Source organism: Massilia timonae CCUG 45783, assembly GCF_000315425.1.
GTDB classification, from domain to species: Bacteria; Pseudomonadota; Gammaproteobacteria; order Burkholderiales; family Burkholderiaceae_D; genus Telluria; species Telluria timonae.
This window is the reverse complement of record NZ_JH992923.1, coordinates 645,675-703,229: the sequence shown is the minus strand read 5'-3', so window position 1 is coordinate 703,229 and position 57,555 is coordinate 645,675. Positions and strand designations below refer to the sequence as shown.

At 65.5% G+C, this 57,555-nt stretch carries 45 protein-coding genes and 3 pseudogenes; 21 read left to right on the top strand and 27 right to left on the bottom strand.

Translation table 11 applies throughout. The annotated features are described in order from the left end of the window. Window positions 1-153: 153 nt before the first annotated feature. Window positions 154-1,410 carry an urea ABC transporter substrate-binding protein gene (gene urtA / locus HMPREF9710_RS13175; RefSeq protein WP_005667075.1) on the bottom strand — a complete coding sequence of 419 codons (1,257 nt, stop codon included), beginning with the start codon at window positions 1,408-1,410 and terminating at the stop codon, window positions 154-156. Between the two features lie 224 nt (window positions 1,411-1,634). Between urtA and atzF the strand changes: the two genes are divergently transcribed. The 3 genes from atzF (at window position 1,635) to HMPREF9710_RS13160 (ending at window position 7,794) form a co-directional block, all read left to right on the top strand. After that, a complete protein-coding gene (gene atzF, locus HMPREF9710_RS13170; protein ID WP_005667073.1) occupies window positions 1,635-3,473 on the top strand; it encodes an allophanate hydrolase in 1,839 nt (612 codons plus the stop codon). Window positions 3,474-3,488: 15 nt separating this feature from the next. Next, window positions 3,489-7,097, top strand: coding sequence for an urea carboxylase (gene uca, locus HMPREF9710_RS13165; RefSeq protein ID WP_005667071.1), 3,609 nt, complete (start codon window positions 3,489-3,491; stop codon window positions 7,095-7,097). A 199-nt stretch (window positions 7,098-7,296) separates the two neighbouring features. Then, complete coding sequence (locus HMPREF9710_RS13160) at window positions 7,297-7,794, top strand: hypothetical protein (RefSeq protein ID WP_005667070.1); 498 nt, start codon at window positions 7,297-7,299, stop codon at window positions 7,792-7,794. 162 nt (window positions 7,795-7,956) lie between these two features. On the opposite strand, the gene HMPREF9710_RS13155 is transcribed toward HMPREF9710_RS13160, so the two are convergent. The 5 genes from HMPREF9710_RS13155 to HMPREF9710_RS13135 all read right to left on the bottom strand — a co-directional run bounded on the left by HMPREF9710_RS13155 (window position 7,957) and on the right by HMPREF9710_RS13135 (window position 14,613). Continuing rightward, window positions 7,957-8,709 carry an SDR family NAD(P)-dependent oxidoreductase gene (locus HMPREF9710_RS13155; RefSeq protein ID WP_005667068.1) on the bottom strand — a complete coding sequence of 251 codons (753 nt, stop codon included), beginning with the start codon at window positions 8,707-8,709 and terminating at the stop codon, window positions 7,957-7,959. A 64-nt stretch (window positions 8,710-8,773) separates the two neighbouring features. Beyond that, window positions 8,774-11,275, bottom strand: a complete 2,502-nt coding sequence (locus HMPREF9710_RS13150) for a pyrroloquinoline quinone-dependent dehydrogenase (RefSeq protein ID WP_005667066.1) — start codon at window positions 11,273-11,275, stop codon at window positions 8,774-8,776. Window positions 11,276-11,327: 52 nt separating this feature from the next. Further along, a complete protein-coding gene (locus HMPREF9710_RS13145) occupies window positions 11,328-12,626 on the bottom strand; it encodes an MFS transporter (protein WP_005667064.1) in 1,299 nt (432 codons plus the stop codon). A 101-nt stretch (window positions 12,627-12,727) separates the two neighbouring features. After that, window positions 12,728-13,747: a transketolase family protein gene (locus HMPREF9710_RS13140; RefSeq protein ID WP_005667062.1), complete on the bottom strand. Its 1,020-nt coding sequence runs from the start codon at window positions 13,745-13,747 to the stop codon at window positions 12,728-12,730. Then, window positions 13,744-14,613, bottom strand: coding sequence for a transketolase (locus HMPREF9710_RS13135; protein WP_005667061.1), 870 nt, complete (start codon window positions 14,611-14,613; stop codon window positions 13,744-13,746). Before HMPREF9710_RS13135 ends, HMPREF9710_RS13140 begins: the two co-directional genes overlap by 4 nt. 117 nt (window positions 14,614-14,730) lie before the next feature. Here HMPREF9710_RS13135 and HMPREF9710_RS13130 point away from each other — a divergent pair, with 117 nt between their 5' ends. Beyond that, window positions 14,731-15,708, top strand: coding sequence for a LysR substrate-binding domain-containing protein (locus HMPREF9710_RS13130; protein ID WP_005667059.1), 978 nt, complete (start codon window positions 14,731-14,733; stop codon window positions 15,706-15,708). On the opposite strand, the gene HMPREF9710_RS13125 is transcribed toward HMPREF9710_RS13130, so the two are convergent. Continuing rightward, the gene (locus tag HMPREF9710_RS13125) at window positions 15,700-16,734 is read right to left on the bottom strand and encodes a porin (protein ID WP_307160571.1); all 1,035 of its coding nucleotides are present in this window, start codon (window positions 16,732-16,734) and stop codon (window positions 15,700-15,702) included. The genes HMPREF9710_RS13130 and HMPREF9710_RS13125 overlap by 9 nt on opposite strands. Window positions 16,735-16,917: 183 nt before the next feature. Beyond that, complete coding sequence (locus HMPREF9710_RS13120; RefSeq protein ID WP_081589906.1) at window positions 16,918-19,014, bottom strand: hybrid sensor histidine kinase/response regulator; 2,097 nt, start codon at window positions 19,012-19,014, stop codon at window positions 16,918-16,920. 592 nt (window positions 19,015-19,606) lie between these two features. Between HMPREF9710_RS13120 and HMPREF9710_RS13115 the strand changes: the two genes are divergently transcribed. Beyond that, window positions 19,607-19,888, top strand: coding sequence for a hypothetical protein (locus tag HMPREF9710_RS13115; RefSeq protein ID WP_005667053.1), 282 nt, complete (start codon window positions 19,607-19,609; stop codon window positions 19,886-19,888). A 414-nt stretch (window positions 19,889-20,302) separates the two neighbouring features. Here the strand turns inward: HMPREF9710_RS13115 and HMPREF9710_RS27915 are convergent, their stop codons facing one another. Together HMPREF9710_RS27915 and HMPREF9710_RS13110 are read right to left on the bottom strand one after the other, a co-directional pair. Then, the gene (locus tag HMPREF9710_RS27915) at window positions 20,303-20,461 is read right to left on the bottom strand and encodes a hypothetical protein (RefSeq protein WP_157225564.1); all 159 of its coding nucleotides are present in this window, start codon (window positions 20,459-20,461) and stop codon (window positions 20,303-20,305) included. A gap of 245 nt (window positions 20,462-20,706) precedes the next feature. Continuing rightward, a pseudogene (locus tag HMPREF9710_RS13110) lies at window positions 20,707-21,660 on the bottom strand (MFS transporter); the annotation flags it as partial. A 130-nt stretch (window positions 21,661-21,790) separates the two neighbouring features. On the opposite strand from HMPREF9710_RS13110, the gene HMPREF9710_RS13105 reads away from it, so the two are divergent. Then, a complete protein-coding gene (locus HMPREF9710_RS13105; RefSeq protein ID WP_040775003.1) occupies window positions 21,791-23,125 on the top strand; it encodes an IS4 family transposase in 1,335 nt (444 codons plus the stop codon). Between the two features lie 20 nt (window positions 23,126-23,145). Here HMPREF9710_RS13105 and HMPREF9710_RS13100 read toward each other — a convergent pair. The 5 genes and pseudogenes from HMPREF9710_RS13100 to HMPREF9710_RS13080 form a co-directional block, all read right to left on the bottom strand. Further along, a pseudogene (locus HMPREF9710_RS13100) lies at window positions 23,146-23,502 on the bottom strand (MFS transporter); the annotation flags it as partial. Between the two features lie 42 nt (window positions 23,503-23,544). After that, window positions 23,545-25,014, bottom strand: a complete 1,470-nt coding sequence (gene pyk / locus HMPREF9710_RS13095) for a pyruvate kinase (RefSeq protein WP_005667047.1) — start codon at window positions 25,012-25,014, stop codon at window positions 23,545-23,547. 51 nt (window positions 25,015-25,065) lie between these two features. After that, entirely contained in the window at window positions 25,066-26,157 is a 1,092-nt protein-coding gene (locus HMPREF9710_RS13090; RefSeq protein WP_005667045.1) for a porin, read from the bottom strand. 105 nt (window positions 26,158-26,262) lie between these two features. Then, the gene (locus HMPREF9710_RS13085) at window positions 26,263-27,543 is read right to left on the bottom strand and encodes a glycerate kinase type-2 family protein (protein ID WP_005667043.1); all 1,281 of its coding nucleotides are present in this window, start codon (window positions 27,541-27,543) and stop codon (window positions 26,263-26,265) included. A 77-nt stretch (window positions 27,544-27,620) separates the two neighbouring features. Then, on the bottom strand, window positions 27,621-28,718 hold the full coding sequence (locus HMPREF9710_RS13080; RefSeq protein WP_005667042.1) for a tartrate dehydrogenase: 1,098 nt from the start codon (window positions 28,716-28,718) through the stop codon (window positions 27,621-27,623). Window positions 28,719-28,845: 127 nt separating this feature from the next. Between HMPREF9710_RS13080 and HMPREF9710_RS13075 the strand changes: the two genes are divergently transcribed. The 3 genes from HMPREF9710_RS13075 (at window position 28,846) to HMPREF9710_RS13065 (ending at window position 33,807) form a co-directional block, all read left to right on the top strand. After that, entirely contained in the window at window positions 28,846-29,778 is a 933-nt protein-coding gene (locus HMPREF9710_RS13075) for a LysR family transcriptional regulator (protein WP_005667040.1), read from the top strand. Between the two features lie 256 nt (window positions 29,779-30,034). Next, window positions 30,035-32,467 carry a membrane-bound PQQ-dependent dehydrogenase, glucose/quinate/shikimate family gene (locus HMPREF9710_RS13070; RefSeq protein WP_005667038.1) on the top strand — a complete coding sequence of 811 codons (2,433 nt, stop codon included), beginning with the start codon at window positions 30,035-30,037 and terminating at the stop codon, window positions 32,465-32,467. A 26-nt stretch (window positions 32,468-32,493) separates the two neighbouring features. Next, on the top strand, window positions 32,494-33,807 hold the full coding sequence (locus HMPREF9710_RS13065) for a carbohydrate porin (RefSeq protein ID WP_157225563.1): 1,314 nt from the start codon (window positions 32,494-32,496) through the stop codon (window positions 33,805-33,807). A gap of 155 nt (window positions 33,808-33,962) precedes the next feature. Here the strand turns inward: HMPREF9710_RS13065 and HMPREF9710_RS13060 are convergent, their stop codons facing one another. The 5 genes and pseudogenes from HMPREF9710_RS13060 to trhA form a co-directional block, all read right to left on the bottom strand. Further along, window positions 33,963-34,580, bottom strand: a complete 618-nt coding sequence (locus HMPREF9710_RS13060) for a TetR/AcrR family transcriptional regulator (protein WP_005667034.1) — start codon at window positions 34,578-34,580, stop codon at window positions 33,963-33,965. 189 nt (window positions 34,581-34,769) lie between these two features. After that, window positions 34,770-34,913, bottom strand: a pseudogene (locus tag HMPREF9710_RS28540) (IS3 family transposase); the annotation flags it as partial. Between the two features lie 568 nt (window positions 34,914-35,481). Next, on the bottom strand, window positions 35,482-36,516 hold the full coding sequence (locus tag HMPREF9710_RS13055; RefSeq protein WP_040776214.1) for a GGDEF domain-containing protein: 1,035 nt from the start codon (window positions 36,514-36,516) through the stop codon (window positions 35,482-35,484). Window positions 36,517-36,569: 53 nt separating this feature from the next. Continuing rightward, window positions 36,570-36,806 carry a hypothetical protein gene (locus tag HMPREF9710_RS13050; protein ID WP_005667029.1) on the bottom strand — a complete coding sequence of 79 codons (237 nt, stop codon included), beginning with the start codon at window positions 36,804-36,806 and terminating at the stop codon, window positions 36,570-36,572. A gap of 219 nt (window positions 36,807-37,025) precedes the next feature. Further along, on the bottom strand, window positions 37,026-37,643 hold the full coding sequence (gene trhA / locus HMPREF9710_RS13045) for a PAQR family membrane homeostasis protein TrhA (RefSeq protein WP_005667027.1): 618 nt from the start codon (window positions 37,641-37,643) through the stop codon (window positions 37,026-37,028). Between the two features lie 378 nt (window positions 37,644-38,021). Between trhA and HMPREF9710_RS13040 the strand changes: the two genes are divergently transcribed. Together HMPREF9710_RS13040 and HMPREF9710_RS13035 are read left to right on the top strand one after the other, a co-directional pair. After that, the gene (locus HMPREF9710_RS13040) at window positions 38,022-38,264 is read left to right on the top strand and encodes a DUF6566 family protein (RefSeq protein ID WP_005667024.1); all 243 of its coding nucleotides are present in this window, start codon (window positions 38,022-38,024) and stop codon (window positions 38,262-38,264) included. 164 nt (window positions 38,265-38,428) lie between these two features. Continuing rightward, window positions 38,429-38,704 carry a hypothetical protein gene (locus HMPREF9710_RS13035; protein WP_005667021.1) on the top strand — a complete coding sequence of 92 codons (276 nt, stop codon included), beginning with the start codon at window positions 38,429-38,431 and terminating at the stop codon, window positions 38,702-38,704. Between the two features lie 20 nt (window positions 38,705-38,724). Here HMPREF9710_RS13035 and HMPREF9710_RS13030 read toward each other — a convergent pair whose 3' ends face one another. The 3 genes from HMPREF9710_RS13030 to HMPREF9710_RS13020 all read right to left on the bottom strand — a co-directional run bounded on the left by HMPREF9710_RS13030 (window position 38,725) and on the right by HMPREF9710_RS13020 (window position 41,033). Continuing rightward, a complete protein-coding gene (locus HMPREF9710_RS13030; RefSeq protein ID WP_005667020.1) occupies window positions 38,725-39,000 on the bottom strand; it encodes a hypothetical protein in 276 nt (91 codons plus the stop codon). 352 nt (window positions 39,001-39,352) lie between these two features. Next, window positions 39,353-40,315, bottom strand: coding sequence for an extracellular catalytic domain type 1 short-chain-length polyhydroxyalkanoate depolymerase (locus tag HMPREF9710_RS13025; RefSeq protein WP_229409790.1), 963 nt, complete (start codon window positions 40,313-40,315; stop codon window positions 39,353-39,355). 100 nt (window positions 40,316-40,415) lie between these two features. Then, the gene (locus HMPREF9710_RS13020) at window positions 40,416-41,033 is read right to left on the bottom strand and encodes a phasin family protein (RefSeq protein ID WP_005667016.1); all 618 of its coding nucleotides are present in this window, start codon (window positions 41,031-41,033) and stop codon (window positions 40,416-40,418) included. Window positions 41,034-41,457: 424 nt separating this feature from the next. Here HMPREF9710_RS13020 and HMPREF9710_RS13015 point away from each other — a divergent pair, with 424 nt between their 5' ends. From HMPREF9710_RS13015 to HMPREF9710_RS13000, 3 genes are all read left to right on the top strand, one after another. Then, complete coding sequence (locus HMPREF9710_RS13015) at window positions 41,458-43,284, top strand: putative bifunctional diguanylate cyclase/phosphodiesterase (protein ID WP_005667014.1); 1,827 nt, start codon at window positions 41,458-41,460, stop codon at window positions 43,282-43,284. 41 nt (window positions 43,285-43,325) lie between these two features. After that, window positions 43,326-44,575, top strand: a protein-coding gene (locus HMPREF9710_RS13005; protein WP_229409725.1) for an IS3 family transposase whose coding sequence is annotated in 2 segments (ribosomal slippage) — window positions 43,326-43,611 and window positions 43,611-44,575 — 1,251 coding nt in all. Because the reading frame shifts where the segments join, the coding sequence is not laid out codon by codon here. Window positions 44,576-44,593: 18 nt separating this feature from the next. Further along, complete coding sequence (locus tag HMPREF9710_RS13000; protein WP_005667011.1) at window positions 44,594-44,905, top strand: EAL domain-containing protein; 312 nt, start codon at window positions 44,594-44,596, stop codon at window positions 44,903-44,905. Between the two features lie 427 nt (window positions 44,906-45,332). Here HMPREF9710_RS13000 and HMPREF9710_RS27910 read toward each other — a convergent pair whose 3' ends face one another. Beyond that, window positions 45,333-45,599, bottom strand: coding sequence for a transcriptional regulator (locus tag HMPREF9710_RS27910; protein WP_157225561.1), 267 nt, complete (start codon window positions 45,597-45,599; stop codon window positions 45,333-45,335). 330 nt (window positions 45,600-45,929) lie between these two features. Between HMPREF9710_RS27910 and HMPREF9710_RS12995 the strand changes: the two genes are divergently transcribed. After that, window positions 45,930-46,949, top strand: a complete 1,020-nt coding sequence (locus tag HMPREF9710_RS12995; protein ID WP_005667008.1) for a chemotaxis protein CheB — start codon at window positions 45,930-45,932, stop codon at window positions 46,947-46,949. A gap of 214 nt (window positions 46,950-47,163) precedes the next feature. On the opposite strand, the gene HMPREF9710_RS12990 is transcribed toward HMPREF9710_RS12995, so the two are convergent. Then, window positions 47,164-47,535 (bottom strand): DNA-binding transcriptional response regulator, encoded by a 372-nt coding sequence (locus HMPREF9710_RS12990; RefSeq protein WP_005667006.1) that lies wholly within the window; start codon window positions 47,533-47,535, stop codon window positions 47,164-47,166. A 296-nt stretch (window positions 47,536-47,831) separates the two neighbouring features. Here HMPREF9710_RS12990 and HMPREF9710_RS12985 point away from each other — a divergent pair, with 296 nt between their 5' ends. Together HMPREF9710_RS12985 and HMPREF9710_RS12980 are read left to right on the top strand one after the other, a co-directional pair. Beyond that, the gene (locus HMPREF9710_RS12985; RefSeq protein ID WP_040776208.1) at window positions 47,832-48,140 is read left to right on the top strand and encodes a hypothetical protein; all 309 of its coding nucleotides are present in this window, start codon (window positions 47,832-47,834) and stop codon (window positions 48,138-48,140) included. 115 nt (window positions 48,141-48,255) lie between these two features. Next, window positions 48,256-49,224 carry an IS1595 family transposase gene (locus tag HMPREF9710_RS12980; protein ID WP_005667005.1) on the top strand — a complete coding sequence of 323 codons (969 nt, stop codon included), beginning with the start codon at window positions 48,256-48,258 and terminating at the stop codon, window positions 49,222-49,224. A 243-nt stretch (window positions 49,225-49,467) separates the two neighbouring features. Here the strand turns inward: HMPREF9710_RS12980 and HMPREF9710_RS12975 are convergent, their stop codons facing one another. Both HMPREF9710_RS12975 and HMPREF9710_RS12970 read right to left on the bottom strand, forming a co-directional pair. Beyond that, window positions 49,468-49,893: a hypothetical protein gene (locus tag HMPREF9710_RS12975; RefSeq protein WP_157225560.1), complete on the bottom strand. Its 426-nt coding sequence runs from the start codon at window positions 49,891-49,893 to the stop codon at window positions 49,468-49,470. Window positions 49,894-49,991: 98 nt separating this feature from the next. Further along, window positions 49,992-50,561: a TetR/AcrR family transcriptional regulator gene (locus tag HMPREF9710_RS12970; protein ID WP_169331324.1), complete on the bottom strand. Its 570-nt coding sequence runs from the start codon at window positions 50,559-50,561 to the stop codon at window positions 49,992-49,994. A 387-nt stretch (window positions 50,562-50,948) separates the two neighbouring features. Here HMPREF9710_RS12970 and HMPREF9710_RS12965 point away from each other — a divergent pair, with 387 nt between their 5' ends. The 4 genes from HMPREF9710_RS12965 (at window position 50,949) to HMPREF9710_RS12950 (ending at window position 57,208) form a co-directional block, all read left to right on the top strand. Next, window positions 50,949-52,574: an MFS transporter gene (locus HMPREF9710_RS12965; RefSeq protein WP_005667001.1), complete on the top strand. Its 1,626-nt coding sequence runs from the start codon at window positions 50,949-50,951 to the stop codon at window positions 52,572-52,574. Then, window positions 52,571-53,740 carry an HlyD family secretion protein gene (locus HMPREF9710_RS12960; protein WP_005667000.1) on the top strand — a complete coding sequence of 390 codons (1,170 nt, stop codon included), beginning with the start codon at window positions 52,571-52,573 and terminating at the stop codon, window positions 53,738-53,740. The genes HMPREF9710_RS12965 and HMPREF9710_RS12960 overlap by 4 nt, the downstream gene beginning before the upstream one ends. After that, on the top strand, window positions 53,737-55,143 hold the full coding sequence (locus tag HMPREF9710_RS12955) for an efflux transporter outer membrane subunit (protein WP_005666998.1): 1,407 nt from the start codon (window positions 53,737-53,739) through the stop codon (window positions 55,141-55,143). The genes HMPREF9710_RS12960 and HMPREF9710_RS12955 overlap by 4 nt, the downstream gene beginning before the upstream one ends. Before the next feature lie 64 nt (window positions 55,144-55,207). After that, window positions 55,208-57,208 (top strand): alpha/beta fold hydrolase, encoded by a 2,001-nt coding sequence (locus tag HMPREF9710_RS12950; protein ID WP_005666996.1) that lies wholly within the window; start codon window positions 55,208-55,210, stop codon window positions 57,206-57,208. The last annotated feature ends 347 nt before the right edge of the window (window positions 57,209-57,555 follow it).

The following is a 57,555-nucleotide window of genomic DNA, read 5'->3' as shown; positions in this document are numbered from 1 at the left end:
GGCTGCAGCAGCGCCGGCGCCACGCCGGCCGGCGCGGCCAGGGCGGCGCCGGCCGCCAGCCAGAGCCAGAATGCGGCTGCGCCCAGCAGTGCGCGTAGCAGGTAAACCATCATGCAGCTTCTCCCCCGTCTCGGCGTTAAAAGTCGGCGCCTGTCACAGCTTCTGTTTGCTCTCGTTGCCCTTGATATAGGGGCTCCAGGGCTGGGCGCGGATCGGCGCCTTGCTCTTCCAGACCACATTGAACTGGCCGTCGGCCCTGATCTCGCCGATCATCACCGGCTTGTGCAGGTGATGGTTGCTCGCATCCATGGTCAGCGTGAAGCCGGACGGCGCCTTGAACGACTGGCCCGCCATGGCCGCGATCACCTTGTCGGTGTCGACCGACTTCGCCTTCTCGACCGCCTGCGCCCACATGTGGATGCCGACATAGGTCGCTTCCATCGGGTCGTTGGTGACCGCCTTGTCCGCGTTCGGCAGCTTCCTAGCGGCCGCGTAGGCGCGCCACTTTCTGGTGAAGTCGACGTTGACCGGGTTCTTCACCGACCCGAAGTAGTTCCAGGCCGCCAGGTGGCCGACCAGCGGCCGGGTATCGACGCCGCGCAGCTCTTCCTCGCCGACCGAGAACGCCACCACCGGCACCTCGGTCGCCTTCAGGCCGGCGTTGCCCAGCTCCTTGTAGAACGGGACGTTGGAGTCGCCGTTGATGGTCGAGATCACGGCGGTCTTGCCGCCGGCCGAGAACTTCTTGATGTTGGCGACGATCGTCTGGTAGTCGGCATGGCCGAACGGCGTATAGGCTTCCTGGATGTCGCTGTCCTTCACCCCTTTGCTTTTCAGGAAAGCGCGCAGGATCTTGTTGGTGGTGCGCGGATACACATAATCGGTGCCGAGCAGGACGAAGCGGCGCGCCCCACCGCCGTCCTTGCTCATCAGGTATTCGACCGCGGGAATCGCCTGCTGGTTGGGCGCGGCGCCGGTGTAGAACACGTTCTTCTCGAGCTCTTCGCCTTCGTACTGCACGGGGTAGAACAGCAGGCCATTGAGTTCCTTGAACACCGGCAGCACCGACTTGCGCGACACCGAGGTCCAGCAGCCGAACACCGCGGCCACCTTGTCCTTGGCGATCAGCTGGCGCGCCTTCTCGGCGAACAGCGGCCAGTTCGAGGCCGGATCGACCACCACCGGCTCGAGCTTGCGGCCCAGCACCCCGCCCCTGGCGTTGATTTCCTCGATGGCCATCAGGGCCACGTCCTTGAGCGTGGTTTCCGAGATCGCCATGGTGCCGGACAGCGAATGCAGGATGCCGACCTTGATGGTGTCGGCGGCCACGGCCGGCAGGCTGCCGCCCAGCACGGCGGTGGCGGCGGCGATGCGGGTCAGGCTGGCGATGAAACGGCGGCGCTGTTGCATGGGGAGTGCTCCTGGTGGATGAGGAATGCGAAAAGCTTAGCGAGGCGCACCAGCCCCGCCCATACGTCAACTGACGTAGTGGCGCGACCGGCGCCGATCTACGTCACTTATCTACGTCACTTATCTACGTCACTTAGCGTATTGAGCCCGCGTGGCCGGCCCGGGATACTGACGAGGCAGCGCACAGCGTTCTCGCAACTGACCGCCAACCCCACAGGCATATCATGGACAAACACCCAAGCGCTCCTCCCCTTTCCACCGCGTTCTGGACGCTGGCCGATTGGGCCGCCGCCTACCGCAACGGCGCCGAGCCGGCCGCGCTGCTGGCGCCGCTGGTCGCCGCCCTGGACGACGCCGACCCGGCCTGGATCACACGCCTCGATCACGCCGCGCTCGCCGCGCGCCTGGAACGGCTGGCGCAGCAGCGTGAAGCGGCAGGGGACGACAGTCTTGCGCTGTACGGCGTGCCGTTCGCGGTAAAAGACAATATCGACGTGGCCGGCCTGCCGACCACCTGCGCCTGCCCCGATTTCGCCTACCTGCCCGAGGCCAGCGCCGCCGTCATCGAGCGCCTGGAAGCGGCCGGCGCGGTGGTGATCGGCAAGACCAACCTCGACCAGTTCGCCACCGGCCTGGTGGGCACCCGCTCGCCCCATGGCGCGGTGCCCAACGCCTTCGATCCGGCCTACATCAGCGGCGGCTCGAGTTCGGGCTCGGCCTCGGTCGTGGCGCGCGGCCTGGTGCCGTTCGCGCTCGGCACCGACACCGCCGGCTCGGGCCGGGTCCCAGCCGGCCACAACAACCTGGTGGGCTTGAAACCGACGCGCGGACTGGTGTCCACCCGCGGCCTGGTCCCGGCCTGCCGCACGCTCGACTGCATCACCGTGCTGGCCCTCGGCGTGGACGACGCCGCTGCGGCGCTGCGCGTCATGGCCGGCTACGACGCCGACGATCCCTATTCGCGCCGCGCGCCGCCGCGCCCGGCGGCGTGGCCGGCGCGGCCGGTGCTGGGCGTGCCGCTCGATCCCGACTGGTTCGGCGACAGCCACGCGCGCCAGGCGCACGAGGACGCGCTGCGGCGCCTGGAGGCCGATGGCGTGGAACTCAAGCCAGTCGACTTCGGGCCGCTGTTCGAGACGGCCGCGCTGCTCTACGAAGGGCCGTGGGTGGGCGAGCGCTACGCCGCGATCGAAAGCCTGATGCAAGACCATCCCGAGTCGGTGCACCCGACCGTGCGCGCCATCGTCGCCAGGGCCACCGGTTTCAGCGCGGTCGACGCCTACCAGGCCGAATACCGGCGCATGGCGCTGGCGCGCCAGGCCGAAGCCCTGATGGCGGGCCTCGACGGCCTGGTGGTGCCGACCGCGCCCACCATCCCCACGATCGCGGACGTGTTGACCGACCCGGTGGCCCTGAATTCGCGCATGGGTGTGTACACCAATTTCGTCAACCTGCTGGACTGGAGCGCGATCGCGGTGCCGGCCGGGATGCGCGCCGACGGCCTGCCGGCCGGCCTCACCCTGATCGCCCCCGGCTGGCACGAGGCGCGCCTGCTGGAATTCGGCCGGCGCTGGCAGGCGGCCTCGCCCTGGCTGCGCGGGGCGTCGCAGCGGCCGTTGCCCTTGCCGGCGGCCCCGGCGCCATCCCTCGAAGGACAGGTCGTGGTCGCGGTGGTCGGCGCTCACCTGTCGGGCATGCCGCTCAACTGGCAGCTGGCCGAACGCGGCGCGGTATTGCTGGAGACCGCCCACACCTCGCCGGCCTACCGCCTGTACGCGCTGCCCGGCACGATCCCGCCCAAGCCGGGCCTGGTGCGCACCGGCGACGGCGCGCCGATCGCGCTCGAACTGTGGGCCATGCCGGTCGAACGCTTCGGCTCTTTCGTGGCCTCGATCCCGGCGCCGCTGGGCATCGGCACGCTGGAACTGGCCAATGGCCGCAGCGTGCAGGGCTTCGTGTGCGAAGCCTGGGCCACCGCCGGCGCCGAGGACATCACGGCGCTGGGCGGCTGGCGCGCCTATATCGCCCGCCGCTCACCCGCCGACCATCCGCCGCCACCCTGACCGGAGTACGCCACCATGTTCCATACCGTCCTGATCGCCAACCGCGGCGAAATCGCCGTGCGCATCGCCCGCACGCTCAAGAAAATGGGTATCCGCTCGGTCGCCGTCCATTCGGACGCCGACCGCGACAGCCTGCACGTGGCCGCCGCCGACGTGGCCGTCCCCCTGGGCGGCGACAGCGCCGCCGAGAGCTACCTGCGCGGCGAGCGCATCCTCGAGATCGCACGCGCCAGCGGCGCCCAGGCCATCATCCCGGGCTACGGCTTCCTGTCCGAGAACACCGCGTTCGCCGAACAGTGCGCGGCGGCCGGCATCGTGTTCGTCGGCCCCACGCCGGACCAGGTGCGGCGCTTCGGCCTGAAGCACACCGCACGCGAGATCGCGGCGGCGGCCGGGGTGCCGCTCACGCCCGGCACCGGCCTGCTGCAGGACATCGAGCAAGCGCGCGCCGCCGCCCTGGAGATCGGCTATCCGGTCATGCTCAAGAGCACCGCGGGCGGCGGCGGCATCGGCCTGTCGCGCTGCGACGACGAGGCGCAGCTGGAAGCGGCCTTCGCCTCGGTGCGGCGCCTCGGCCAGAACTTCTTCAAGGACAGCGGCGTGTTCATCGAGCGCTTCGTCGCCGACGCCCGCCACGTCGAAGTGCAGATCTTCGGCGATGGCCGCGGCAGGGTGGTGGCGCTGGGCGAGCGCGATTGCTCGGTGCAGCGCCGCAACCAGAAAGTGATCGAGGAGACCCCGGCCCCGCACCTGCCGGCGGCCACCCGCGCCGCCATGCTGGACGCCGCCGTGCGCCTGGGCCAGGCGGTCGACTACGTCTCGGCCGGCACCGTCGAATTCATCTACGACGGCGCGCGCGACGCCTTCTACTTCCTGGAGGTGAACACCCGCCTGCAGGTGGAGCACCCGATCACGGAAGCGGTCACCGGCCTCGACCTGGTCGAATGGATGGTCCGCATCGCCGCCGGCGAACCGCCTTCGTTCGACGACCTGGCGCCGCCGCGGGGCGCCGCGATCGAAGTGCGGGTGTATGCCGAAAACCCGGCGCGCGACTTCCAGCCGGCGCCGGGCGTGCTGACCGAGGTGGCCTTCCCGGAACACGTGCGGGTCGACACCTGGGTACGCACCGGCACCGAGGTATCGGCGCACTACGACCCCATGATCGCCAAGATCGTCGCCCACGGCGCCGACCGCGAGGATGCGCGCAAGAAGCTCCTGGCGGCGCTGGAAGCGACCCGCCTGCACGGCAGCGCCACCAATCTCGACTACCTGCGCGGCATCCTGGAAAGCAGTGCCTTCACCGACGGCCGGGTGTCGACCGCCTTCCTCGACCGCTACACCCATGTCTCGCCCCTGGTCGAGGTGCTGAGCGGCGGCACCTACACCACCGTGCAGGACTACCCGGGCCGCGCCGGCTACTGGGACATCGGCGTGCCGCCCTCGGGGCCGATGGACGACCTGGCCTTCCGCCTGGCCAACCGCATCGTCGGCAACCCCGAGGATGCCGCCGGCCTCGAATGCACGCTGCAGGGCCCGACGCTGCGCTTCCATGGCGACGCGCTGATCGCGCTGACCGGCGCGCCGGCCGAGGCCACCCTCGACGACGGCGCCCCGCTGGCCTGGTGGCAGCCGATCGCGGTGCGCGCCGGCCAGGTGCTGCGCATGGGGCGCGCGGCAAGCGGCTGCCGCAGCTACATCGCCTTGCGCCACGGCCTCGACATCCCCGATTACCTGGGCAGCAAGTCGACCTTCGTCCTCGGGAAATTCGGCGGCCACGCGGGGCGCACGCTGGGCGTGGGCGACGTGCTGCCGATCTGCCGGCCCGGGGCTGCGCCCCTGGACGCGCCGCGCGCGCTGGCGCCGGCGCTGGCGCCGGCCTACGGCAGCCACTGGGACATCGGGGTGCTGTACGGCCCGCACGGCGCGCCGGATTTTTTCACCGAGGACAGCATCGCGACCTTCTTCGCCACCGACTACGAGGTGCACTACAACTCGAACCGGCTGGGCGTGCGCCTGCTCGGCCCGAAGCCGGAATGGACGCGCAGCGACGGCGGCGAGGCCGGCCTGCACCCGTCGAACGTGCACGACTGCGTGTACGCGATCGGCAGCGTCAACTTTACGGGCGACACGCCGGTGATCCTCACCTGCGACGGACCGAGCCTGGGCGGCTTCGTGTGCCCGGTCACGATCGCCCGCGCCGAGCTGTGGAAGGTGGGCCAGGTCAAGCCGGGCGACACCATCCGCTTCCGGCGCATCGGCTTCGACGACGCGCTCGCGCTGGAACTGGCCATGGACGGCGCGATCCGAGACCTTCGCCCCCTGCCCGGCCTGCCCATGCAAGCGCCGGCCGCCATGTCGAGCTGCATACTGGCCACGCTACCGGCCAGCGGCACGCGCCCGGCGGTGGCCTACCGCCAGGCCGGCGACAAGTACATCCTGCTCGAATACGGCCCGAACGTGCTGGACCTGCGCGCGCGGCTGCGCGTGCACCTGCTGATGGAGGCGCTGACCGCCCTGCGCCTGCCGGGCGTGCGGGAGCTGTCGCCCGGCGTGCGCTCGGTGCAGATCCACTACGACAGCCGGGTGCTGGCGCAGGCCGCGCTGCTGGGTCACCTGATGGCGCTGGAGACGCAACTGCCCGACGTCGCCGGCCTGCGGGTGCCGAGCCGCATCGTGCACCTGCCGCTGGCGTTCGAGGATTCGGCGACGCTCGGCGCCGTCGCGCGCTACCGCGAAACGGTCAAGGCCGAGGCGCCCTGGCTGCCGAACAACGTCGATTTCATCCAGCGCATCAATGGGCTGGACAGCCGCGACATGGTGCGCGACGCGATATTCGACGCCAGCTACATGGTGATGGGCCTGGGCGACGTCTACCTGGGCGCCCCATGCGCGGTGCCGCTCGACCCGCGCCACCGCCTGCTGACCTCCAAGTACAACCCGGCGCGCACCCATACCGCCGAAGGCACGGTGGGAATCGGCGGCATCTATATGTGCATCTACGGGATGGATTCGCCCGGCGGCTACCAGCTGGTCGGACGCACGGTGCCGATCTGGAATAAATTTTTGCACAACCGCCAGTTCGGCAACGAGCCGTGGCTGCTGCGCTTCTTTGACCGGGTGCGCTTCTATCCGGTGAGCGAGGCCGAGCTCGAGCGATTCCGCGACGACTTCCGTGCAGGGCGCGCCCAGGTGCGGATCGAAGACGCGCTGTTCGACCTGGATGAACACGAGCGCCGGCTGGCGGCGGATGCCGGCGCCATCGAGGCCTTCAGGGCGCGGCAGCAGGCCGCCTTCGCGGCCGAGGTGGCGCTGTGGCATGGCGACGTGGGCGCCGGCGCGGCGCATGAGGACGAGAGCCAGCCTGCATCGACCGATGGTGCGGGAACCATGGTCGCGGCGGAGATGTCGGGGAATGTGTGGAAGCTGATGGTGGAACCTGGCCAGGCGGTGCGGGCCGGAGAACTGGTGGCCATCCTCGAGGCGATGAAGATGGAGTTTTCGGTGCAGGCGCCGCATGCGGGGACGGTCACCGCCGTGTATTGCCGGGCCGGCAGGATGGTGCATGCGGGGCAGGCGCTGTTCGCGCTCGATCCGGTCGATGCCTGTGCGGAGGTGGCGGCTTGACCCGACGCGAGGCGGCTCCGGCAAGACGGAGCGCTGAAAGCCAATCCGCCGGCGCAGGCCCCGGGGATAAGGTCTTCTACGGCGTAAGCGTGGAAAACTCGCAACAATGTTAAAAAACGAATCGTGCGCGTAAAAAAAATTCTTCGCTTGTCTTACTATGTTCCATTAACAATTTTTTAACAACCAAGGAACTAGTTTAATGAAGACCGTCTCGCTCCGCCTCCTGTCCAGCCTGGTCCTGATGGCCGCTTCGTTCTCGGCCTCGGCCGGTCCTAACGTGGTCAAGGCGCTTGAAATCAAGGGCGTGTTCAATGAAAAAGTTGGTCCTGCGCCGCAATGTGCGTCGTCGCTCGGCGGCAAGCTTGCCGGCCACGGTGAGACGGCCGAAGGAACGCCGGTCGCGTTCGTCGGCGGAGATTGCTTCGCCCAGTCTGGCACCACATTCACCTTCAGCAATGGCAAGTTCGTCCTGCTGTATCCAAACGGCGACCAGATTTTCGCCAACTACGGTGGCCAGTTCGTCCCCACCGGCGCAGGCACTGCCTACGTCATGAACGGCGGCACCTTCACCATCACCGGCGGCACCGGCACCTATGCTCGCGCAACCGGCGGCGGCTACCTGACCGGCACCGAAGACTTGTCCAACGGCGCCGGCACGATCGGGTTATCGGGTCGTGTTTACTACAAGCAGAAGTGATCGCTGAAACAGCGCCAAGCCGCGCTGATACTGCGTCGTGACGGACAAGGTAAAAAGAGCGGGATGTATCGCGCTCTTTTTACATCCAGCTCGTTTTTTGAATAGCCACTCATTGGCTTGCAAGATAGCTGGGACGATTGCATGGCGCAGACCGCGCTGTCGTCAGAACTGCACCCCGCGCGTGAGCCCGCCGTCGACCAGCAGATTGGCGCCGGTCGTGAATCCCGCCGCCGGGCTGGCAAGAAATACCGTGGCGCGCGCCACCTCGTCGGGCGTCGCCATGCGGCCGAGCGGATTCGCGGCCAGGCAGGCGGCGAAGGTTTCCGGCTGATTGCGCTCGATGTCACCCCATACCCCATCGGCGAAATACACATTTCCAGGCGAAACCGTATTGACACGGATGCCATCGGCGGCGTGCCGCGTCGACAGCGTCTTTCCGTAATGGGTCAGCGCTGCCTTCAGCACCCCGTATGGTTCGGCAAACATGTCGATCTCACGTCCCGACACGCTCGAGATCAGCACGATCGAGGCCGCGTCCGACTCCTGCAGATGCGGCAGCGCCGCCTTGACCATCGCCGCGGTGCCGAGCAGGTCTGTCTCGAAGGCGCGCCGCCAGGTAGCCAGGTCGTCGCCGCCGGCCAGCGCGCTGACGTTCGGCACCACGATGTCCAGCCCGCCCATGCGGCGCGCCGCCTCCCCGACCCAGGCCGTCACCTGGGCCGCATCGGTGACGTCGACCGCCGCGCCGCAAGCGCGCGCGCCGAAGGCGTCCTGCGCCGCCGCCACACCGCCGGCATTGCGCGCGCAGAACGCCACCTGCGCGCCCTCGGCCAGAAAGCATTCGACGATCGCGCGGCCGATGCCGCGCGAGCCGCCGCTGACCAGTACCTTGCGTCCTTGCAGTCCGAGATCCATGAGAGTGTCCTTTCTGAAGTGAAAAAGGCCAGTCGGATGACTGGCCTGATGGCGCCCTGCAGGCTTACTTGCGCAGCTTGTAGGCGATGATGGCGTCGCTGTTGCCGGTTTCCATGAAGGCGTGACCGGTGGCGGCGATCAGGATGTATTGCTCGCCGTCGATCTCATAGGCGATCGGGTTGGCCTGGCCGCCGGCCGGCAGCTCGTCGGTCCAGACGGTCTTGCCGGTGCGGATGTCGATCGCGCGGAACAGGTTGTCGGTGGCGGCGCCGATGAACACCAGGCCGCCGGCCGTCACCACCGAACCGCCGTTGTTGGGCAGGCCGATGTCGAACGGGATGTACGACGGGATACCCCATGGGCCGTTGCGGCGCGCCGTGCCGAGCGGGCCGTCCCACAAGGTCTCGCCCGTGTCCAGGCTGACGGCGCGGATGCCGCCGTACGGCGGCGCCGTGCATGGCACGCCGGTGCCGATATTGCGCCAGCCCGCATTCACGCTGATGGCGTACGGCGCATTGATCTGCGGGTAGACCGAGGAACCGCCCTCGCCCTTGCCGGCCGCCTTGGCGTTGGCGTCCTTGCTGGCGTAGATCGGCTGCACGCCCATCCTGTTGGCCTGTTCGCGCGGGATCAGCTGGCTGCGGTTCGGCACGTCGTTGTAGTTGGCGATCAGGATGCGGCGCACCGGGTCGATCGCGACCGAACCCCAGTCCGAGCCGCCGTTGTAGCCGGGGTACTGGATCCACGGCTTGTCGCTCGACGGCGGGGTCAGGTAGCCGGCGTAGTTCGACTGGCGGAACTGGATCCGGCACATCAGCTGGTCGACCGGCGAGAAGCCCCACATGTCGGCTTCGGTCTTCGGGTCCTTGCGCAGGCTGTGCCAGAGCGACGTCGGCTGGGTGTCGGCCACGAAGTCCGGCTCCACCGAACCGAGCTTGGGCGCCTTGACGCTGCCGATCGGGATCAAGGGCTTGCCGGTGGCGCGGTCGAAGATGTACATATCGCCCTGCTTGGTCGGCAGCAGGATGGCGGCGACCGGCTTGCCGTCGGGGCCGGGATAATCCAGCAGGCTCGGCTGGCTGCCGAGGTCGTAGTCCCACAGGTCGCGCTGCAGCGCCTGGAAGTGCCAGACGTCGCGGCCGGTGGTCACGTCCACCGCCACCAGCGAATCGGAGTATGTGTTCTCGGCGGCGCTGCGGTTGCCGCCGAAGTAGTCGATCGACGAATTACTGATCGGCAGGTAGACCAGGCCGAGCGCCTCGTCGCCGACCGCCGTGGTCCACATATTCGGGGTGCCGCGGGTGTACGTCTGGCCCGCCGCAGGACCCTTGACATTGTCCGGATTGCCCAGGTCCCAGGCCCAGGCCAGCTGGCCGGTGACGGCGTCGTAGCCGCGGATCACGCCCGACGGCGCGTCTTCGTCCTGGCCGTCGCGCACCTGGGCGCCGGTGACGATCACGCCGCGCACCACGGTCGGCGCCGCCGTCGGCGAATACCAGCCCGGCACCTTCTTGCCGAGATCCTGCCACAGGTCGACCTGGCCCGGCTTGCCGCCGGCGCCGCCGAAGTCGGCGCACGGTTTGCCGTCGCGCAGGTCGACTGCGACGATGCGGGCATCCAGCGTGGTGCTGATCACGCGCGTCTTGCAGGCGGCATCGTCAGCCAGCTGGGGCGCGGTGTACACCGCCACGCCGCGGCAGACGGCGGCGTGGGCGATGCCTTCGCCCGGCACCTGCGGATCGTAGCGCCAGCGCTGTTCTCCGGTGGCGGCGTTGACGGCGAACAGGATGTTCTTGGCCGAGCACACCAGGAGGTCGTTGCCGATCTTGAGCGGCGTGTTGGCCGGCGAATAGCGCTCACCCTTGGCCGGCAGGTCGCCGGTATGGAACACGAAGGCGCGCTCCAGGCGGCCGACGTTATCCGGCGTGATCTGCGACAGCGCGCTGTAGCGCTGGGCGCTGGCGTCGCCGCCATAGGTCGGCCAATCGGCCGTGGTCCCGCCGACCGCGCCGGCCAGGACGGCCGGGAACTGCGCGGATTCGACGCTGCGCACGCCTTCGCGCGCGACCAGCACGCCGAGGATTGCCAGCACGGCGATCGCGGCCAGCGCCGAAGCGGTCTGCAGTGGGTCGAGCGCCCGCCGGCGCGCGCCGACGGCTGGTGACCGCGAAGGCATCTGCGACAACATCGGCGACAACATCGGCGACAGCGCGAGCGCCAGCATGAACAGCACCGTCATGCCGACCACGCGCGGCACCAGGCCCCAGCCATTGAAGCCGACTTCCCACACGGCCCAGGCCAGCGTGGCCAGCCAGGCGATGCCGATCACGGCCTGGCCACCGCGCTTCCTGCGCGCCAGCAGCACGGCCCCGGCCAGCAGGGCGGCGCCGGCCAGCGCATAGTAGGGGCTGCCGCCGACGGCGATCAGCCAGATTCCGCCACCCAGCATGGCCAGGCCGAACAGGCCGATGAACAGGGGAATGACGACGAGGGCGATGCGCCAGCCCGTGCCGGCCGCTGGCGCGGACGGCTGGGCGGGGTTGCCCCTCTTGTTGGTAGTACTCATGGTGCTCCAGTTTTCACGACGATAAAGATGAACAGGTCTTGCGACAGCGCTTTCAGCCCACCGGGCGGCGCGCTCCGAAGACCGAGAGGGCCGCGCCGACGATCAGCAGGATGCCGACCACGGCGAAGGCGGCGGCAAACCCGCCGGTGCCCGCCACCACGTAGCCGGTGACGATCGGCGCCAGCAGGCCGAACAGGTTGCCGACGGCGGTGACGAAGCCGGCGGCGGTGCCCACGTCCTGGTTCGAGCGCAGCAGGTCGTTGACCAGGGACAGGTTGAGCGAGATGGCCGAGGCGCAGGTGGCCAGCGACAGCGTGATGACCAAGAGGATGGCCCAGGTCTCGGCCAGCATCGGCACCAGCAGGATCACGGACGATCCGAGCAGCACGGCGCCGACCACCAGCCGGCGGCCGCCGCGTTGCGCCGCGGCCGGGCTCACCACCAGGTCGCTGACGCGGCCGACCACGATCGCCAGCACCGCGGCGCCGAGGTAGGGAATCGCCGTGTACATCGAACTCGTCATCACCGACAGGCCCTTTTCCGCCTGCAGGTAAGAAGGCAGCCAGGTCAGGAAGAAATAGGTCGCATACACGGCGCAGCCGTGCGACAGGCCGATGGCCCACATGGTGCGCGAGCGGGCCAGGCCACGGATGCCGAGCGGCGCGACCGCGGTGGCGCCAACGGTGGCGTTTGCGGCGTCGCCATCGGTGATCTCGCGCAGCTCTGCCGCACTCAGCCACGGCGCCTTGCTCGGGTGGCGGTACCATTTGAGCCAGGCCGCCAGCCAGATGAAGCCGGTCGCACCGGCTACCACGAAGGCGATGCGCCAGCCGACCGTGGTGATCAGCCAGCCGAAGCCGATCGCGCCGACCGCAGGCCCGACCAGGCTGCCGCTGTGGAATACCGCGGTGGCCATGCCGCGCTCCTTGAGCGGCATCCAGTCGCGCACCACGCGCGCCCCGGCCGGGTAGGTGGTCGCTTCGCCGGCGCCCATCACCAGGCGCGCCGCCAGCAGCGAATAGAAGCCGGTGGCGAAGGCGGTGCACACGGTGGCGACCGACCACACGCCGATGCCATAGGTGTTGACCTGCCTGGGGCCGTAGCGCCCGACCAGGTAGCCCATCGGGATCAGGGCGATGAAGTACAGCCACACGAAGGACGACAGCAGGTAGCCCATGGCCACCGGCGAGATGCCGAATTCTTCCTTGAGGGCGGTGGAGGCGACCGACAGCGAGATCCGGTCGATGTAGTTGATCAGTGTTAGCGTGAAGAGGAAAACGTAAATCCAGATACGTTTCCGGGGTCCTGCCGCGGGCGTGGATGGCGTGGCCACCGCTTGGTCGATGTGCATCTCCGAATTCCTTGTCGTTTTTATCGTGGGGCGCCCGGCAAGAAAGGCGCCGCGTCTCGACGGCGCCTGCCTGCCAGCCGGGCCTGGCATTCGCGCTGGCGTCAGCCCAGCCAGGCGCGGACGTCGGCCGCCATCGCCTCGAGCGAAATGCGGTAGCGGTCGTGCAGCGTCGGCAGCGCGCCGGCGTCGAGAAACGCGTCCGGCAGCGCCACGTGGCGCAACTCGGGCTGGACCCGCGCGTGCAGCAGGGCCAGCGCGATCGCTTCGCCCAGGCCGCCGACCACGCTGTGGTTCTCGGCCACCACGACCAGCCGCCCTGCGCGCCGGCATTGCGCCACGATGGTGTCGACGTCGAGCGGCTTGATGGTGGCCACATGCAGCACCGCCACCTCGATGCGATCCTGCGCCAGCTTGTCCGCCACTTCCAGCGCGCGCATCGTCATCAGGCCGCTGGAGATCACCAGCACGTCCTTGCCATCGCGCAGCAGCCTGGCCTTGCCGATCTCGAACTGGCCATCGTAGTCGTCCAGGACCAGCGGCACCCGGCCGCGCGACAGGCGCATGTAGACCGGCCCTTCATGGCGCGCGATCGCGGCCACGCACTGGCTGGTCTCGAGCGCGTCGCAGGGGTCGATCACCGTCATGTTCGGGATCGCACGCATCAGGGCCAGGTCTTCGGTGGCCTGGTGGCTGGGACCGTAGCCGGTGGTCAGGCCCGGCAGCGCGGCGCAGATCTTGACATTCAGGTTTTCTTCCGCGATTACCTGGTGGATGAAGTCATAGGCGCGGCGGGTGGCGAACACGGCGTAGGTGGTGGCGAACGGGATGAACCCCTCCTTCGCCATGCCGCCGGCAGCCGCCATCAGCAACTGCTCGGCCATGCCCATCTGCACGAAGCGCTCCGGATATTCACGGGCGAAGATGTGCAGGTCGGTGTACTTGGCCAGGTCGGCGGTCAGGCCGACGATGCGCGGATCGCGCTTGCCCGCCTCGATCAGCGCATGGCCGAACGGGGCCGGCTGGGTGCGCTGTCCTTCGGAGGCGATCGAGGCGATCATCGCCGAGGTGGTCAGGCGCGGCTTGGCCGGCGTGCCGTGTTCTGCGGTCGGGACGGGATTCATGCGCGGCTCCATTCGGCGTAGCTGGCATCGAGGTCGGCCAGGGCCCGCTGCCACTCGTCGGCCTCGACCCGGATGAAGTGGTTCTTTTCGCGCTGCTCCAGGAACGGCACGCCCTTGCCCATCAGCGTGTCGCACAGGATCACGCGTGGCTGCTCGCCCTCGAAGGCGAGCGCGGTGTCGAAGGCGGCGATCACCGCCGCCAGGTCGTTGCCGTCGACCCGCTGCACGTGCCAGCCGAAGGCTTGCCACTTGTCCACCAGCGGCTCGAACTGCAGGATGTCGTGCGACGGACCGTCGGCCTGCTGGCGGTTGATGTCGACCAGGTTGATCAGGTTGGACAGCTTGTGGTGCGCGGCCGACATGGCCGCTTCCCACACGGCGCCCTCGTCCAGTTCGCCATCGGACATCGAATTGAACACGCGTGCGCTGCTGCCCTTCATGCGCAGCGCCAGCGCCTGGCCGACGCCGATCGCCAGGCCCTGGCCGAGCGAACCACCCGAGATTTCCATCCCCGGCGTATAGGTGGCCATGCCCGACATCGGCAGGCGGCTATCGTCCGAGCCATAGGTTTCGAGTTCGTCCTCGTGCAGCACGCCCGCCTCGAACAGCGCGGCGTACAGGGCGATGGCGTAGTGGCCGTGCGACAGCAGGAAGCGGTCGCGCCCTTCCCACTCTGGTTCGGCCGGGCGCAGGTTCATGGCGTGGCAATATGCCACGGCCAGCACGTCGGCCCAGCCGAGGGCCTGGCCGACGTAGCCCTGGCCCTGCACTTCGCCCATGCGCAGGGCGAAGCGGCGCATGCGCCAGGCATGGGCGCGGATTGTCTGGAATGCGGTAGATGCGACCTGGTCGCCGGAATCGGGCATGGTCTCCCCTGATCAAAAAGTGGATAAGAAGGCGCTGGACTCGGCGATTTCATGCAAAATGTTCACCGATGCGCGCCTTTCTTGTTGAAGGCTGATCTTTATTTTCACGCAAAACAGATGACTGCCACAAAGGAAATATTTACGCCGGATGGTGAATCCAATTCACTAATCAAGCAGTTTCGCCGGGTGCCGTTGACGGCCTTGCGGGTGTTCGAGTCGGCTGGCCGCACGGGTTCGTTCGCCGCCGCCGCACGCGAAGTCGACCTGTCGCCGAGCGCCGTCAGCCACGCGATCCGCAAGCTCGAGGACAGCGCGGGCATGACGCTGTTCGTGCGCACCACGCGCTCCCTGGAACTGACGCGCGAAGGCCGGCTGCTGCTCGAGCACGTGCAGCGCGGATTCGAGGAAATGCGGCGCGGCTTCCAGCGCGCCCAGCCCGAGCAGCGGGTGGCGCCGCTGCGCCTGCACACCGCGCCGACCTTCGCGGTGCAGTGGCTGATGCCGCGCCTGACCGGTTTCATGGCTGCCCATCCCGGCATCGCCCTGCAGGTGTCGGCCGACACCGACTACGCGACCTTCGAGGACGACCGCCACGACATCGACATCGTGTACGGCGTCCCGCAGCCGTCGCGTCACGCGCAGATTCCGCTGGTGGTCGAAGAACTCACGCCGTTGTGCAGCCCGGCGCTGGCGGCGACGATCGGGTCAGTGCGCGACCTGTACCAGGCGCCGCTGATCCAGAGCGACGGCCAGTCGGTGCAATGGGGCGGCTGGTTCAGCGCCAACGGGCTGGCCACGCCGGGCGACTTCGCGCTCGCGTTCGACCGCAGCTCGATGTCGATCGCGGCGGCGGTCGACGGCCTCGGGGTGGCGCTGGAATCGACCCTGCTGGCCGAGCGCGAACTGGCCACCGGCCGGCTGGTGGCGCCGCTGATCGGGCGCAGCACCACGGTACGCTACGTGGCGCACTACCTGGTGCATCCGCACAGCCTCGAACAGGATACCGCCACCGCCCTGTTCAAGCGCTGGCTGCTCGGCGAGCTGGCGCGCAGCGCGCCACATATGGCCGCGGCGGGCGCCGGCGCCTCAGAATGAATGGCGCACGCCAAGCGAGCTGGCGCGGTCGCCGCTGCCCGACTCGCTGGCGTTGCCGACGGTGTAGCCGGCGCCGTTGCGGTTGACGATGCGCGAGTGCGCCGCGTACAGCTCGGTGCGCCTGGACAGCGCGTAACGCAGGCCGATCGCGTACTGGCGCGCATCCTGGTCGGCCTCGCCGCGGTCGTCCTTGTCGATCAGCGACGCCATCAACGCGTATGGGCCGAAAGGCAGCAGCAGGCCGATCAGCCGGTCGACGCTGTCCCGGGAGGCCGCGGGCGCCCGCGCGCGCCCGAACGGGTTGGACGTGTTGCGCAGCACGGCGCTGTTCAGGCCGCGATTGCGCCCGTAGGCGGCGTACAGTGTCACGATCCCGGCGTCGTAGTTCGCGCCCAGCAGCGTGTTGCGCCCGTTGGCGCCGGCGCTGCCGTTGTCGCGGTCGTGGTGGCCGAGGCGCAGGCGCAGCGCGCCGGCGCGCCAATCGAGCGCCGCACCCAGCTGGCGCCCGCCAGCGGCGCCGGCTTCACCCGGCGCCGCCGCCAGTTCGACCGTGACGCCCTGGGCCTTGAACGGCGACAGGTACTTGACGGTATTGTCCATGCGGCTGAAGGCATTCCCGCTCGTGGCCACCAGGTTCTTGCTGTCGGCAACATAGCCGGAACCGAAAGGATCGGCCATCACCGCGGTCGCGTATTGCGGCGTGTACTGGCGCCCAACCAGCACGCTGCCGAACGGCCCCTGTAGTCCGACCCAGGCCTGGCGGCCGAACAATGTGCCTCCCTGCCCGACCTCTCCGGTGTCGGCCTGGAAGCCGTTCTCGAGCAGGAACAAGGCCTTGACGCCGCGGCCCAGCTCCTCGCTGCCACCAAAGCCGAGGCGCGAGCCCATGGGCACGCCGCTGGTGAGCCTGGTCAGGGCGCCGTCCTTGCCGCCCGCCTCGCGCACCAGCGCCATGTCGATCACGCCATAAATAGACATTGCCTCATCGGCGAATGCCGGAAATGCCAGTGCACAAAGAAGCGGCACTGCGATCGTTGTTTTTTTCACGAACAGCCTGTTGTTGTCGATGCCAGGCGTTCCCCCGCGCGCGTCTCCACCCGCGCAGGAATTTCATCGATGGCGCGCCGGCAGGTGATGAAGAATACGGCATTCTCCATATCGCGCTCACCGGTGACAAACGATATGTTTACATGAGCTGGTGAATCCAGGTCATGAATGACGACGCCGATCCCGGCTTCGCTCAATGGCCGAGGCCAGAACGGCATCCAGCGCCTCCGGCATGGCCGGCTTGAGCAGATGGGCGTCGAAGCCGGCGGCGCGTGTCCGCGCCCGATCCTCTTGCGCACCCCAGCCGGTCAAGGCCACCAGCCTGGCTTCAGCAAGCGCGGGCAGCGCGCGCAGGGCGCGCGCCGTTTCGTAGCCGTCGATGTGAGGCATGCCGGGATCGAGAAAGACAAGGTCCGGCACGATGGAGGTTCCCATTCGCACGGCGTCCTCTCCGCCATACGCCACATGCACCTCATGCCCTTTTTCGCGCAGCACCAATGACAGGGTGTCCGCGGCATCCGCATTGTCGTCGGCCACGAGTATGCGCAGCTGGACGGCATTCGCCGCGACGCCCGGTGGCTCTGCGACTGAAACTGGCGTGCCTGCCGGGGCGGCTGACATGCACGGCAGGCGAATGGTGAACGTGCTGCCATGGCCAGCGCCCGCACTGGATGCGCTGACGCTCCCGCCGTGAAGAGACACCAGGCGGCGCACCAGGGACAGGCCGATGCCGAGCCCACCTTTCGATATCCCGATGCTGTGGGGCGCCTGGGAGAACATGTCGAACACCCGCTCCAGATCATGGGTCGCGATCCCGATGCCGGTATCCGACACGTCGATGACCACGGCGTCGCCACTGATACGCGCCGAAATGCCGATCCGGCCATGCTGGGGCGTGTACTTGCTCGCGTTCGACAAGAGGTTGCTGAGCACCTGGCTCAGGCGCACCGTATCGACATCGACCCAGATCGCAGCATCCGGCAGGTCGAGCGCGAGTTCGTGTCCCCCTGCCTCGATCAGGGGAAGGCTGGTTTCGACTGCGCTCGCGATGACCGACTGCATGTCGACGCGCTCGATCTGCAGGACCATCTTGCCGCTGGAAATGCGTGCGATATCCAGCAAATCATTGATGAGATGGACCATCTGGTCGACCTGGCGCTCCATCGTGCCGCGCACTCTTTCCAGCATCGCCGGCTTGTCCCCGCTCAGGCGCAGCAATTCGAGCGCATTGCGGATCGGGGCGAGCGGATTGCGCAACTCGTGCGCCAGGGTGGCCAGGAATTCGGATTTGCGTCGGTCGGCTTCGCGCAACGCCTCCATCGAGCGCACCCGTTCGATGTGGGCCCAGCAGCGGTCGACCACGGTCTCCACCAGCGCCACATCGTCCGCGCTCCAGGTACGCGGCCGCTCCTGGTGCACCGCCATCATGGCCACGAGCCGGCCCTGCTTGACCAGGGGGCAGCAGATAATCGCCTTGATGCCGATCTGGTTGAACATGTTCGCCCCGTCGTCCGCCGTCAACTCACGATCGACATCATCGATCATGAGCGTGCGGCCGATGCGCAGATTGGACGTGGCGCGCGAACCGAACAGGTCGAGCGAATAAACGCCCACCGTGCTGATCGCTCCTTCGACCCGCCAGTCGTGGCGGATGGTGAAGCGATCGTTGTCCGGCTCCAGGTCGGCATAGGCGACCCGGGTCACCTTCAGGTACTCGCCGAGCAGCCGCGTGCTGTGTTCCATGATGGCCTGCGGCTCGTCGGCGAGGCGGGTCGCTTCGCCGATCACGTCGAGTAATCGCAGGCGTTCCTGTTGCGAGCGGATCTTCCCGGTGGTCTCGCTGCACACGCAGAACACCCCTGCGATGTCACCAGCCTCGGCACGGATCGGGCTGGTCGAAAAGCTCGCGAAGACCTGCTCCACGAAGCCATTGCGCGTGAGCGCGAATTCCTGGTCTTCGAACCACAAGGTTTCACCTTCCATCGTCGCCGCCAGCATGGACCCGACCAGGTCCCATACTTCGCGCCAGACCTGCTCGAACGGCTTGCCCAACACCTGCCGCGGGTCCGACGCCTTCGCGCCAAGAATGTCACGATAGCCATCGTTATAGAGCAGAAGCAGATCGGGGCCCCAGGCGATATACATGGGGTGACGCGCGTTGAGCAGGATGCTGACTGCGGTTCGAAGCGATTGTGGCCACGCTTCCAGGGCGCCAAGCGGCGTGGACGCCCAATCGAAGCCCCGGAATACCCCTCCCATCGTTCCGCCCCCCGCCAGGAAGCGGGCGCTTGGAGCAGGTGGTTGAATTCGCGTGATATCTTGCATCAAAGGAAGTGGATGATGTGGGCAGCCAGTAAAGCAAGACAATAGCATCTTGTTAGCTCGATCGGACGACAAGGCCGGTCTTTCGTTCGACATTTCAAACCGGCTGGTTCAGGTTCCCGGCGCTGCCCTGGAGCGTGTCGAATATCAGGCAGCCGATTCCGACCGTACACAATGCATGGCATCGGCGCACCGATCGAACTCGGCCGGTCGCTGCGTGAGGACATCGATGCTACCTCCCATGTGATGACCGATCGGCCGCCAGGGCCGTGATAGGGCCTTGTCCACTTGTGCCAGTCGTCCGTCAGGAAGGACCATTGGTGGAATGTTACTCATCAGCTAGCAATTCAAAACGTTGATGTTTCCATCAAGTACTTATGTCCCTTGCGGGCGCTTGCACCGAGAGCTAACCTAGGATCTGAAATCTCACCAATTCTCACGGCCACCGACCATGCAAGCAGCATCATCCAATCAGCTGGCAAGAATGTCATCAACGTTTCGACATATGCGTGGACGGCAGGTTGCGCACATGCTCAATGGCGTCACTGCCGAAGGCATCAGGATCGACCATTGCGATATGACTATGATCAATGCGTATGCAAGAGGCGAGGTATCCGGGCGGGACTTATTGGCCCATGTGTGTCAGTTCACGACCCTGACATCATATCAAGAGTGGTTAAAAACGGGCTTCGACAGGCATGGCAGCAGTCGGAAGACCTCTGTCTCGGTCGAACAGATCGTGGCCGAGGTCGCGGCCTATATCAGGCGCAAATACCTGAAAAATGATCCGACAGCGAAGAGTGGATCGTAATGCCTTGCGAGATTCCGACCGGCTATCCGGACCTGAATCGCACTGAGCGCCCTCGACGGAACCCGGGCGATCGGGTGGCCTAGTAGCACTATTGACGCGTGCACTGGTCGCTTCATCATTGGTTCGAGATGAAGCCTATAAACGAAACGGGCCTCGAATGAGGCCAGTGCGTTTATTATCCGGAGGCCAGGACGCGATTCGAATCCGTATGCGTCTGCGAGTGGCGACGCGTCCGGGCGTGACATATTGGGCCGGGCCAGCGCAATGTGGAAAGGCTGGCCACGCGCTGGGCACTGCATGCGATGCTGCGCCCGTCGGTCGACAAGAAGTGGAATCAACTGCCAGGCTGCCGATATTTCCGGCGATCGGACAATATCGAAGAAAACAGAACTGTGCCAGCGCCGATTTCAGTGCTTACAGCGGAGGAATCATTCCGTTCATGTATTTTTCACCACTGAGTTCGATACCGCGGCGCAGGCTGGCGCAGGCGGCACGAAATACACGACGTAAATTTCCCAGGAGGCTGGATAACAAACCAGAGGAGGAAACAGCTTTGGTAACGATAACTTTCATGATGACTCCAGTGCATTCAACGACCTATGTCGAGAAATACAGGATACGTGCAGTCCAGTTATAAATCCAATTTCTGTTTCAGATTTCCGAGATAACTCCAGCGAATAACATCGCAGAGATTTCACATTTGTTTATCAATCGATAGCATGTGAATCGCCAGTCGGATATATCGAGGCGACATATCGTGGGCTTCCCGATTTGTCGCCCTGACTGCCTGCATGCTCTCCAGACGCATGCCTCGCTTGTCAACTGGCCGCGACGGTGTGGCCGTCAGGCTTCGATTTCTGGGAACGCGCCAGGAGCAGGGTCGTCACTGCCGACACCACGAGCAGGGCGGCGACGAAATAGAGCCCGCCCTCGAAACTGCCGGTTTCGTCCTTGATCCAGCCGATCATGGCAGGCCCCACGAATCCGCCAAGGTTACCCAGCGAATTGATGGTCGCAATCCCCGTCGCGGCGGCAGCCCCGCTCAGGAACATCGTCGGCATGCTCCACAGCGGCGGTTTTGCGCAGCTGATGCCGATATTCACGATCGTCAGCGCAAGGATCAGACCAAGCAGCCCCTGCGTGCCTGCGGCGATCACCAGGCCGAACGCCGCGACCGCGCACGCGATTATGACGTGCCAGGTCCGCTCGCGGGTGCGGTCCGAATGGCGCGACCACAGCACCATGGCGACCACCGAAATGGCAGGTGGAATCGCATTCAGCAGTCCGACCGTCATGGATGAAACGCCGAGTTGCTGGATGATCTGCGGCGCCCAGATGCCGAGCGTGTACAAACCGGCCGACGTCCCGAAATAGATGAGCGCGAGGGCAAGCACCTGCGGATTCAGCATTCCCTTGAGGATGCTGTGGTTGCCGGCCGACGCCTTCCTGGCCGCCTCCATTTTCATCGCATTGACGAGCCATGCTTTTTCGTCTTCCTTCAGCCAGTTGGCGTTTTCGGGCCGATCGGTCATGTAGAAGAACACGACAACGCCGAGAATGACGGCAGGAAGCGCTTCGAGTACGAACATCCACTGCCAGCCATGATAACCCATGAAACCGTCCATCTGCAGCAAGGCGGCAGAGATCGGAGAGCCGAGCGCCGTCGAGATCGGCGCTGCGGCCATGAATAGCGCCGTCACGCCGGCGCGCCGCCCCGCAGGGAACCAGTAACTGAGATACAGGATGATTCCCGGGAAGAAGCCGGCCTCTGCGCACCTCGTTATACACAAGTCCGCCAGCCTCACCACGCCGGCTGAAAATCCCGTTTACTTTCAATGACTTGCCAGCGCCCTTGTAAACCTTTGCAAAATCGCGTTTACTCTCGTCTTTTGCGTGGCGCAATTGGCGAGCAAATCGAAGGGATGGACCGATTCGGAGTTTGAGCAACTCGACCTGGGCGACGCGCGCCTGAACCGGCGAGCGAGGACACTGATGGAAACAATGGCGGGGGCACCGACGGCGAGCGTGCCAAAGGCCTGTAACGGCTGGGGTGAGACGATGGCCGCGTATCGCTTCTTCGACAATGACGGCGTCGACTGGCGGGCAATCCTGGAGCCGCACTGGCAGCAAACGGAACAGCGAATGGCCGAGCAGTCGGTGGTGCTGTGTCTGCAGGACACGACCGAACTGGACTTTAACGGACAGCAGGCGCGCGGCCTCGGACCGCTCAGCTATGAAGCGCAGCGCGGCATGTACGTCCACCCCACCTACGCGGTGACGACGGCGCGCGAGCCGCTGGGGATCCTGGACGTGTGGATGTGGGCGCGCGCGCTGCGCGACACCAACGGCCAGCGCGGCGGCCCCAAGGAAAGCCTGCGCTGGATCGAAGGCTACGAAAGACTGGCGGAACTGGCACCGCGCCTGCCCGCCACGCGCTTGGTGTATGTGGCCGACCGCGAGGCGGACATGCTGCCCTTGATGGCGCGGGCGCAGCAGCTCGACTGCCCGGTGGACTGGCTGGTGCGCGCCGCGCACAACCGCTGCTTGCCCAACAGCGAGAAGCTGTGGCCGCATGCCACGGAAGGCGCGCCGCTGGGGGAAATCGAGTTCGCGCTGGCCGCGCGGCCGGGCGCCAAGGCGCGCATCGTGCGCCAGCAGCTGTGGGCACGCCGGGTCGAACTGAACGCGGGCAAGGGCAAGGTGGTGACCGCCACATGCATCGTGGCGCGTGAACACGGCGCTCCGGCCGGCGTCAAGCCGATCGAATGGCGCCTGCTGACGAACCGGGTCGCCACCAGCGCGGCCGAGGTGGCCGAATTGATCGACTGGTATCGCGCCCGCTGGGAAATTGAAATGCTGTTCAATGTGCTCAAGAACGGCTGCAAGGTCGAGGAACTTCAGCTGGGCACGATCGAGCGCATCGAGCGCGCACTGGCGCTGTACTTGGTCGTAGCCTGGCGCATTGCCTATCTGGTACGCATGGGCCGTACCTGCCCGAACCTGGATGCCCACTTGTTCTTTGATCCCGATGAGATACGCGGCGCCTACTTGCTCAACAAATTACGCCCCCAGCCCAACCCGGCGTTAAACGAAGTAATACGCTTGATCGCCCGCGCGGGCGGCTTCTTGGGCCGAAAAGGTGATGGCGAACCTGGTGCCAAGACCCTCTGGGAAGGGCTGCGCGACGTGCGCGCCTCAGCTCTCACCCTTCAAGCACTACGCGAACTTGGAGACTGACGAGTTGTGTATAACGAGGTGGCCTCTGCGGCCCCGAGCAGGAAGCGCACGATATAGAAACTGGTCGGGGTGGTGACGAACGCCATGCACGCGGAGATGATCCCCCATGTGACCATGACGCGGGCGATCCAGAGGCGCGCACCCACCTTGTGCAGGATGATATTTGAAGGAACTTCGAACAGAAAATATCCCCAGAAGAAAATACCGGCGCCAAAGCCGAGTATCGATGCAGTGAAACCAAGATCCCCCTTCATCGACATTGCCGCGAATCCGATATTCACACGATCGAGATAGGCGATGAAATACAAGAGCATAATAAACGGCACGATACGCCAGGTGATCTTGCGAATTGTGCGCTTTTCGATATCTGATTCCATGTACGTCTCCACTATTGATTATTTTCCGCTGATAAGAACTGACTAAGTTCGACTGCTTGTTTCTACGAACGCAGCCTCTCGTTCGCTGGACGCATCGCCGAGCTGCGCGATCCGTAACAGGTTGGTCGTGCCGGAAGTACCGAACGGCATGCCGGCGGCGATGACGATGGTCTGTCCCGAGATCGCGAGCCCTTCGCGCATGGCGGTTGCGCAGGCGAAATCGGTCATTTCCGACACGCCGGCGACGTCATGCGTCAGGACTGCATGCACGCCCCAGACGAGCGCCAGGCTGCGGGCGGTGGCAAGCTTCGGCGTCATGCCGATGATGGGGACCTGGGGACGCTCGCGCGCCATTCTCAGGGCGGAATGGCCGGAACTGGTATAGGCGACCGTTGCCGCGACGTCGAGCAGCTCGGCGACGTTGCGCATCGCCAGTCCGATGGCGTCCGCGATCTCCGCCTGGGCCTGCCCGCGGTGCACGGTCAGGCTTTCGGCATGAAAGGGGTCGGACTCGGTCTGCACGATGATGTCGTTCATCATCGTGACCGCTTCGACCGGGTATTTTCCCGAGGCGGATTCCGCCGACAACATGACGGCGTCCACCCCATCATAGATGGCCGTCGCGACGTCGGACGCCTCGGCGCGCGTCGGCACGGGCGCCGACACCATGGATTCGAGCATCTGCGTCGCGACGATCACCGGCTTGCCGAGGCGACGGCACACGCGCACGATGCGCTTCTGGATCGCCGGCACCTGTTCCGCCGGCATCTCCACGCCCAGGTCGCCGCGCGCGACCATGACGGCGTCCGCTTCCCGGATGATCGGTTCGAGCTGGCCGATCGCCGCCGGCTTTTCGAGTTTGGCGACGACGCTGGCGCGCCCCTGGATGATTTCCTTGATCTCCAGGATGTCTTCCACCCGCTGGACGAAGGACAACGCAATCCAGTCGACTCCCAGGGTGAGCGCGAACGCCAGGTCCTTGCGGTCCTTGTCGGTCAATGCCGACAGCGGCAGCACCACGCCCGGCACGTTGACGCCCTTGCGATCCGACAGCACGCCGCCGTTGATGACCGTCGTTTCCGCCGTCTCGGCGGTGTAGCGCACGACCTCCAGCTCGATGCGCCCATCGTCCAGCAGCAGTCGCGTGCCGCGCTGGAGCGCAGCAAAGATCTCGGGATGCGGCAGGGCGACGCGCGCCTGGTCTCCAGAGCGGGTGGCGTCCAGGTCGAGCCGGAATGGCGCGCCGGCCGCGAGGGTGATCGCGCCTTCCGAGAACGTGCCGATGCGCAGTTTCGGCCCTTGCAGGTCGACCAGCACCCCCACCGGCCTGCCCAGTTCGCGCTCCAGCGCGCGCAACTTCTCGAGCCGGGCCTTGTGGTCGTCATGGCTGCCGTGACTGAAGTTGAGCCGGAACACGTCGGCGCCGGCGCGAAACATGGATTCGATGGTTGCGGCGTCGGTGCTGGCCGGGCCCAGCGTGGCGACTATTTTTGCTTTGCGGTGTCGGTGCATGTGCATTCCTTTCGACAAACGTGACTGGCAAGCGGCTGGTTGCCCGGCCGCTCAGAATGAGTGGCGGATGCCCAGGTTGTAGGCGGTGCTGCCGGAACCGGATTCCGAATTGTTCGCCACCGTGTAGCCGGCGCCGTTGTGATTCCGGATATGGCCATAAGCCGCATACAGCTCGGTACGCTTCGACAGCGGGTACAGGTAACCGAGGCCGACCGCACCGGCATCCTGGTCGAACGCGGTGCGGTCGTTCTTGTACATCAGGGAGAACATCAGCGTGCCGGGGCCGAAGGGGGCTTTCAGGCCGAGCAGGACGTTGCGGCTGTCCGTGGACGGGGTCGCCCGCAATCCTCCGTAGGCGTTGGCGTTGGGCAGCGGCGCGCTGTCGAAACCCTTGTCGATGCCATAGCCGGCATACAGCCTGACCCAGCCGAAGTCATAGTTCGCGCCCAGCAGGATATTGCGTCCAAGGTCATGGTCGACGGGCGACGCGCCCGAGACCACATCCGAGTTCCTGGCGTTGTAGGCCAGCCGCACGGTCAACGGTCCCTGCGCATAGCCGATGGCGCCGCCGTACTGGCGGCCGGCCGATGAATCGCTTTGTTCGCCGAGGCTGTAGGCCAGCTGCATGTCGACGCCGTGGAGCGTTGGCGAGGCATAGGTAATGGTGTTGCTGGTGCGGACGTTGCTTCCGTTGGCGGGAAACAGGCTCTTGGACGAGCCGGCATAACCCGCGCCGAACGGATCGACGACGCCGGAGATCGCCAGGTAATACGGGGTGTACTGGCGACCGAGCGCGACCGAGCCGGCGCTGCTCTTCAGGCCGACGAGCGCCTGGCGATTGAACAGCGTGTTGTCCGCGTCGAGCGCGCCGGTGTCGATCCTGGTTCCCGTTTCGAGCGTGAAAAAGGCGGAAAGGTCGCCGCCCAGCCTCTCGGCGCCCCGGAAGCCGATCCGCGAGGTCGATGCGGCGCCGCTGGTGATTTTATTGACGCGCCCGCCACTGCCGCCGCTTTCCACGACGAATGCCGCATCGACGATGCCGTAGACGCTGACGCTGACGCTGCGCTGCGCGTGCGCGACCCCTGCGAAGAGTCCCGCAATGAAGAATGCAATCGCTTTCAATCTTGTCTCCTGGATGATCATCATGCGGTCCGCGGTACGTGGCCTGACGGACTTCTACATGCGCTCGCCTGCTTGTTCCTGGTTGCTGGCGAATATCTCTATGCTGCTGTTCCGGCCTGGCGCTCCTTAACGTCCTCCGACGAAGATGATCCGCAGGTCATTCACGTTGGTCAGCGTGGGGCCGGTGATCACGCCATCGCCGAGCGCCTCGAAGAATCCGTGCGCGTCGTTGTCCGCCAGGCTGGCCGGCGGATGGATGCCCTGGCGGCGCGCCCGTGCGAGGCTGTCGGGCCGCACGATCGCGCCGGCGATTTCCTCCAACCCGTCCACGCCATCGGTATCTCCGGCGAGCGCAACGATATTCGGTTCGCCGTTCAGGGCGATGCCCAGGGAGAGGAGGAATTCGACATTGCGTCCGCCGCGCCCTTCCCCGCGCACCGTCACCGTCGTTTCGCCGCCCGACAGCAGGATGCATGGCGGCTTGAAGGGCTGGCCCCGGCCGTTCACGTGGCGCGCCAGCGCCGCCATCACCTTGCCGACTTCGCGCGCTTCGCCTTCCACGGCGTCGCCGAGCACATGGACGTCGACGCCTGCCGCGCGGCCGACCTCGGCGGCTGCCTCGAGCGACAGGAGCGGGGTGGCGATGAGATGCGATTCGATCCGTGCAAGCCGGGGGTCGCCAGGCTTCATCGATTCGGCGCGCCCGGTCTCGAGCATGTCCATCACGGGCGCAGGGACCTCGATGCCGTAGCGGCGCAGCACCGCCAGCGCGTCGGCGCAGGTGCTGGGATCGGGCACCGTGGGGCCGGAGGCGACGTCGCTGAAGCTGTCGGCCGGGACGTCCGACATGATCAGGTTGACCACCCTGGCGGGATGGCAGGCGGCGGCAAGACGCCCGCCCTTGATGGCCGACAGATGGCGGCGTACGCAATTCATTTCGGAGATGCTGGCCCCGCTGGCGAGCAATGCGCGGTTGATCGCCTGCTTCTGTTCAAGCGTCACGCCGTTGAGGGGCAGCGGCAGCAGCGCGGAGCCGCCGCCGGAGATCAGGCACAGCACGACATCGTCCGCACTCAGGCCGCTGACACGCTGCAGCATGCGCTGCGCGGCCACCTGACCGTTCGCATCGGGAACCGGGTGGCCCGCCTCGATGATCTCGATGCGCCGGCACGGCACGGCATGGCCGTAGCGCGTGACGACGACACCCTCGAGCGGACCATCCCAATTGTCCTCGACCGCCCGCGCCATGGCGGCGGAAGCCTTGCCGGCGCCGATCACAATCAGCCGCCCCTTCGGCGCAGGGGGCAGGAAGCGCGGCACGCGCACCGCCGGCTGCGCGCTGGCGACGCCGGCGTCGAACATCTCCCTCAACAAGCGGTCGATCGCCGCGGCAGATGCATTGAACATACTGTCTCCAACTTTTTTATAGGCGCCGATGGCCGGTCCGGCCGGCCTTGCGGCGTGACTTACGTGACTAACGTGACTTATGCGACTTGCCGCTGGTCGGCTTGCGCGCCGCGCGCCAGGAATTCGCACACGGCGGCGGTCACTTGCACGGTCGTGGCCTTGCCCCCCAGGTCGCCGGTATGCAGGGCCTTGTCCGCAGTGACGCTCTCCACGGCCTTCATGACGCGTTGCGCCGCTTCGTGCTCGCCGAGATGCTCGAGCAGCATCACGACCGACCAGAACGTGCCGATCGGATTCGCGAGCCCTTTGCCCATGATGTCGAAAGCGGAACCGTGGATCGGCTCGAACATCGACGGATACCGGCGCTCAGGGTCGATATTGCCGGTGGGCGCAATGCCGAGGCTGCCGGCCAGGGCCGCAGCCAGGTCGCTCAGGATGTCGGCGTGCAGATTCGTCGCGACGATGGTGTCGAGCGTGGCCGGGCGATTGACCATGCGCGCGGTCGCCGCATCGACCAGCTCCTTGTCCCATTTGACGTCCGGGAATTCCTTGGATACCTGCACGGCGATCTCGTCCCACATCACCATCGCGTGGCGCTGGGCATTACTCTTGGTAATGACGGTCAGCTGCTTGCGTGGCCGGGACTGCGCCAGCCTGAACGCGAAGCGCAGGATGCGCTCGACGCCCACCCGGGTCATCATGCACACGTCGGTCGCCGCCTCGATCGGATGCCCCTGGTGCACACGGCCGCCGACGCCCGAGTACTCCCCTTCGGAGTTCTCGCGCACGATGACCCAGTTCAGGTCTTCCGGCCCGCAGCGCTTGAGCGGACCGTCGATGCCGGGCAGGATGCGCGTCGGACGCACGTTGGCGTACTGGTCGAAGCCCTGGCAGATCTTCAGGCGCAGGCCCCACAGCGTGATGTGATCGGGAATGTCGGGATCGCCGGCGGAACCGAACAGGATGGCGTCCTTGCCGCGCAATGCGTCCAGCCCGTCGGCAGGCATCATCACCCCGTGCTTGCGATAGTAGTCGCCGCCCCAGTCGAAATCTTCGAACGAAAAATCGAAGCCAGCGCCGGTCGCGGCCAGTGCTTCAAGGACCAGGCGTCCTGCGGGAACCACTTCCTTGCCGATGCCATCGCCCGGTATCGTCGCGATCTGATACGTCTTCATTGCCTTGTCTCCTGTGTGATAAAAATCGGTGTCGTGATTGCTCCGACCAGGATTACTGTAGGCCATGGACTAGCATTAAAATTATGGCTACACTTAAACCTTCTTTAAATTCAGCTTAACAATCGTGATGAGTACTGGAGTGCAGCCTGGCGAACTGAGCTTTTTCGTCCTGCTGGCGACGTGCGGCAGCATGAGCAGCGCGGCGCGCGAGCTCGGCATCAGCACCGCGGCCGTTAGCCAGCGGCTGGCGCACATGGAAAGCCGGCTCGGCATACCGCTGGTGAACCGCACGACGCGCCGCATGAGCCTGACGCCGGACGGCGAGACGCTGTTCGAGCACGCCCGCCGCATCCTTGGCGAGATCGCCGATCTGGACCAGTTGCTGAGCATGTCCAAAGGCCGCCCGACCGGCCTGCTAAGAGTCAATGCCACGCTGGGATTCGGCCGCCTGCACGTGGCCCCGGCGATTTCGCAATACGTCTTGAGCTATCCCGAGGTCGACGTGCAGTTGCAGCTGTCGGTCAACCCGCCTGCGCTGACCGACGATCAGTTCGACGTGTGCATCCGGTTCGGCGAACCCAGCGATACCCGCGTGATCGCAAAAAAACTCGCCACCAACCGCCGGGTGCTGTGCGCATCGCCGAAATACCTCGATGCCAATGGCGTCCCGACCCAGCCCGCGGATCTCGCACGGCACAAGTGCATCTGCATTCGTCAGGGGGACGAAGCCTACGGCACTTGGCGCCTGCAGCGCTTTCGCGACAGCAGCGGGCGCGGCGAATCGGTGAAGGTGCGCGGCAATCTGACCACGAACGACGGCGAGATCGCCGTCAATTGGGCGCTCGACGGGCATGGCATCCTGATGCGGGCCGAGTGGGACGTCAGGCGCTACATCGACAGCGGACGCCTGGTCGAGGTGCTGCCGCAGTTCCGCACGCCGGATGCCGACATCTACGCCGTCTACCCGCAGCACCAGCATCAATCGGCGCGCGTTCGCACCTTCGTCGATTTCCTGGGCAGCGCCTTCGAACGCTTCGTCGCCTCGAACGACCGGCACTGAGCCGCCGCATGGCACCTATCCTCCTCCAGGGCCAAGCACAGGCTTGACCGCAAGGCAATCGCGGGACATGAACGCCAAGAATCTCGCCAAGCAATTAACCAACTAGTTAGTTATACTTCGTTTGCGGCATGTCGCCGTAGCGCCAACTCAGGAAGGGCGGACGGCAACGCCGCCCCCTGAAGCCATGCTTGCAAGTCGTTTCAATCGAGCCTGTCGCCACTTCACCGCAAGATTCGTTCTCGGAGAGATTTTTCAAATGACCACACATAAAACCCTTCCTGCGGCGACGCTCAGGGCCGGGTGTATCCTGCTTGGCCTGGCCTTGCTGGCCACCGGCCTGTTCTTCGTCGTCGGGGGCGTCAAACTGGCGCTTCTACACGGCAGCCTGTACTTTCTGATCGCGGGCATCGTCATCATCGCCTCCGCCATCCTGTTCATGCGGCTCAAGTCATCGGCCGTCATCGTCTATGGTGCGGCCTTTGCCGGCACCGTGGCCTGGGCCTTGATCGATGCCGGCGTCGACTTCTGGCCGCTGGTGTCGCGCCTCATGCTGCCCGCCGGCCTGATGCTGCTGGCGCTGCTGGCCTGGCCGGCGCTGCGCAGGAACGAGACCGGAATCCCTGCGAGCAAGACCGCCTACGCCCTGGCCGCCGTGCTGGCGCTGGGAATGGGCATCGCTTTCGTCCAGATGTTCCAGCCGCACCCGACCGTCGCGGCCCAGGGCACGCCGGTCCCGCTCGTTCCCGTTGCCCCCGGCCAGGAGCAGAAGAACTGGAGCAGCTACGGCAACACGCCGGGCGGCAACCGCTTTGCCGCGATCGACCAGATCACGCGCGACAACGTGAAAGACCTGAAGGTCGCCTGGACCTTCCGCACCGGCGACACGCCGATCAGCCCCACCGGCAATGGCGCCGAGGACCAGCAAACGCCGCTCCAGGTCGGCGACCGAGTCTACCTGTGCACGCCGCATAACAATGTGATCGCCGTCGATGCCGACAGCGGCAAGAAGCTGTGGGAGCGTGACTTCAATGCCCAGGCGCAGGTCTGGAACCGCTGCCGCGGTCTCGCCTACTTCGATGCCGCCGAGCCGCTCGTCCAGCCGACCGTGGCGGGCGCCACGCCGGTCGCGCCGGCCACGCTCTCCCCTGGCGCCAACTGCCTGCGGCGCATCCTGATGAACACCATCGACGCGCGCCTCGTCGCCATCGACGCCGACAGCGGCGCCATGTGCGAAGGCTTCGGCGACAAGGGCATCGTCGACCTGAAAGCGGGCCTTGGCGCCGCTGCCGATCCCCTGTACCAGCTGACCTCCGCCCCGACCGTCGCCGGGACCACCGTGGTGGTGGGCGGCCGGGTGGCGGACAACGTCCAGACCGACATGCCGGGCGGCGTGCTGCGCGGCTTCGACGTGATGACCGGCCAGATGCGCTGGGCCTTCGATCCCGGCCAGGACGATCCGAACGCGCGCCTGGAGCCGGGCAAGACCTACACCCGCAGCACGCCCAACTCGTGGGCGCCGATGTCCTACGACGCGGCCATGAACACGGTGTTCATCCCGATGGGCAGTTCCTCGGTCGACCTGTGGGGCGGCAACCGCACGCCGCTGGACCATCGCTACGCCACCTCGATCCTCGCCCTGGATGCGACGACCGGCAAGGAGAAGTGGGTGTACCAGACGGTTCATAACGACTTGTGGGACTTCGACGTGCCGATGCAGCCAAGCCTGGTCGATTTCCCCGGCAAGGACGGGTCGACCACGCCCGCCGTGGTGTTCGGCTCGAAGTCCGGCCAGATCTTCGTGCTCGACCGCATGACAGGCAAACCGCTCACGCGCGTCGAGGAGCGCCAGGTGAAGACGGCCGGCATCTTCAAGGAGCAGTATTCGCAGACCCAGCCGTTCTCGGTCGGCATGCCGCAGATTGGCGCCGACACCCTGACCGAATCCGATATGTGGGGCGCGACGCCGTTCGACCAACTGGCCTGCCGCATCAGTTTCAAGTCGATGCGCTACGAAGGCCTGTTCACGGCGCCCGGGACGGACGTTTCGCTGAGCTTCCCCGGTTCGCTGGGCGGCATGAACTGGGGCAGCCTGTCGCTCGATCCGAACAACCACGTCATCTTCGTCAACGACATGCGCCTGGGACTGTGGGTGCAGATGATTCCGCAGCAGACCGACAGCGGTCCGGCCAGCAACGGCGGCGAGGCGGTCAACGCCGGCATGGGTGCGGTGCCGCTGAAGGGCACGCCGTATGCGGTCAACAAGAACCGCTTCATGTCGCCGCTGGGCATTCCATGCCAGAAGCCGCCGTTCGGCTCCCTGTCGGCTGTGGACCTGAAGACCCGGAAAGTGCTGTGGCAAGTCCCTGTTGGCACCGTTCAGGATACGGGCCCGTTCGGCGTCAAGATGGGCATGAAGATGCCGGTCGGGATGCCGACCCTCGGCGGCACCCTCGCCACCCAGGGCGGGCTGGTGTTCATCGCCGGCACCCAGGACTATTACCTGCGCGCCTACGACAGCGCGACCGGCAAGGAAGTCTGGAAAGCGCGCCTGCCAGTGGGCAGCCAGGGCGGGCCGATGAGTTATGTGTCGCCCAAGACCGGCAAGCAGTACGTGCTGATTTCGGCCGGCGGTGCCCGCCAGTCGCCGGACCGCGGCGACTATGTGATTGCCTATGCGCTGGAGCGCTGATCGATTGAACGAGCTTGAAACGACAAATGAAACTTGATCCTGCATTGCGGTTATCGATGAGCGCCGGCCTGCTGGCCGTCATGGCGCTCGGCCCGGCGCATGCCCTGGCGCAGAGCAAGGTAGCACCGGCGGCGGTCGCTGCCGTGGCACCCGGCGCCGCCTCCACCCTCACCGGCGACTGGGGCGGCGCACGCACGGCCTACGCCAGGGCCGGCGTGAACTTCCGGGGCGACTATGTCTCCGAGACCTATGCCAACGTCGCCGGCGGGCAGCGGCGCGGAAGCGCCTACGCCCAGCAACTGCGCGTGGGCGTGGACTTCGACATGGAGCGCCTCGCCGGCTGGTCCGGCGCCACCGTCCACTTCACCGTCAACGACCGCCGCGGCACCGGCATCTCTTCCGATTACATCGGCAACCGGCTGCCGGTCCAGGAAGTCTACGGCGGCTTGTATACCCGTCTGAGCGAGGCCAGCGTCGAACAGAACCTGCTGGGCGGCCGGCTCAACCTGCGCCTTGGTTATTTCGCCATGGGCAATGATCTGGGCGGCATGGCGATTGGATGCCAGCTGGTGAACGCAGCCTTCTGCGCCCATCCGCTCTCCATGTCGGGCAATAGCGGCTGGTACAACTACCCGAATGCGCGCTGGGGCGCCGCCGTGCGCTACAAGCTGCTGCCGGAGCTGCTGCTGCGCAGCGGCGCCTTCCAGAACAATCCGCGTCTGGGCGACGAGCACAATGCCTTCAAGCCGTTCGCGTCCGGCACCGTGGGCGTGCTGCTGCCGCTGGAACTTGAATATGCGCCCGGCAGCGCGCCGGGCAGCGCCGCGCTGCCCGGCCACTACAAGCTGGGCGTGTTCCATGACTCGGCGCGCGCGCCGCGCCAGGGCCAGGCCGGCACGGTCGGGCAGCGCTACGGCATCTACCTGCTGGCCGACCAGATGATCGCTCGCGACGCCGCCAACGGCCGCGGCGTGGCCGTGTTCGGCCAGTTCACCGCCAATCCGCGCGAGTCGGCCCAGATCACGCGCTGGTATTCGGCCGGCCTGGTCAAGACCGGCACGTTCGCGGGAAGGGATGCCGATACGCTGGCGCTGGGCCTGGTGCATGCCGAGCTCAATCCGCGCTTGCGCGAATTTGCCGCCGCCTCGAATCCGGAGACAGCCGGTTATGTATCGCTGCCGGCGGGCGAATCCGTGGTCGAACTGACTTACGGCCTGCAGCCGCGGCGCTGGCTGGGGGTGAGGGTCGGCGTGCAGTACATCGTCGATCCGGGCGCGTTCAGCTACCGCTCGACCCACGATGCGATCGCGCTCGGCAGCCAGTTGCGCATCGCGTTCTAAGAACCTGTCCCGGTAGGTGGCGGGAAGCTGGTGGCGATGCATGGCGAGCGTGGGCAAGGCGCGAGGAGGCCGCATGGCTAGCCATGCAACGACGAGTAACGCAGCACACGTTCGTCAGGCGCGCCGAAAGCGACTGCCATCTATCGGGATAGGTTCTAAGCCCGCACGGCGCGCAGGATCGTGTCGACCACGGACGCGCGGCGAGCGGCGTGCACCTGTTGCGCCCCGAGGTCGCGGTCGAAGATATAGCTGAAGGTGTGGCGATTCGACACGTTGTAGAACGACAGTGCGCTGATCGACATGTGCAGGTCGACCGGATCGACGTCGGGGCGGAACACGCCCTCCTCCACGCCGCGCCGGCACAGCCGTTCCAGCACGGTGATGGCCGAGCGGTTGACCGCGCGCAGATCCGGAATCTTGCGGATGTATTCGCCCTGGTTGATGTTCTCGCCCATCACCATCCGGATGAATTCCGGGTGGGCCGCATGGAAATCGAAGCTGCTGGCCACCAGCCTGCGCAATGCGGCCTCCGGCGCCAGTTCCTCCTCGATCTGCAGTTCGCCCTCGATCTGCCGGAAGCGCCGATAGCTTTCCTCGAGCGCGGCAACGTACAGCTCTTCCTTGCTGCCGAAATGGTAGTAGATCATGGCCTTGTTGAGCCCACTTTCGGCCGCGATCGCGTCGATGCGGGCGCCGCTCAGTCCCAGCCGGGAAAACTCATGGAGGGCGACATCCAGTATTCGGGCGCGGGTGCTGTCCCGCTCTGTTTTCATGGACGCGGTATTCGATCTGCTAGCTTTAGTCATCGGTCAATTCTAAACGATCACGCCCGTATGCCCTGCAACGCCGGCGCCACGGGGTGACGCGATTGCAGTTGGCCTAGGGAAGCACCGGTGGCGTGACCTGCCATCGTCACTCAATGAATCGCCACAGCGCTTCCAGACACGCGAGAGCCGTTGGAAATACTGCGTTTCATATTCGACCGGCGACAAGTCATCGCTGTCGCTGCGCCGGCGCCAGGAATTGTGGAACATCTCGATATGGTCGAGGATGTCCTGCCTGACCTCGTCTCGGGTAACGTAGATTCGACGTCGAACACGCTCCCGGGGTCGAAATGTAGACGCCCAAGCGAGCGCGCACGCTCGCCGACATCGGAACGCTACCACATGCCCGGCGAGCCAGCCTGATGGAAGTGAGGGAACTGATCGAGCGCGAACGCCTGTTCGGACTTGGGTATGGTTTGGTGGACCTGACGCTGTTGGCATCGACAATGCTGACGACAGGAGCACGACTATGGCCCCTGGATCAGCGCTTGGCCTCTTGGCTGAGCGATTCCAAATCGCGTATCTGCCGACAAGGCATTGAACCTGCCTAGAAAAAGTTGTTAAGACTACCAGACAAACCAGTGCCCGCGAAAGCTGGAGCGGCTCAGTGTACAGGTTGTGAATGCTTACCCCGAGGCATGCCGTCACTTCGCTGTGTACCGTTTCCCACTCATACTTTCTGCTTCTGCCCAGAATTATGGCTAAGGAGTGTGTACGATTGTCGCGGCGATTCAGAATGCGTGGAACTGATGTTGTTGAGCTCAGGACGAACGAGCGGGAGGACGCGCGCAGAGCCCGATCCGATGAAGGCCTCCATTGAGATTGGGCAAAGCGACTCCCGGGCATTCATCTAATGCAGGCAACTGCGCTTGTGCAGATACATTTCCCGGTCCGCCAACTGCACATAGTCGAGCAACGCCGTTCCGCTGCCCGGATCGCATTTCACCGCACCGGCGCTCACTGCGAGCAGGTAGGTGCGTTCCTGCATCAGGTTGAACGCGCGCAGATTGTCCTGAAGCCGCGCCAGGATCGCGCTCGGATGCGCATCGTCGAGTGCGAACGCGACGAACTCGTCGCCCCCGAACCGTGCCAGCACGTCGCTGTCGCGCAGGGATTCGCGCAGCACGCTGGCCGCGTCCTGGATCAACTGGTCGCCGACGGCATGGCCGAGCTGATCGTTCACCAGCTTCAGGCCATCGATATCGGCGTAAATCACGGCGCAACCGGCCTGCTTGCGCCGCGCCAGCTTGAACATGTGCTCGGCCTGGACGAAGAAGCCGCGCCGGTTGTTCAGTCCGGTCAGGACGTCGGTCAGCGCGAGCGCGCGCGCCTCGCCTTCGGATTCGTCGCGGCGGGCCAGTTCATCGGCATGTGCCAGCGCGGTGCCCGCCATCTGTTCGTATTGAATCGACACCAGGGCCTCGAGCGAGGTACGCGCCGAGATCCGGCCCAGGGTCGCGATGGCCAATTCCAGAATCGTGCTGAGCAGGCGGCGCCGTACGTCCCAGGTCTCTGGCGCCGCATCGCCGGTCCAACCGGCGGCCAGCACGGCCATGGTGTGCCGGGTCGGCACGCCCACCAGCATCGTGCACGGGTCCACCATTGCAGGCTCGTCCGCTCCGCTGTCCAGCCGGGCCAACGCCATGCGGTACCGATCGTGGCCGGACGCCCCCTTGGTCGGTGTGCCCGCATGGTCGAAAGCGATGCACTCGTTGATCTCGCCGCGCACCAGCAGCAAGGCACTGTCGATGTGCGTCAGTTCCGCCATGGCCCGGCCTGCCAGCGCGAGCGCAGTGAAGGGCTTGTCGGCTTGCATCAATTCACGCGACATGGTGAGCAAGGCGCGCAATTGCCGCGCTTCCAGGTCAAGGTCCCGTTCGGTCATGTGTGTCATTGGTAGCTCTCTGCTGGCGTCTGGTCCGCGGCCACGGCTGCGGGCTATTGATCGTCCGGTGACGACGGGGTGATCGCTTCCGAGACCGCTTGTCCCGCGCTCTCGCGGCGGCGCAGGGAAGGATGGCCGAGTACGCGCGCAATCACATGCTCAGGAACATGCTTGTGCCGCATATAGCGTCTGGCGATTTCGGCATTGCGCGCTGCCAGGATGTTCAGCCCGCGTGCGACGGCATCCGCCGCCGGCCCGTCGCGGCGCCGCTGACGCTCGTTGATCAGCATCGATTCTCCATCACAATACGCTGAAACCGGGCGACACATCGGAATGATGCTTGCCATTGTTTCAAACGGCGGTGCGATTCATCATACGCGCCGCACCACCAGGGGACCAGCGCTTTTCGTGGCGGCGCATGGCGCATGCGCTCTTCCACCGCTGCGTGCGGTTGGCGCGCCGTGGCCAGCCGAGCGTCAGCCGAGCCGACGGGCGGCTGCGGTCGGGCCTCAGGCCACATGCAACAGCACGGCGGTGTAGTGGCAAATACTGCCGGCCAGGACGAACAGATGCCAGATCCCGTGACCATGGCGCACCTTGTGGTCGGTGGCATAAAAGACGATGCCGGCCGTGTACAACAAGCCGCCCGCCGCCAGCCAGGCAAAGCCGGCGCGACCGAGCGAATCGACCAGGGGTCCGATACAGACGACGGCGAGCCAGCCCATCACGACGTAGATGACGAGCGACAGGACCCGCCCGCGCCTCGCATACAGGAGCTCCTGCACGATCCCGAGCACGGCCAGGGCCCAGACCACGCCGAACATCGTCCAGCCGATGGGCCCGCGCAGCGTCACCAGCGTGAACGGCGTATACGTGCCCGCGATCAGGAGGTAGATGGCGCAATGGTCCATCTTGCGCAGCACATCCTTGGTTGCGCCGCGCAAGCCATGGTACAGGGTGGAGGTCAGGTAAAGCAGCAGCAGCGTGACCGCATAGATGCTGAAGCTGACGATTTTCCAGGCATCGCCGCTGCGCGCCGCCACACCCACCAGCAGCACACCGCTCAGGACGGAGGCCACCGCCCCCACGGCATGCGTGATGCTGTTGAAGCGTTCACCGTGAACCATGCGCCGCCTTTCACTGGAAAGGCTCGGCCTGCGTGCGGACAGCCCGCGTGGCCGGCCAAGGTGCGTCACTCGGGTACCCGATGCCCGAAAACAGCGATCCCGCTGCGCGCGACGCGACGCCGCCATGGGCGGGTCGGCACGCGCAGCGCCACCTCCGGCGAAACGTGATTCCTCGCCAGCGCCTGGGCTGCGGATCGGATGCCGCGTGCGCGATGATTGCTCACGATAGCATCGATTGATATGGCATTCAGGCGGTCGATACGGGTACGCATTCGCCAGTCTAGCATCAGGCCGATGAACACAAAAATTATATTTTTTGCCAGATGCAGCAGGTATCTGGTTTCGTGCTACTGTGGCTTCGTGACCAAGGAGCATTCCATGCACGCCGAGTCAAAATCGCATTACAAAGGCTATACCATCGTGGCGAATCCGGTCGAGACGATCCGCAGACGTTTCATGGCCATTTTCACGATCTATGAAAGCGAACATGCGACCTTCCCACTTTGCCATCACCAGGCGACCGGGACCAAGGGATTCCTGACCGCCGAAGAAGCCGTCAGCAATTCCTTCGACAATGCGCGCAAGTGGATCGACAATCGACACATTCCGAATATTCATTGAAGCGCGAGCATTCTTTCGCATGCTCGCGCGTTCTGCCATTCCCACACCGACAGCGGCATGGCTACCATCCAGCGCCACTTTCACTTACGGCCGGCAGCAGTGCGCTTTCATCGGCGCGATGCGCACGTCCGACTCGCACAGCATTCGTCAACATTCGAGCAATCATGGAAAACCGCGCTGACACAAACACCATGGAATTCACAATGCTCGACGAGCCATACCTTGGCTACATGATCGAGTGGGCGACTACGCCGTCGCAGAATCAGCCCACGATGTGGTTGGGACACTTCCATGCGTTCAAGGAAGGCGAGCACCCAGTCAGAGGTTCCCTGGTCAATTTACAACGCAGCGCTGCGGACGCGCACCTGAGCGTGATCCGCATCGCAAAAGCCAGAATCGATGCGGCACTTCTCCGACAGTCCCCGCGCCCTTCCGACTGAATCCTGGACCAGCCAGCGCTTCACGAATCGGGGAAAGGATCGGCCCGGTCCAGGTCTCTCCCGCCATCGAGGACCACGGCCGCCCGCTCCATGTCCATGCTGCCCGAAAGCGAGCGGCGGTCTTCCTGGTCGGTTTCTGGCGGGTCCAGCATGTCTGCGAGCATCGCCTGCAACTCCGGCGTATCCCAGGGCAGGCCACTACGCTCCCTGGCATGAATGTAATGCCTGATCTCGCTGTCGTGCTCCGAGGTCAAGGGCAGGCCGCGAAATGTGTTCGCGGGTTCGGGCGTCTTCATGTTTTCTCCCAGGATCTGGTGACCGGCATGTCCAGCCTACGCGCATTGCCAGAAGGCGGGCGCGCTGTTGGCCGGGCGCCGCGACAGGCGACCGGCCGTCCCGGGTCGCCCGGCCCGGCTCAGGCAACCGTCGCGTCGAGCACCACCGGCAGCACGAATTTCGGGCGCATGCCCTGCCCCCGCCCGGCGCTGTCGGCAGACACCGTGCCCCCATGTGCCCGGCGCACGCTGCGCGGGATCGCCAGGCCGAGTCCCGTTCCCGATGCAGCGCGGCCGGGATGCATGGCGAACGTGCAAAACGGCTGGAGCAGCAGCGATAGTTCGGCTTGCTCGACGCCGAACCTGACGCCGCTCAGGCATCCATGCAGCCGATAAGGAAGCGCAACATCTCCTGGCTGGCATTCGGTCCGCATGCATCGGTGTAGCTGCCACGCGCGTCACCACCCGACCAGGCGTGGCCAGCCCCGTGCACGGTCCACTCCTCGGCCACTATGCCGCCCGTGCGTTCGCGATGCACGTGGCGGGTAAATGCGCGCCAGCCGCTGCGTCCCGTCTCTGCCACCACGGCGACGCCGGCATCCGCCGCGCGCCGGTGCTGCGTATGGCTGTCGAGAAACTGGCGTATCACGCTGCCGCTGTTCGTGCGATGGACCGTTGCATCGGCATCCCCATGGAAGACGATGACGGGCACGGCGCCGTGCGCGCAGGGCGCCGCTGGTGGCGACGGAGCGGCGCCGGTGCGCATCGCCAGCAGCGCGTCGGCGTCACTGCTGGCGCTGCCATGCGCCAGTCCCGAGTGACAGCCGACCGCGCTGAACAGGTCGGGATAGGTACGCCCCAGAATGACTGCCATGGCGCCGCCAGCGGACAGGCCCGCGACCGCGACGCGTCCGGGATCGACAGCATGCTCGGCCATGATGCGATGGGTGAGTCCCGCGATCAGTGCCGGCTCGCCCTCGCCACGCCGGTGATGGGTCCGGTCATACCAGTTCCAGCACTTGTTCCAGTGCGCGCTGCACGACTGTTCCGGATACAGGACCAGGCAACCCTGCTCGTCGGCGAGCGCATTCATGCCGGTGCCCGCGGCGAAATCGGCGGCGTCCTGGCCGCAACCGTGCAGCATGACGACCATCGGCATGGGGCCCCGCTCGCCGCCGGGAATGAACAGGCGGTAGTGCAGCGCACGCTTACCGTCGTCGTGCAATCCGTGAACGAACCGGCTGCCGGAAACGCCCGGGACGGGCGCGCCGGTCCAGGGCAAGGCCATCGATGACCAGGCATCGAGAAAGGCGTTGAACATGGTTTGATTGCCCAATGAGGTGATCCAAAAAAGCCGTGCACATGCAAGCGGCGGCGCGACCGCATGGTCGGCGCCGCCGCAAGGCCTGCCCCCGGGGCCGGGGGAGGATGGGAGATCAGCGTGGCGGCGACTCCGCCATGTTGTCGGCCTGGCTGTTGCCGCCTTGCCCGTTGCCGGGGTTGCGCGGCGGGCCGGCCTGGCCATCGGGCGTCGCCCCTGCGGCTTCGCCCTGGAGCTGGTTCAGGTAATGGGCGCCGATGCTGGCGCCGCGCTGCGCCTCTTGCAAGAACGCGTCGCGCGAATTCTTGACGGTTTCCTCCTGCTGGCGCAGGCCCTTGTCGGCTTCCCCGGCCGACATGCGGGTAACTTCATCGGCCAGCGTGCGCGCGGTACGCGAGGTCTCCTGCACATGCTGCCCGCTCGCGCGGCTCAGGTCGACCTGGGTGGCGGCGGCAACTGGCGACAGTTGCTGCTGGTACGAGCGCAGCTTGTCGGTGGCGGGCTGGGCGTGCGAGGCCGCCGCCGACAGGGCGTCGGCGGGACGATCGGCGCTCAGCATGCGCTGGGCCGCGCCAGTGGCCTCCTCGAGCAGGGTCTGGCCCAGCTGCATATTGAGCTGGAAGAGCTGCTGGAAAGAGCGCAGCACTGTTTGCGACAGCTCGTTCATGAATGCGGTCCGGGCCTCGATATGCGAACGCAGGGCGGGATTGACGGATTGGGGAAACGGATACATGGCGTACCTTTCAAGGCATGAAGATCGAATGGGATTGGATGCAAGCGCCGGACGCAATGCGTTGACAAGTCTGGCGGGAATGGCAGCGTGGCAGGTGCCCGCTGGGAGAGAACGATCAGGTCGGATCGCGTTTGACCTCCACACTATGCGCTCTTTTCTCGCGTCCATGTGGCCGATTCGCCCATGTATTTTCAGACCATGTCAGGCGGCAAGACCTTGCTCGGGAATACACCCGGAATGGATGGTCACATGCGGGCGCGGCAGCGCCGTTGACAGTCCCACGGAGTACTGCTGCGCTATTTATTTTTGTTAATTTGACAATAAAATGCCGGCCGCTATAATGTGTTTTGCTCCACATCGGCCCATGCGAAGCAGGTTGTAGGATGCGCGATGAGGTTACCCACCGATGCCAGCCGGAGACGCCATGTCTTATCGAGTGCTCATCCTCTCTCCCGATGCGAACGACGTCCGCATCCTGCGCCAGGCGCTGGGCAATGCACGCGATGGGCCCTTCGTACTGGAAGACGCCGCCACCCTGGCAGATGGACTGCGCCGCATCCAGGGCGGCCAGATCGATGCGATCCTGGTCGATCTGCTGCTCCCGGACAGCCAGGGCCTGGATTGCTTCGACCGCTTGTACGCAGCAGCACGTCATACACCGATCCTCACACTATGCGGACTCGACAACGAGGCCGATGCCGTCGAAGCGGTCCAGCGCGGGGCGCAGGGCTGGTTGTCAAAGGGTTTCTTCGACAATTATCTGGTGCCGCAGTCGCTGCGCAACATCATCGAACGCATGAAGGTGGAGCGGGGTTGGTACCTTGCCCAGGCACGTGCCGAAATCACGCTGAACTCGATCGGCGATGCCGTTGTCTCGGTCGACATGGCCGGGCGCGTGGATTACCTGAATGTTGCGGCCGAACTGGCCTGCGGCTGGTCGCGTGTAGAGGCACGCGGACGGCCCGTCGCGGAAGTGATCGATCTGGTCGACGCGGACAGCGGACGCACGATCACCAGCCCCGCCGACGCCATCTTGCATACCAACCAGCCCGCGAACCTGAGCGGCAACGCGATACTCGTTTCACGTCAGGGCCTGCGCATTCCGATCGAAGACTCCGCCGCACCCATCCACGACTGGGATCGGCAGCTCGTTGGCGCCGTGATGGTGTTCCGGAATATCTCCGAGGCCGTGGCACTGACGGCCAAGATGCGGCACCTGGCGCAGCACGATTTCCTCACCAACCTGCCCAACCGCGCCCTCCTGAACGACCGCATCACCCAGGCCATCGCCATGTCAAGGCGCAACGACACCTCACCGGTGCTGCTGTTCCTGGACCTGGACAAATTCAAGCACGTCAACGACTCCCTGGGACACTCGGTCGGCGACCGCTTGCTGCAGGCGGTATCGCAGCGCCTGGTCGCCTGCGTTCGTACGTCCGACACGGTCAGCCGCCATGGCGGAGACGAGTTCGTGATCCTTCTGGCAAATGAACGGCGTGCGCGCGATGCGGCGTCGGCGGCCGACAAGATCCTGCTGGCACTGTCGGCGCCATTCGTGATCGGCGCGCACGAACTGCATACCTCGACCAGTATCGGCATCAGCACTTTTCCGCTCGACGGGACCGATGCCGCCACCCTGATCAAGAACGCCGACACCGCCATGTACCACGCCAAGGACCTGGGGCGCAATAACTACCAGTTTTTCCGCCAGGACATGAACACCCGCGCCGTCGAGCGGCAACTGATCGAGACCAGCTTGCGCCGGGCGCTGGAACGCGGCGAATTCACGCTGCACTACCAGCCCAAGATCGACCTGCAAACCGATTGCATAACCGGTGTCGAAGCCCTGCTGCGCTGGGAGCACCCGGAATGGGGACTGGTCATGCCGGAGCGTTTCGTATCGATTGCCGAGGAATGCGGCCTGATCGTTCCAATCGGACGCTGGGTATTGAGTGAAGCATGCGCGCAGCTGGTACGCTGGCGCGACATTGGAATCTCGAACATTTCGCTCGCGGTGAACATCTCTGCTGTGGAATTTCGCCATCGGGATTTTTTCGCTCACGCGCTCGCGATCTTCGATGCCACCGGCGTGGACCGGGCCCATATCCAGCTCGAACTGACCGAGAGCGTGCTGATGCACGATGTCGCCGCCAGCGCCCTCCTGCTGGCCAGGTTCAAGGCAATGGGCCTACAGATCGCGGTCGACGACTTCGGCACCGGGTACTCCAGCTATAGTGGACCCCGAATCTGAGACGGTGGTTTAAGCTGTCGTCCGCGAAAGGATGACAGCGAATGAGTGAAGGTAAAAAACGCAGGGTGCACAGCGCCGAGTTCAAGGCCAAGGTTGGGTTGGAAGCGGTGCGTGGGGTGAAGACGGTGACGGAGATTGCGCAGGAATTCGGCGTGCATCCAGTACTGGTGGGCCAGTGGAAGAAGGAGATCCTGGAGAACGCCGGCGCCCTGTTCGACGTCAAGCGCGGGCCGAAGCCGGTGGACGAAAGCAGCCCGGAGGACAAGCTGTACAGCGAGATCGGCAAGCTGAAGATGCAGGTGGATTGGCTCAAAAAAAAGCTTGGGGAATGAGTCCGGCCGAGCGGGCACGGTGGATCGAGCGCGAGGACAAGATACCGCTGACGATGCAGTGCGAGCTGGCCGGCGTGCCGCGTTCGACCGTGTATCGGCGGCTGGAGGCGGCGGCCCGACAGGAATGCATCGAGGAGGAGGACGGCCAGCTGCGCGCCCTGATCGACGAGGAGTACACCAGCCGCCCGTTCTACGGCAGCCGGCGCATGGCGGTCTTCCTGCGAGGCCGAGAGCACCGCGTCAACCGCAAGCGCGTGCAGCGCCTGATGCGGGAAATGGGCTTGGCGGGCATGGCGCCGGGGCCGTCCACGAGCAAGCCGCACCCGCAGCACAAGGTCTATCCCTATCTGCTGCGCGGGGTGGCGGTCACGCGGCCGAACCAGGTGTGGAGTACGGACCTGACGTACATTCGGCTGGCGCGCGGCTTTGCCTACCTGGTGGCGGTCATCGATTGGTACTCGCGTCGTGTGCTGGCCTGGCGCATCAGCAACAGCATGGACGCGTCGTTCTGCGTGGACTGTCTGGAGGAGGCATTGCGCCACCACGGCAAGCCCGAGGTATTCAACAGCGACCAGGGCTCGCAGTTCACCAGTGACGCCTTTACCAGCGTGCTCAAGCGCGAAGGCGTGGCCATCAGCATGGATGGGCGAGGACGGGCGCTGGACAACATCTTCGTCGAGCGCCTGTGGCGCAACGTGAAGTACGAGGACGTGTACCTGAAGGGCTACGCCAACATGGCCGAGCTGACAGTCGGCCTGGCACAGTACTTCGCGTTTTACAACGCCGAGCGTCCACACCAGGCGCTGGGCTACGAGACGCCAGATCATGTCTACCGTGCCGGTGTTGGAGGAGGTGCGTTGATCGTCGACAAGTTCGGCGACGCGGACCAAGAGCCGGAGAAAAACGGCGGAACGGGGCAGCGCCGGGCAGCTGCTGAAGTGGAAATGGACACAGCTTAAACTAGCCGGCTGAGTGTCTTGACTGATGGGTCCACTTTAAGCCTCAGTTACCTGCATGAATTCCCGATCGACGTACTGAAGATCGACCAGTCGTTCGTCAAGGCGATCGAGTCGGGAACGGGCGCGGGACGCAACGGCGCGATCGTCATCGCGGTCATCGACATGGGCAAGAACCTGAACCAGCGCGTGATCGCCGAGGGTGTCGAGGACGAGGCGCAGCTCGCTTTTCTCAAGGACCACAACTGCAACGAAGGCCAGGGCTACCTGTTCAGCCAACCGGTGAACGCGGTGCAGATGCAGGCAATGCTCGACAACGGAGGGTGTGGCTGAGCGCCCTGCACTGCGCCATGTCACGGTGTCGATGCCATGGCATCGTCCACTGCCGCCGGCAAGCGCGCAAACTCGTACCGGCGTTTTTGCAACCCCGAACGAGGTGCGCGGTTCTTGTCGAGGCAACCTCTACCGGCGATGATTTCGCCATAAGGTCTTATTGCTGGCGCAATTTCTCCGCTTTCTTTATTTTCTTGTCCGCCTTTTTTTCCTTTGGCGTCTTGGCAGGTTCTTTTTTGGTGGTTTTCTTTGCTTCCTGACTTTTGCTCATGATCTTCTCCGTTTGAATATGGCTATATCGCCATGTGTGATCGAACATTTAATGTCCGGGAATTCGGTCGGAAATCGCTGGCGAGTAAAACAAAGGTGCAGCCCAAGGTCAGGCAAGCAACGCATGGACACGCCACCATCGGCGCTTCGGCATCCATCAGGCCGACCGGACCTGGCCAAATCGTCCTGCAGCCAGATCGCGTTCGAACGTCTCAACCCATGCCGTGCCGTCCCCGGTCGGATATTGCCTGCGTTGCGCAGTCGAATTGCGACGGATGTCGACATAACCCTTGATAGGGTACAACTCGTCACTACACGGATCGGTGATATCCACTTCATGCAGTTCAAAACCTGCAGGGTCGCAAGACCATGCTCTCAGAACCTGCCCATATCGCACCATCTCGTCAGGCTCGATCAGTTCCATGGCAGATCCCCGATAGTGGTAACAATGAATCCCATGCTAGCACGATGCAGGAATCGCCGTCTGCGCCTGCGAGGCATGCGCCCGCAGCCGCCCTGGTCGCGAGCCTGATCGATGCGCGCAAGGGCCGGCGGCAGCCAGAGCCGCGCGGACCACGGAACAACAACGTGTCACGCCTGGGTGACCGGGGGATGCATCGGCTAGAATCGCGCCGCTGCCGGCTTTATCCGCGCGCGGTACGAGACGCCTGGAGACCGCCAGCCCAGGCACCATGGCCCGCGCCCTCTGCTGATATTTTCCGGTAGCTTTGTCGGTATCACTACTGGAGGAACGATGACGAAAATTGTTGTTATCGGCGGGTCAGCCGGCGCGCTCGACGCACTCAAAATCATTTTGCCTATGTTGCCGCATGACTTTCCTTCGGCCATTCTCATTGTCACGCACATCGGTTCGCAAAAAAGCATCATTCCTGACATTCTGGGTCGCTGTTGCGCAATGCCGGTTCGACATGCGACTGACGACGAGCCGATCATCCCCGGACGCGTGCTCGTCGCGCCGCCCGATGAACACCTCACTGTCGTGACCAGAGACGGCAGATCTTACGTTCGGCTCTTGCATGGTCCAAGGGAGAACCACTGCCGACCGGCGATTGATCCGCTTTTTCGCTCGGCAGCGACAGCATTTCTGGCCGACACGATCGGTGTCTTGCTAAGCGGCTACCTGGATGATGGGACAGTTGGCTTGCAGGCCGTAAAAGCCTGCGGCGGCACGGTGATCGTGCAAGATCCGCTCGAAGCCAAAGCCATGGATATGCCTGCCAGCGCCCTGCAACACGTCGATGTCGACCGGGTACTGCGCACGGCTGACATTGCTCCAGCGCTGGTCGGGCTGGCCACGGCGAGCGTGCGGCCGGGAATCCGCGGCCATGACACGGCCGTACCCGATGTTCCGAAGTGGATAGGTGTCGAAAATCGCATCATCAGCAGGGATAGCGCTATGGATGATCTCGAGCAAATTGGCGAACCCTCCTCGCTCACCTGCCCGGAGTGTTCCGGTGCCTTATGGGAGGTCGGCCCTCAGGCGCCGATACGCTACCGCTGCCACACAGGTCACGCTTTCAGCGCCAAAGTGCTGGAGACACTCCAACGCGACGCGGTGGAAGATGCAATTTGGGGTTCGGTGCGCGCTCTCCATGAGCAGGAGCGGCTATTCAGCAAGCTGAGCGAAAGAGAGCGCCAGACAGGGCAGATGGAGCGCGCGGCTGAATACCAAACGAAAGCCATGCAGGCCAGGGAGCATTCGCGCATTCTTCGGGAAGTGGTGGTGAAGCGCGCGTTGGTGGTCAAGACATAAGGCTTGCCATACTAATCCGGCTCCACGAAAGCTGGCACGGCCCAACATGGTACGTACAATCGATTCCGCCAGCACTCGCGATATTACCCTTCGGGGATGAGCATCTCATCTTGAAATGCTCGAGCGTGATCGGTCCCATACGTGCGCCCTTGGACAATGCCGATATCGACAAGCATTTGACGGTGCGCATCATCGCGACGCTCATTCTACAGTTTCATCCTTGCCGACAAGTATGCCGAAGGACTTTGATAAGTGCTTCACCTACAGATTCCAGTATAAATGGCTTTGGCACATAGGCATCCACGAGGGAGGCATTTTGCCCCCGATCGGCAAGAGAGGACGCGATGATTACCTTGATCTCTGGCTGGGCCGCCTTTGCCTCAGCAGCATAGGCAGGATCACCGTCCCAGCCGCCCTTCACCGAGAGGATAAGGGCGTCGAACCCAATCCCATTCGTTAGCATAAGCCTCAGGGCGCGCGCGAAAGTGCTAACGCCGAGCACCCGGTAGTCCAACGATTTGAGCATGTCGCAGATCGACGCGCGAGTGAGGCGGTCTTCTTCGACCAGCAGGATTAAGGCTCGCATGTGACTACCCTCGGTGGATGTTGTTCACTGATCTTACGACACCCGTGGCGCCAACAGTCCCCACCCAGAAAATACACGTTGAGAGTGCACACTTTGCTAGTGGTCCGCCGGTTGATCAACGAGGCATTGAACCTGCCGAGACAAAATCGGCACTCCTAGCATACAAACCAGTCTCCACGAAAGCCGGGGCGACGCACCTGGCAAGCGCGCCGTGCCTGTGCCTGTTGGTCGACGGCGCCTGGTGCTGGTCACGCTTCATCTGCCGCACCCATGCCTCGGCCCACTCATAGTTCAGCATGCTGGTCGAGACCGTGGCGACGCTGGTTGGCAGCGTGTCGAGCAGCCTCTGGTCAGACAGTCGGGCCGGGTTGTGGCGGCCGTACTCAGCCACGCAGCGATGCGCCGTCCAAACCTCGCCCTTCGAGCTTTTCTTCTCCAGCGAGGACGCGGGGACGATGGGCCAGCAGGATTTCGACCTACCGTCCATACTGCTCGGCAGCCTCGTCGTCATCGAAGGTTATCCAGAGTCGCTTTGGAAGAAGCTTGCGCGCAACGCAAAGTTGATATCCGTAGGGTCGCTTGATGATGTTCGCCATGATGCCTGAACAATAGGATCCGACAGCGAAAATAAAGGCGCTGTAACCGTTAGATGTGGATGAGCATTGAACTGCTGAGCTGACCCGCGGTCCAATCCCAGTCCCCATCGATCGGGAGCGCGCCATGAAAGCACCGAAGTTTGCGAAGCTGTTCGCCCAGCTACCGCAACTGAATCAGCCGCAGCGCCAGCAGGTACTCGCCGCCCTGCATCCGGCAGCCGGGCTTGACCGGGTGATTGCCCTCATCGGCGAGATCCGGTCAGAGGGGCGGCGTTGTCCGGATTGCGCCTGCGAGCGATGCCACCGCCATGGCCAGGCCAACAACCTGCAACGCTATCGCTGCTGCGCATGCGGGCGCACTTTCAACGACCTGACCGGCACGCCGCTGGCGCGGCTCAGGCACAAGGGCAAGTGGCTCGAGTATCTGGAAACGGTGCTCGATTCGCGCACAGTCCGCCCTGCGGCCAAGCGTATCGGCGTGCACCGTAATACCGCGTTTCGCTGGCGTCATCGCTTTCTCGACCGGGTCAAGGACGACCGGCCAACCCGTCTTTCCGGCATCGTCGAGGCTGACGAAATGTTCCTGCTCGAATCGCAGAAGGGGTCACGCAAGCTCGATCGCCCGCCCCGCAAGCGCGGCGGCAGGGCTGCGCTGCGTGGCATCTCGCATCATCTCGACTGCATCCTGGTGGCGCGCGACCGCAGCGGCCAGACCATCGACGCCGTCACCGGACGCGGCGCCCTGAAAGTGGCCCAGCTGGTGAAACACCTGCTGCCGAAACTCGATCGGCAAGCGTTGCTGGTCACGGACGCCAACGCCGCCTATCCCGCCTTCGCCCGTGCCCATGGCATCGCGCACCAGGCCGTCAATGTCAGCGCCGGCGAACGGGTCCGCACCGGTGTCGAGGGCGCCATCCATATTCAAAATGTGAACGCCTACCATCGCCGTTTCAAGGAATGGCTGGTGCGTTTCCATGGCGTGGCGTCGCGCCGTCTGCCTAACTACCTGGGCTGGCATCGGGCGCTCGATGGCGGGCGGGTCGCTTCTGTCGAGCAATTGCTGCGTATTGCATTCGGGGTCATCAACAGATAACGAGTACAGCGCCAAAATAAACGGCCAGGCGACGGCCATTTGGCCGTTATCAAGTGCGGTGTCCCGCTCAAAATGAACGGTGTTGAACCCAATGCAAACGGGCCCCGATGGGGCCCGTACTATGAGGATCTGGAGGCGAGGACGGGAGTCGAACCCGTCTAGACGGCTTTGCAGGCCGTATCGCATCAGTTGAATCAATGGTTTGCACAGGGATCTCCTTTTTCAGCCTACCGTCCGGTGGCACTAAACTTCTGTGCTTGGTGAGACACGACGACACGCTAAAGGTTGCTCGATGGCGATGTTGATTTTCTTAGCGCGAGGCTTTTCGAAGAAGTGCGACTCCACCGCATGACGGAAAATCCGCTCGTAGGTGAAAGGCTTGAAGCTGCCCATGGGATGGCTATCGTCGTCGCTCCGATATCGCACTATTACCTCGACCCGGCCGTCCCAGACAGTTTCGATAATAGGCACATGTAACTGGGCTCCTCGCGCGAAGGACATGATGGCGCGCACGTGCTTGAACAGGCTCTCGACCTCCGTGCGCCACGTTGAAAAATTCACACCCTCTGGCGGGCCTTCAATCGCAAGCGCGCCTGTCACATGGTTTTTTTCGGATGGCTCCAATATCATGGGGCCGCGCAGCTCAATTGTTCCAAGGCGACGCGCCATTCATGGCCTGTACCGCGGCCGCGGTGAGCCAGGACATCCGGAAGCCTGCCCGGAAAGGCAGGCCAGGCATGACGTGGCAGGCTGCTTCGCGCCGGGCGCTAGCCGGGTTCGCAGGTCGCAGCGCCGAGCGATGCCGGGGCTCCGCGCAGTTGCGCCGCCTCGCATACCAGCAGCCAGCCGCGTTCGACCATCCTGCGGCGCGTATCGGGTGCGCGGGCGTACAGGGCGCCGCTGAGCATGGAGACCAGCAGGATGACGTCCGATACCACGAGGTCGGCGCGGCAGGCGCCGCCTGCAACCGCCCACGCGACCGGTTTCTCGAATACCGCCGCGACGCGCTCGAGCGCGGAAAGCAGTGCCGGGTTGTCGTGGTCGAGCGTCATCCAGATTTCGGTCAGCGGCGCGCGCACGACGATGCGCTCGGCGACAAAGTGCAGCAAGCCCCCCAGCGCAAGCGCATCCTGGGCGACCGAAGCGGCCTCGCTCTCGAGCTCGTCGATGGCGCGGTCGAGCAGGCCGACGATCAATGCGCCGCGGTCGGGGAAATTCCGGAACAGCGTGGCCCGGCCCACGCCGGCGCGCTCCGCGACCACGTCGAGCGAAACCTTGACGCCGGCTTCCAGGAACACCGCTTCAGCCGCGTCGAGCAGCTTGGTCCGGTTCTGCACGGCGTCGGCACGTCGGCGCAGCGTCCCTTGTTCGGCCTCGGGCGCGGCTGTCGCGTTATTGTGCGACCGCACATTCGTCGGCGTGCTAAAGTCAGCCTTAGTGGAACTTTGAGTATCACTTATCATGTCTTGGTGCCGAAACTGGTGGCCTGCCGCACGCTGCCCCTGGGGGCGGCAGTGACGGGCAGGATTGCATACGAACTTACCACAGCAGGCTCCGCCCAGGCATTTCATCGATAAATGTAAGCATGAAATACTACTTTTTGGCGCCGGATATCGGGCAGTGCACAATCAGGCTGTGGGCAAGGAACGCCTTCAGGCAAAGGGGACATCATCATTAGCGCCTCGCCTTACGCCATACCGAACTGGACGCCGGAAGAGCGTCCCATGCTGCCGGGCTCGGCCGCGGCGCTCAAGCACAGCGCACCGGTGCGTGCCGCCTACATCCTGGTCGGGGTCCTGCTCGGCATCACCGGCGGCCTGGGCAACGCGCTGGTGAGCGCCAACCTGCCCGGTATCCAGGGTGCGCTCGGCCTGACGCCAGTCGAGGGCACCTGGCTGGTCGCCGCCTACCTGATGGTGAACGTTTCATCGAACCTGGTCCTGTTCAAGTTCCGGCAGCAGTACGGATTGCGCCTGTTCGCTGAAATTGGCCTCTCGCTCTACGCGGCCGTCTGCATCCTGCACCTGTTCGTCCATGGCTTCGCCTCCGCCCTGTTCGTGCGCGCCGCCAGCGGTTTCGCCGCCGGCACGATCACCGCACTCAGCACGATGTATGTGCTGCAGGCCTTTCCCAAGGCGCGCATGGGCCAGGGACTCGTGATCGCGCTCGGCATCTCGCAACTGGCGACCCCGCTGGCCTGGCTACTGTCCCCGACGCTGATCGACCTGGGAGAATGGCGCTCGCTGTACCTGTTCGAAGCCGGGCTCGCGCTGTGCTGCCTGGCGGCGGTCGTGGTGCTGAAGCTGCCTCACGGGCAGCGCATCAAAACCTTCGAGGCGCTCGATTTCCTGACCTTTGCCCTGCTTGCCCCGGCCCTGGCGCTGGTCGTTGCCGTGCTGGCGCAGGGGCGGGTGCAGTGGTGGTCGGCCCAGCCCTGGATCGCCTGGGCGCTGATCGCTGCCCTGTTGCTGTCGCTGCTGGCCGTGCTGGTCGAATGGCACCGCCCCAACCCGCTGCTGCAGATCCGCTGGATGGGGACCCTGTCCACCATCCGTTTCGTGATCGGCGCCATGGGCATGCGCTTCCTGCTGTCCGAGCAGACCTACGGCGCCACCGGCTTCCTGCGCACCCTGGGCATGGGCACCGACCAGCTGGTCCCGCTGTACGCGGTGATGATGGCCGGACTCGTGGCCGGCATCGCCGCCAGCGCCCTGACCTTCAACCAGAAGACCGTCATCCCCCAGATCCTGCTGTCGGTGGTGCTGATCGCGGCCGGCAGCCTGATGGACTGGAACGCCACCAACCTCACGCGCCCGCACGACATGTTCCTGAGCCAGTTCCTGCTCTCGGCGGCCGCGGCCATGTTCATGGGGCCGCTCCTGCTGGCCGGCATCATGCCGGCCCTGAAGCAGGGAACGCAGTACATCATCAGCTTCGTCGTCCTGTTTTCGATCAGCCAGAGCATCGGCGGGCTGGCAGGCCCGGCGATCCTCGGCACCGTCCAGCAGTTCCGCGAACACGAGTATTCGGCCGCCATCAACGCCGGCGTCGACCCCACCCAGCCGCTCGTTGCCCAGCGCCTGCAGATGCAGGGCCAGGTCTATGGCGGCGTGGTCGGCGACCCGGTACTGCGCCAGGCGCAGGGCACGGCCCAGCTCGCGCAGCTTGCCACCCGCGAGGCCAACGTGCGGGCCTTCAACGACATCTTCCTGCTCAACGGCATCATGGCCCTGGTCTTCCTGGGCTGGTCCCTGTTCCATGTCGTGCGCCTGGCGCTTGCCGCCCGCAAGGCGCCGCCCGCCTCGTCCCCGCCCGCCTCCGGGCCCGACCAACCCACCGACGCATCATGACCGACACCACTAATCCGAACCCCGCCCCCAAGACCGACACCCCGCAGCGCCAGGACCTCGTCGATTCGGACGGCCGCCCGCTGCCGCCCCCGCCGGCCGAGCCGCCCAAGATCGACCGGGCCAGCAGGCCGGTCATCGTCGCCATGGCGCTGGTCGCCGTGGTCGGGGTGGCCCTGATCCTGTGGGCCTGGCAGCTCGGCCCGTTCCGCAGCACGGTGGTGACCACCGAGAACAGCTATGTGCGCGGCCAGATGACCGTGCTGGCGCCGCAGGTCAACGGCTACGTGGCGAGAGTGCTGGTGCGCGACTACCAGCGCGTGAAGGCGGGCGACGTGCTGGTGCAGATCGACGACCGGATCTACCGCCAGCAGCTCGACCAGGCCAGCGGACAGCTCGCCGCCGCCCAGGCCAACCTGTCGAACCTGACCCAGACCGCCGAACAGAACCAGGCCGAGATCGAAGCGCGCCGCGCCGACCTGTCGGCCGCCGAGGCCGAACGGGACCGCGCGCAGGCCGACGAGGCGCGCGTCGACGAACTGGCCCAGCGGGGTTCGGTGTCGCTGCGCGAGCGCGACCAGGTCCGGGCGGCGGCGCGCGCGGCGGTCGCGAACGTGGTCAAGGCGCGCGCCGCGGTCCGCATCGCCCAGGAGTCCGCCAAAGCCACCAGCGTCTCGCGCGAAGGCCTCGAGGCCCAGATCGGATCGGCCGAGGCGCAGGTCAGGCTGGCGCAGATCAACCTCGAAAACACCGTCATCCGCGCCCCGCGCGACGGCCAGCTGGGTGAGGCCAGCGTCAGGCTGGGCCAGTACGTCACTGCCGGGTCCCAGCTCATGTTCCTGGTGCCCGACGTCCTGTGGGTCGTGGCGAACTACAAGGAAACCCAGGTGCGCGACATCCGCCCGGGGCAGGTCGCACGCTTCACGGTCGACGCACTCGGCGAGACGCGGCTGACGGGGCGCGTCGAGGGGTTCGCGCCGGCCACTGGCTCCGAATTCAGCGTGCTCCGTCCCGACAACGCGAGCGGCAACTTCACCAAGGTGGTCCAGCGCCTGCCGGTGCGGATCACCATCGATCCCGACCAGCCACTGGCGGCCAGGCTGCGACCCGGCATGTCGGTGGTCACGCGCATCGACACGGCCAGCGCCGGCGCCGGAGAGCGCCCATGAGGACGCGCCCGCTGCCGCCCTCCGTCCTGGCACCCGCTGTTCTCCTCGCGGCGCTGCTGTCCGGCTGCGTGCCGGCCGAGCGCCAGCGGCCCGAGGCTGCGGCAGTTGCCGCGCCCGCGGCGTGGCGCGCCGGTGCGACCGGCAACGCCACCGTAGCGCCGACGTGGTGGCGCGCCTTCGGCGATCCGGTGCTGGAACGGCTCGTCGAACAGGCGCTGGCGCGCAACACCGACGTGCTCGGTGCCGCCGCCCGCGTGCAGGAGGCGCAGGCCAACATCGCCCTGGCACGCTCGGCCATGCTGCCCTCGCTGAACGTCGCCCTCGGCGCGCAGCGCGGACGCAGCCTCGGCGCCGCCGGCGCCGCCACCAGCACGGCGCTGCAACCCGAGGCCCAGGTGAGCTGGCAGGCGGACCTGTTCGGGCGGCTCGGCCGGCTCACGCAAGCCGCGCGCCTGCAGTATGTTGCCAGCCAGGCGGACCGCGACGCGGCGGCGTTGTCGGTGGCGGCCGAGGTGGCGCAAGCCTATATCGGGCTGCTCGCGCTCGACGCCCGGCTGGTCGTGTCCCTGGAAACGGTGGAGTCGCGCAGGGAGGCGCTGCGGCTCGCGTCCGACCAGGCCGAAGTCGGCTACATATCCGAATACGAGCTGACGCAAGCGCAGGCCGAATATGCCGCGGTGGAACAGGCGATTCCGCAGCTGCGCCAGGCAATCGCAGCACAGGAAAACGCCCTGCGGCGGCTCACCGGCGACCTCCCGGGCCCGGTGGAACGGGGCGCCAGCCTGCGCACCCTGCAGCTGCCCGCGGTGCCGGCATCCCTCCCTTCCGACCTGCTGCGCCACCGGCCGGACATCCGGAGCGTGGAACTGACGCTGGCCGCGGCGGACGCCGGCCTGGGCGCGGCGCGCCAGGCATTCCTGCCCCAGGTCGCGCTCTCCGCCAGCCTGGGCCAGCTGTTCACCAATGCGCTCGACTACGACCCGGTCACGGTGTGGAGCCTGGGCGGCAGCATCCTGGCACCGATCTTCAACGGCGGGCGCCTGAACGCCCAGATGGACGTCGCGATCGCGCAGCGCGACCAGGCGGCGTACGCCTACCGCGCTGTCGTGCTGGCGGCGTTTCAGGACGTGGAGACCGCCCTGAGCGGAGCGCAGCGGCTGGCCGAGCAATTCGACCGTGCGCTCGAGCGGCGCGAGATCCTGTTGCGCACCACCGCGCGCGCCACCGACCGCTATCGCAGCGGCTATGCCTCCTACCTCGAGCAGCTGGACGCCCAGCGCAGCCTGTATTCGACCGAGCTGGATGCGATCGGCGTGCGCGAGGACCAGCTCAACAACATCGTCGGGCTGTACCGCGCACTGGGCGGCGGATGGCGGGGCGCCGCCGGGAAAGCCGGACAGTGAGCCGGCACCCCGGAGCTTGCCTGCGTCCGGACCGGCCTGCCCGGCGTGCCGGCTGGGGAGGAACATGAACCCGCGCTCGATCGGCGGTCGGCTGCTGCACCTGCTGCTGGTCGCGCCGCTGCTCGCCGGCTGCTCTGTGCTGCAGCAGTTCGAGGACCGGGTCGCGGTGCGCCCGGTCCAGCCGGGCGAGTACATCGCCCGCAAGCGCGGCGACATCCTGACCAGCGGCCGACCCGGCCAGGCCACGCTGGAAACGATCAGGGTCGCAGCGCTCGACGGCGCCTGTCCGAGGCCCGACAAGCCTTCCCTCGAATGCATCGCTGCGCTGGCACGCGCGGCAGCCATCGAAGACGAGCGGCGCCTGTCCGCGCTGTCGGAACTATGGGTGCAGCAAGCCTTGTCGCTGCCCACCGGCACGCAGGACGGCGCTGCGGAACCCCGGCTCGGCGCCTGGCTGGAAGCTGCACGCCATGCCTATGCCTATCTGTTCTTTACTGGACGCAAGCCTGGCCAGCGCGCTTTCGAGGACCGGCAGACGCAGGTGCGCGACTATTACAACCTGGCGGTGCAGGAAGCCGCCGTCATCCTGTTCGCACGGCAGCACGGCCGCGCCCCGGCGGACGGCGGCGGCGCGCTCATCCGTGCTGGAACGTGGGCGATCCGGACCGACCTTTCCCGTGTCAGGATGGAACCGGGACTGGAGCGGCCGCAGGAGCTGGTTCCCGCCTCCGCGCTGGCGTTCTCCGGCCTGCGTAGCCAGTACCGGCGCGACGGGTTCGGGGCCGAACTGGTCGCGGTCATCGACGCGGATGCCGACGCGTCCTTGCGTGGCCCGGCGGCGCGCGCCGGCGCGCCGGGCCGGCCGGGGCCGCAGCGCAGTGCGGCCTGGAGCGCCATGCCGTATCGGGCGCTGACCGCGCTGGCCCACTTCCAGGGCAGGACGATTGCCGAGGTGTTGTCCACCCACGCATTGACGATCACCGCCTACGATCCCTACGAGCACGACCAGATCACGCTGAATGACGAGCAGGTGCCGCTCGCAGGACACTTCACGGCCGGCTACGGCCTGTGGCTGGCACGCTCGGGCTTCGCCAGGCAATCGATACAGGCCTTGTTGGGACGCAAGCTCGGCATCGACCGGCCACACCTGTATCTCATGCAGCCCTATGACCCCGGGCGCCGCGTCATCGTCATGATCCACGGCCTGGCCAGCAGCCCGGACGCCTGGGTCAACATGGCCAACGAGATCATGGGCGACGAAACGCTGCGCCGGCATTACCAGGTCTGGCAGGTCTACTACCCGACCAACCTTCCGGTCGCGCTCAGCCATTTCCAGATACGCCGGGCGGTCCACGACGCGCTCCGCCATTTCGACCCCGGCAGCGCGGCCCCGGCTTCGCGTGACATGGTGCTGATCGGGCACAGCATGGGCGGGCTGATCGCACGGCTGATGGTGTCCTCGGCGAAGGACGGTTCGCTGAGCCGGCTGATCGAGGAAGGCACTTTCGACAGCGGCCAGAAACAGCGGCTCCAGGCGCGTCTCGCTCCGCTGATCGACTTCGCACCGATGCCCGAGGCGCGGCGCGCCGTGTTCCTCGCCGCTCCGCACCGGGGTACGCCCATCGCGCGCAGGCGGCTCGGCTTGCTGCTGGCAGACATCATCCGCCTGCCGTTGACGGTCCTGGAAGGACTGGCCGACCTCATTCCTGGCGACGCCGCCGGAAGCGCTGCAGCGGGCACCAAGCGCCTGCCGAACAGCCTCGACAATCTCAGGGACGACGACCGTTTCGTGCGGGCCGCGGCGGAATTGCCGATCTCGCCGCAGGTCCGTTATCACTCCATCATTGCCCGTGCCACTGCCGACGGGGCACTGGCCGATACCGACGACGGGCTGGTTCCCTACCGCAGCGCGCATCTGCCAGGCGCCATCTCGGAGAAGGTCATCGTCTCGGGGCACAGCGTGCAGGAGACAGCCGCGGCCATCCTGGAATTGCGCCGCATCCTGCATGCGGACCTCGCCGAACAGCCGAAGCGCGACCAGTTTCACGCCGCCCCGGCACCATGACAGGCACCAGCGATGGCCAGTGCCTGGCAAGCGCCCCGAACGATCCATGCCTTGCGTTCGACCCGGGTCTTACATTGGCATCGTTCCCTCCGGCACCATCATCCACAATTACCAGCTTCGTTCGACCTCGACAATAAAAAGCCCCCGGATTCGGGGGTTTGGGTCATCTTTAATGCCTGTGCCTGCCAGTCATTGCCGATCTGCGGATCACTCCCACTCAATGATCAATTGCTGAGCTAATCCGTTGTTAATTGTCAAGTCCCGCCTGTTCATAAACCCGTTTGACAAATAATTCGGGGCGCTTTTTCTGCCATTCTTTGAGCGCCAGAATTGGTGTTTTGCTGTCG

Bases quoted from the DNA above. Each gene is read 5' to 3' on its own strand.
- urtA (WP_005667075.1), bottom strand. From the start codon at position 1,410: ATGCAACAGCGCCGCCGTTTCATCGCCAGCCTGACCCGCATCGCCGCC.
- atzF (WP_005667073.1), top strand. From the start codon at position 1,635: ATGGACAAACACCCAAGCGCTCCTCCCCTTTCCACCGCGTTCTGGACG.
- uca (WP_005667071.1), top strand. From the start codon at position 3,489: ATGTTCCATACCGTCCTGATCGCCAACCGCGGCGAAATCGCCGTGCGC.
- HMPREF9710_RS13160 (WP_005667070.1), top strand. From the start codon at position 7,297: ATGAAGACCGTCTCGCTCCGCCTCCTGTCCAGCCTGGTCCTGATGGCC.
- HMPREF9710_RS13155 (WP_005667068.1), bottom strand. From the start codon at position 8,709: ATGGATCTCGGACTGCAAGGACGCAAGGTACTGGTCAGCGGCGGCTCG.
- HMPREF9710_RS13150 (WP_005667066.1), bottom strand. From the start codon at position 11,275: ATGAGTACTACCAACAAGAGGGGCAACCCCGCCCAGCCGTCCGCGCCA.
- HMPREF9710_RS13145 (WP_005667064.1), bottom strand. From the start codon at position 12,626: ATGCACATCGACCAAGCGGTGGCCACGCCATCCACGCCCGCGGCAGGA.
- HMPREF9710_RS13140 (WP_005667062.1), bottom strand. From the start codon at position 13,747: ATGAATCCCGTCCCGACCGCAGAACACGGCACGCCGGCCAAGCCGCGC.
- HMPREF9710_RS13135 (WP_005667061.1), bottom strand. From the start codon at position 14,613: ATGCCCGATTCCGGCGACCAGGTCGCATCTACCGCATTCCAGACAATC.
- HMPREF9710_RS13130 (WP_005667059.1), top strand. From the start codon at position 14,731: ATGACTGCCACAAAGGAAATATTTACGCCGGATGGTGAATCCAATTCA.
- HMPREF9710_RS13120 (WP_081589906.1), bottom strand. From the start codon at position 19,014: ATGGGAGGGGTATTCCGGGGCTTCGATTGGGCGTCCACGCCGCTTGGC.
- HMPREF9710_RS13115 (WP_005667053.1), top strand. From the start codon at position 19,607: ATGCTCAATGGCGTCACTGCCGAAGGCATCAGGATCGACCATTGCGAT.
- HMPREF9710_RS27915 (WP_157225564.1), bottom strand. From the start codon at position 20,461: ATGAAAGTTATCGTTACCAAAGCTGTTTCCTCCTCTGGTTTGTTATCC.
- pyk (WP_005667047.1), bottom strand. From the start codon at position 25,014: ATGCACCGACACCGCAAAGCAAAAATAGTCGCCACGCTGGGCCCGGCC.
- HMPREF9710_RS13090 (WP_005667045.1), bottom strand. From the start codon at position 26,157: ATGATCATCCAGGAGACAAGATTGAAAGCGATTGCATTCTTCATTGCG.
- HMPREF9710_RS13085 (WP_005667043.1), bottom strand. From the start codon at position 27,543: ATGTTCAATGCATCTGCCGCGGCGATCGACCGCTTGTTGAGGGAGATG.
- HMPREF9710_RS13080 (WP_005667042.1), bottom strand. From the start codon at position 28,718: ATGAAGACGTATCAGATCGCGACGATACCGGGCGATGGCATCGGCAAG.
- HMPREF9710_RS13075 (WP_005667040.1), top strand. From the start codon at position 28,846: ATGAGTACTGGAGTGCAGCCTGGCGAACTGAGCTTTTTCGTCCTGCTG.
- HMPREF9710_RS13070 (WP_005667038.1), top strand. From the start codon at position 30,035: ATGACCACACATAAAACCCTTCCTGCGGCGACGCTCAGGGCCGGGTGT.
- HMPREF9710_RS13065 (WP_157225563.1), top strand. From the start codon at position 32,494: ATGAAACTTGATCCTGCATTGCGGTTATCGATGAGCGCCGGCCTGCTG.
- HMPREF9710_RS13060 (WP_005667034.1), bottom strand. From the start codon at position 34,580: ATGAAAACAGAGCGGGACAGCACCCGCGCCCGAATACTGGATGTCGCC.
- HMPREF9710_RS13055 (WP_040776214.1), bottom strand. From the start codon at position 36,516: ATGACCGAACGGGACCTTGACCTGGAAGCGCGGCAATTGCGCGCCTTG.
- HMPREF9710_RS13050 (WP_005667029.1), bottom strand. From the start codon at position 36,806: ATGCTGATCAACGAGCGTCAGCGGCGCCGCGACGGGCCGGCGGCGGAT.
- trhA (WP_005667027.1), bottom strand. From the start codon at position 37,643: ATGGTTCACGGTGAACGCTTCAACAGCATCACGCATGCCGTGGGGGCG.
- HMPREF9710_RS13040 (WP_005667024.1), top strand. From the start codon at position 38,022: ATGCACGCCGAGTCAAAATCGCATTACAAAGGCTATACCATCGTGGCG.
- HMPREF9710_RS13035 (WP_005667021.1), top strand. From the start codon at position 38,429: ATGGAAAACCGCGCTGACACAAACACCATGGAATTCACAATGCTCGAC.
- HMPREF9710_RS13030 (WP_005667020.1), bottom strand. From the start codon at position 39,000: ATGAAGACGCCCGAACCCGCGAACACATTTCGCGGCCTGCCCTTGACC.
- HMPREF9710_RS13020 (WP_005667016.1), bottom strand. From the start codon at position 41,033: ATGTATCCGTTTCCCCAATCCGTCAATCCCGCCCTGCGTTCGCATATC.
- HMPREF9710_RS13015 (WP_005667014.1), top strand. From the start codon at position 41,458: ATGTCTTATCGAGTGCTCATCCTCTCTCCCGATGCGAACGACGTCCGC.
- HMPREF9710_RS27910 (WP_157225561.1), bottom strand. From the start codon at position 45,599: ATGGAACTGATCGAGCCTGACGAGATGGTGCGATATGGGCAGGTTCTG.
- HMPREF9710_RS12995 (WP_005667008.1), top strand. From the start codon at position 45,930: ATGACGAAAATTGTTGTTATCGGCGGGTCAGCCGGCGCGCTCGACGCA.
- HMPREF9710_RS12990 (WP_005667006.1), bottom strand. From the start codon at position 47,535: ATGCGAGCCTTAATCCTGCTGGTCGAAGAAGACCGCCTCACTCGCGCG.
- HMPREF9710_RS12985 (WP_040776208.1), top strand. From the start codon at position 47,832: ATGCTGGTCGAGACCGTGGCGACGCTGGTTGGCAGCGTGTCGAGCAGC.
- HMPREF9710_RS12980 (WP_005667005.1), top strand. From the start codon at position 48,256: ATGAAAGCACCGAAGTTTGCGAAGCTGTTCGCCCAGCTACCGCAACTG.
- HMPREF9710_RS12975 (WP_157225560.1), bottom strand. From the start codon at position 49,893: ATGGCGCGTCGCCTTGGAACAATTGAGCTGCGCGGCCCCATGATATTG.
- HMPREF9710_RS12965 (WP_005667001.1), top strand. From the start codon at position 50,949: ATGCTGCCGGGCTCGGCCGCGGCGCTCAAGCACAGCGCACCGGTGCGT.
- HMPREF9710_RS12960 (WP_005667000.1), top strand. From the start codon at position 52,571: ATGACCGACACCACTAATCCGAACCCCGCCCCCAAGACCGACACCCCG.
- HMPREF9710_RS12955 (WP_005666998.1), top strand. From the start codon at position 53,737: ATGAGGACGCGCCCGCTGCCGCCCTCCGTCCTGGCACCCGCTGTTCTC.
- HMPREF9710_RS12950 (WP_005666996.1), top strand. From the start codon at position 55,208: ATGAACCCGCGCTCGATCGGCGGTCGGCTGCTGCACCTGCTGCTGGTC.